This window comes from Rhodococcus sp. IEGM 1408, from assembly GCF_033142235.1.
Lineage (GTDB): Bacteria > Actinomycetota > Actinomycetes > Mycobacteriales > Mycobacteriaceae > Dietzia.
Genome location: NZ_JAWLRW010000001.1, coordinates 486,048 through 543,718 on the forward strand (window position 1 = coordinate 486,048; position 57,671 = coordinate 543,718).

The window sequence follows — 57,671 nt, forward strand, 5'->3', positions numbered from 1 at the left end:
CCGTGGTGCTCGCAGTGGTCGTCAGCACCCGGTCAGGAGCCGACACCGATCGACCCGGCGGCCACTGAACCGCCACCAACCGAACCGCCACCGACTGAGCCTCCGCCCACGGAGCCCGCTCCCACGGATCCGCCACCGACCGAGCCGACGCCGACCGAGCCTGCACCCACGGAGCCGGCCGCCGCGGATCCCGCAGCGGCGGACCCGACACCCACCGCACCGGCGTCGATCGCTCCCACCTCGAGCGAGCCCTGCGGCAGCACCGGGACCACGGGCAGGGCCGAGTCGAGGTGGCCGTCGCCATCGACGTCGGCGACCGACATCAGGCCGCTGCCGGTGTCCACGGTGAGTGAGCCGTCGGCCTCGAGCACCGGGGGAGCCGGCTCCGGGACCGTTCCACCCTGCACGGGGCTCGGTGCCACCGGTTCAGGCGCCGGCTCGAGCACCGGCTGCTCCGCCGGGGACGGGGCGTCGCCGACGGTTTCAGCGGCGGGAGGAGCGGGTTCGGGTTCGATCACCGGGGGAGCAGACCACCTGGCCGACTCCGACTCGAGCGAACCGTGGTCGAGCGCGCCGACCGCATCCGCGAGCAGCGTCCCCCAGTCCGGCATCGAACCCAGCGCCTCGGAACCCGCCGCCACCGCGCCGTCCACGAGCGCTCCCGCCCCCGCGGCGCCCGCCAACGCCGAACCCGCAGCCAGGGAACCCCCACTGACCGAACCCACGCCGACAGAACCCCCTGCGGTCGAGCCGACCCCCACGGAACCGGCACCGGCCGAGCCGACCCCGACAGACCCGGCGCCCACAGAACCTCCGCCCACAGATCCCGACCCGGTCGAGCCCGCCACCAGCGCACCGGCGCCACCCGCATAGGCGTTCCACACCCCGCGACCGTCGTCGGAATAGACCTCCTGCGCACCGGCCCCCACGTCGGTGACCACACGATCGGCGACACCGTCGAGATTCGAGTCCCACAGGGCGTCGTCGGCCAACCCGTCGCCGTCGAAGTCCAGCCACAGCGCGTCCGCGGCACCGGTTCCCAGCGTGAGATCGGGCGCACCCTGCCACTGAGTTGGCTCGCCGGCGCCGTCTCCAAAGAAGTAGTCCATGCCCCGAATGGTGGCGCGTGAGCGACGCCCGCGACAGACCCGATCGACGATCTGTGGAGAACCGATCCGTTATCCACAGATCGCGTCTCCGCCCTTGACAGCCCCGGCCCGTTCCGGCCCGGGCCCATCAGTGCCCGCCAGTGCCCGCCAGTGCCGGTCAGTGCCCGTCGACGCGCGTCAGCGCATGCCGGTGCCCCTCAGCGAGCGGTCGCACGCTGGAAGAGCGCGGTCCTCTCCGGGTCCCCGCCCAGGTCAGGACTTCCGAGCCGGGCCGCGCGAACGCCGATGACGACGAGGAAGACCAGCGCCCAGATGAGGTACGCGTTCCCCACCAGATGCTCGATCGGCCCCCAGCCGAGTTCGCGGTCCTCGCTGTGGGGGACCCACCACTGCGGAGTGCCCAGGAAGACCACGATGCCGCTGCCGGCCAGGACCAGCCAGCCGCGCTCGTCGTCGTCGCCCCTCTCGCCGGCACGCGCCGCCCACACCAGCGCCAGGACGACCGCCGGAACCGCCCACACCCAGTGGTGTCCCCACGACACGGGCGAACAGAACAGCGCCACGTGCCCCACGGCGACCACGGCCGCGACCTCGTGGCCTGCGCGGAGCAGGCGCCAGGCCACCCACGCGATACCCAGCCCCACCAGGGCGGAGACCACGAACCACGCCACCGAGGCGGCCGAGCCCTCCAGTCCGAACCGGTGCACGACACCGTTGACCGACTGGTTGGAGGAGAACGCCAGACCGCCGATCCGGGCGGGGTCGCGGAGGGCGAACGTCCAGAAGCGGACGGAGTCGTCCGGGGTCAGCAGGTGCCCGATCCCGGTGAAGGCCAGCGCGGCCACGACCGCGGTACCCAGGCCCCGCCAGTCTCGACGCAACACGAAGTACAGCAGGAACACCGCCGGCGTGAGCTTGATGGCCATGGCCAGGCCGGTGAGCGTCCCGCCCCACCAGCGGCCGCGCCCGCGGATCAGATCGATCAGCACCAGGGCCATGAGGAACACGTTGACCTGCCCGAACCCGAGCGTTTCCCGCACCGGCCCGAACCACAGGGCCACGGCCAGCACCGCGACGGTCAGCCACCACAACTCCCGCTGCGGGCGGTCACACGTCCGGGTGAGGACCAGCTGCACCACGTAACCCAGCGTGGCGATGGTGGCCAGCGTGATGAGCGTCGACGCCACCGCCAGCGGGACCAGCGTGAACACCGAGAAGAGCTGGGCGGACAGCGGGGGATAGGTGAAGGGCAGGTGGGCGCCCTGCGCGAGCCGGGGCAGTTCGCCGTAGATCTCGCCGCCGTCGCGGAACACCTGCCCGCCGACCCGGTAGACGTCCAGGTCGATGCGGTACGGGGGGATCTGCTGCAATCCGGGTACGCCGACCGTGTGGAGGACCGTGCCGAGCAACGCCAGGACGGCGACGACGACCCGGCCGGCGGTCGAGGCCAGGTAGCGGTCCATCGCGCGGCTGATCACGCCTGGTCACCGTTCTGCCGGGTCGGTTTCTGGCCTGCCCACCAGCGGAGGAGTTCGGCCTCGGCCTCGTCGCGGTCCAGCGGTCCGCGGTCCAGCCGCAGTTCCTTGAGGAACGCCCACGCGCGCCCGACGTCAGGCCCGGGCGCCAGATCCAGGAGCTTCATGATCTCGTTCCCGTCGAGATCCGGACGGACCCGCGCGAGATCCTCCTTCTCCTCGATCTCGCCGATCCGGTTCTCCAACGAGTCGTAGGTGGCCTGGAGCTTGGCCGCGCGGCGCTTGTTGCGGGTCGTGCAGTCCGCCCGGACCAGCCGGTGGAGCCGCGGGAGGAGGTCGCCGGCGTCCGAGGCGTAGCGGCGCACCGCCGAATCGGACCACTGCCCCTCGCCGTAGCCGTGGAAGCGCAGGTGGAGGAAGACCAGCCCGGAGACGTCCTCGATCATCTGTTTGGAGTACTTGAGCGCGCGCATCCGCTTGCGGACCATCTTGGCGCCCACCACCTCGTGGTGATGGAACGTGACCCCGCCGCCCGGTTTGGCCGCGCGCGTGGCGGGCTTTCCCACGTCGTGCAGCAGGGCAGCCCACCGCAGCACCAGGTCCGGTCCCCCCGGCTCGAGGTCGATGGCCTGCTTGAGGACCGTGAGCGAGTGCCAGTACACATCCTTGTGCTGCATGTGCTCGTCGCGCTCGAGCTTCATCCCGGGGACCTCGGGCAGGACGCGGTCGGCGAGCCCGGACTCGCACAGCATGTTGATGCCGTCGATCGGGTAGTCGCCCAGGATGGTCTTATCCAGTTCCGCGCGGACGCGCTCGACCGTGATCCGGTCGATCTCGGAGGTCATCTCCGTCATGGCCCGGAACACCCGCGGCGCCAGGCTGAACCCCAGCTGGGAGACGAACCGGCAGGCCCGCAGCATGCGCAGCGGGTCGTCGGCGAACGATTGCTCAGGCACCGCCGGCGTGTCCAGGACTCCGGCAAGCAGCGCGTCCATCCCGCCGAGCGGGTCGCGGAACTCGTGCCGGCCATCCGGGTGCAGGCGCACCGCCATGGCGTTGACCGTGAAGTCGCGGCGGACCAGGTCGCCCTCGAGGGTGTCGCCGAACACGACTTCGGGGTTGCGGGTCACCCCGTCGTAGGAGTCCGCCCGGTAGGTGGTGATCTCGATCTGCTGCTCGATCCCCGAGGAGTCGTGCTTGACCGCCGAGAGCGTGCCGAACTCGATCCCCGTCTCCCACACCGTGTCCGCGTACGTCTCGAGGATCCCCCGGACCACGTCCGGGCGGGCGTCGGTGGTGAAGTCCAGATCCGTACCGAGTCGGCCGAGCGCGGCGTCGCGCACGCTGCCGCCCACCAGGTAGAGCTCGTGCCCGGCCTCGCCGAACGCGGTCGCCAGCGGGGACAGGACGTCGGCGAGCTGGTTGAGCGTGGTCTGGGCCCCCGCCAGGAGCCGGAGCCGGCGCGCCTCGAGTTCGTCCCGGCCGGGCGGGGTCCCCGGTCCGTCCTGCAGCCCCGAGAACACCGCGGCGTCGTGTCGGTCCGACGAGTCGCGTGGGTCAGGGTGCTGGCTGGGGGCTGTCACAGCGGAGACTTTACCGAGTCGACCCGGTTGTCCCCGCAGCGTGCGCTCGGGCAGCGCCACCCGCGCCGGTTACGCTGCCTCTCCGGCTCGCGCTGGCGGTTCGTACAGAAGCATGGGTGTGGCGCGGCCCGTATGGACCATTCAGGCATCGCAGGTCGAAGGCGCAGCGTAGCCCGCGCCACATACGCTGCCGGCCTGTACTCGGCGACGCGATCGGCCCATCGGATTGCCCGTAGGTGAGCCGACCGCCTGACGGGAGCGGTGTGCCGCCCCAGTCCGGCTCACCCCCTCAGTCGTCCGGCCCGACCGCCTTGGACCACAGCGGTTCCACGGCCTCCACCTCCGGGGGACCGGTCAGCAGATCCCCCGACTCCTCCAGATACGCCAGGTACGCGGGATTGCCGAGGAAATCCTGGGCCGCGGCCGCGTCCCGGTACTGCTGGAACACCAGCAGGACGTCGGGGTCGGCGTGGGACGCGCAGTACACGTACGCCTGGTGACCGTCGTTCGCCTGGACCGCCTCCGGCATGTGCCTGCGCCACACCGCGACCAACTCCTCCCTCCGCCCCGGCTTGGCCCGGTGGCGGAGGACCAGGGCGTGACCTGCGGAATCGGAGCTCATGCTCCGGACTCTAGCCCCGGTGACAGGCTGCTCGAGCGCGAGTTGCGGGACCAGTAGCCGGTCGTCGGGCCGGCGCTCGGTGCCTGAGTTCCCACCGGCCCGCGGGCGGCACGCCGACGATTCCGGAACACGCAGCCCCGGCCGGTAGCATCGATGGGTGTCTGAAGCCGAACGCCCCGTCGAACCCCGCGCCAACGCGTCGCGGCGCCGACGTGCACATCGGCCCGCCGGACCCGGGGCCGAAAACCGGACCGCCGCAGGTCAGGGTGCTGACCGTGGATCCGGGCAGCGCGCCGCCAGGCAGCGCACCGGTGGACAGCGCTCGGACCGGCCGCGCATTGACGGGCAGCGGGCTGCCGGACAGCGCACCGACGGACAACGGGCCCCGCAGGGCGAGAAGAGCCCGAACAAGCCGGGCGGCCAGAACCAGGCCGGTCAATCCGGTCAGGCAGGCACGCCCGGAGAGGGGCCGGCCCGTCAGGGCCGCCGTCGACGCCGCGGAGGCCGGGGCCGGCGGGGTGGACCCGGGCAGGACGGGTCGCCCGACACCCAGCGGCAGAACGCCGGTGCGGACGCGGGGGAGTCGACCCCGTCCACGCACACGGTCAGGACCGGGGACGGGACCGCCGGCGCCACCTCGGCGCGGCAGGCCCCACGGCAGGCCCGCAATTCGAACCGATCCAGGTCCGGGTCCTCCGCGGGCCAGTCCGCGTCCGCCAACACCACCCGCACCTCGGCACCCGGCAAGGCCGGCGCCAAGAGCGGTGGGAAATCCGGGCCCAAGCAGGGCCCCAAGGCCGGCGCGAAGGTCTCCGGCGGCAAGAACCCCCGCGGCGGTCGGGCGGGAGGCCGGAACCCGCGGGGCGGTCAGCGCATGCGCACGGTGCTCGAGACCTCGGCCGGTGGTCTGGTGATCCGCGGGCTGGCGCAGGCGGCCGCAGCGGGTGCGGATCCCGATCTCTCCCGCCTGGAGGTGGCGCTGATCGGCCGTCTCGACCGTCGGGGTCGCATGCTGTGGTCCATGCCCAAGGGCCACATCGAGCCGGGGGAGACCATCGCGGAGACCGCCCGGCGTGAGGTGCTCGAGGAGACGGGTGTCGACGGCACGGTCCTGGCCCCGCTCGGGATCATCGACTACTGGTTCGTCGCCGAAGGGCGTCGGATCCACAAGACGGTCCACCACCACCTGATCCGATACGACCACGGTGAGCTGTGCGACGAGGACCCGGAGATCACCGAGGTCGCATGGGTGGCCTTCGCCGACCTGCCCAAACGCCTGGCCTACCCGGACGAGAGGCGGCTCGTGGAGTCGGCTCGATCCCTCCTCCCGGACCTCGCGCGCGGGGAACTCGCCGGTCAGGCCCCCGAGGCGCTGCCCTCTCAGGTCGTCGACCCGTCCCGGCGCGCGGGCGGCCCCGAGCCGATCCGGCGATCGGGTGGGGGAGCGCGCCCCAACCCTCCCCGCAACAACCAACCCCGCAGCTCCACACAACGCAGCACCCCGCAGCGCGCTGACCCACAGCGCAACACCCCGCCCCGCGACACCCGTCCACGCGGGAACGCTCCGGAGGAGTCAGGGTCGTGAACCGGCGGCCGGGTGGGCGGCTCGTCCGGGCGGTCGTCCCGGTGACGGTGTGCGCGGCACTGGCCTCCGCCCCCCTGTGGGGGGTCGGGCCGGGCCACGCCGCCACCCCGGAGCAGGCCACAGCCGCGGGTTACATCCCGAACCCGGCGCCCGCGCTGGCGCGGATCACGATCGACGACATCACCCCCCGGGTCCTCGACGGCACCGCGGCCGGAGGGCCGGAGCCCGTCAGCACGGAGGCCGGCGTCCCCACGGTCACGGTGTCGGGCTCCATCCGCAACGTCGGTGACGTGCCTCTCGAGTCGGTGGATGTCCGCCTCCAACGGGGGCCACGGGCCGACGACGCGGAGTCGGTGCGGGAGCCGCTGGTGTGGTCGGAGCCCTCGTTCGGAGTCCGGGGCGAGTTCCTGCGCGTGGCCGAGACCCTCGCCCCCGGGGAGTCGGTGCCCTACCGCGTCTCGATGCCCGCGCGCGAGGTGCCCGGGAGCCTCGGCGTGGACCTGCAACTCACCGAGCCCGGCGTCTACCCGCTCCTGGTCAACGTCAACGGCACGCCGCAGGGCGGGTCGCCCGCGCGCCTCGACGACGCCCGCACCCTGCTCCCCGTCCCGGAGGCGCCCGCACCCACACCGCTTCCCGGTGCCGACCTTCCCGGTGCCGACCTCCCCGGTATCGACGCCCCCCCTGTCGACGACGACGAGGCGGGCCTCCCCGGGCCGGCGGACGGGCCGAGCCCGTCTCCCGTGCCGCTGACCATGCTGTGGCCGCTGGCGGCGTCCCCCACGCGGATCGCCCTCGTACCCGGCGAGAACGGCCCGGACCCGGTGGTGGCCCTGATCGACGACTCGCTGCTGCGCGAGCTCTCCGAGGAGGGCCGACTCACCGGCCTGGTCCGGGCCGCGGCCGGCGCGTTCGACGGCCCCGGCGGCCCGGACCTGCGCCGCGCAATGTGCCTGGCGGTGGATCCGGACCTGCTGGGGACGGTCTCCGAGCTCGCCGACGGCCGGCCCGTGGTGATCGATGCTCGCGACGAGGACGAGACCGACCCTGTCGATTCCGAGGCGGTGGCCGCCAACGCCTCCCGGTGGTTGGAGGAGCTCCGGGCCCTGGCCGACGGCGGCTGTGTGGTGACCCTCCCGGCCGCACAGGCGGACCTCGACGTCGTCGGCGCGGTCGGCGACAGCACCCTGACCTCCGCCGCCCTCGACCGCTCCGACTCGGTCGAGCGGATCCTCGACGTGGCCCCGGTGTCGGACCTCCTCCTCCCCGCCTCGGGCACGCTGGCCCCCGGGACCGCCCGGGCCCTGACGGGTTCGGGGGCCACGGCGATCGTCGCCGCGTCGTCGACGCGCACGGACACCGGGCTGGTTCCACCGACCGGTCTCGTCGGCCTGGCGGGGACGGACGGCGGGCGGGCGCTGACCTTCTCGCCCACCGTCGGCGCCGCGCTCGCGGCGACCGGGGAGAACCCGGAGAACCCCCGCTACTCCGACCCGGACACGCGGTACTGGTTGACCGCGGATTCCCCGGCGGCCCGGCTGCAGGACGCGCGGTCCGCGCTGCTCGCACCGGTCATCGATGCCGCCGCCGAAGCGGCAGCCGGTGCCGCCGCCGGCGTCGCGACCGCCCCCGACCAGGGCGTCCTGGCCGTCCCACCGCAGGTCTGGACCATTGACAGGCAGGCTGCGGGATCGTTGCTCGAGTCTCTCGGCACCCAACTGTCGGCCGGACGGATGCGCGCGGTGTCCCTGCCCGAGCGGTTGAACGGGCCCGTGACGATCCCCGGGGCAAGCCTGGCCGAGGACCCCACCGGAGCTGTGGATCCCGGGGCCGTCGACCTGTCCGGGGACGATCCCGCGGGCCCGCTCGATCGCCGGTTGGCGGCGGCGGTCGAGGGGATCAACACCCTCCGGTCACTCGTCGACACCTCCGACCCCGTCTCCGCCGGCGCGGACGAGCACATCGACCCGATGGTGGGTGACGCGCTCCGGGTGATCTCGGAGACCGGCCGCCGAGCGGGCGGCGACGGCCTCACCCCCGACTCCGGGACGGGGGCCGCCGCCCGGGCGCGCTCCACGGGTCGCCTCCAGCGACTCCAGGAGACGGTGGCCGCCTCACTGGCCCGCGTCGACCTGCTGCCGCCGGGGAGCATCTTCACCATGGCCAGCCCCAACAGTCCGCTCCTGTTGGTCACCCGCAACACCCTGCCGTTCCCCGTCCGCGTGAACGTGGAGGTCACCGCGCCGCCGGACCTCCATGTGGACCCGGTGGGCATCGTCCAGATCCCCGCTGCGGGTTCGCGGACCCTCCAGGTGCCCACCCAGTCCGACGCCGAGGGCGGTGTCCGCCACACCGTGACCTTCGCCCTCTTCGGACCCGACGGACGAGCGCTGTCCGAGCCGGTCCGACTCTCGGTGCAGACCGGCGGGTACCCGGTCGCCCAGGCCTTCGCGCTCGCCGCTGCCGCCCTCGCCCTCGTCCTGGGGGGCCGTCGTTACCTGCGCTACCGTCGGGGGATCCTCGACCCGGAAGATGAAGGGCACCGACCGTGAACGACGAGCAGGGTCCGGCCGAACCCGGGCAGCGCAGACCCGATCCCGGGTTGCGGGACCGACGCCGGGAGTCGGGGAGTTCCGTGCTGCCCCGCCCCGTGGCGCCGCCCCCGGTGGCCGATTCGTTCGCGCCGGACTCACTCCCCGTCGACCCGCTCCCCATCGGACCTTCTCCCGTGCCACCCGCGGAGTCGTCCTCCACGGACCTGACGAGCCGGGGCGGGGGGACGGGCGTCACCGCCCGGGACACCTCCGACGCCTCGGTGATGCGGTCCACGGGATCCATGGCCGTGGCCAACCTGGCCAGCCGGATCACCGGGTTCATGCGGATGATCCTCATCCTCACCGTGCTCGGCCCCGCCGTGGCCTCGGCGTTCAACACCGCCAACACGCTGCCCAACATGATCACCGAGCTCGTCCTGGGTTCGGTGCTCACCGCGATGTTCATGCCCCTGCTCGCCCGGGCCGCGCAGGAGGACCGGGACGGCGGCGCGTCCTTCATCCGGCGCCTGCTCACGGTCACCGCTGTCCTGGCCCTGGTCGCGACGGTGGTGGCGGTGGCGTGCGCGCCCCTGCTGACCCAACTCAACCTGGGCGACGGTGAGGTCAACACCGACCTGGCCACGGCGTTCGCGTTCCTGCTGCTGCCGCAGATCTTCTTCTACGGCGTGTTCTCCGTGATGCTCGCGGTGCTCAACTACAACGGGATCTTCCGCCCGGGGGCATGGGCGCCGGTGTGGAACAACCTGGTCTCCATCGCGACCCTCGCCCTGTTCGCGCTGGTCGGCAGCGGGATCGATCCGGCGGCGCCGGTCAACCTGCTCAGCGGGCCGATCCTGCTGCTGGGCCTGGGCACCACCCTGGGGGTGATCGTCCAGGCGGCGGTGCTGCTCCCCGCGCTGCGCCGTGCCGGGGTGAGCCTGCGCCCCCAGTGGGGCCTGGACCCCCGGATCAAGCAGTTCGGCGGCAACGCCCTCGCCGGCGTGACCTACGTGGCCATCTCGCAGGTCGGTCTGGTCATGACCAACCGCATCGGGTCGGCCGCGGACGAGGCCGCGATCGCCATCTACGGCACGTACTGGCTCCTCCTCCAGGTGCCGTACGGGATCATCGGCGTCACGCTCCTCACCGCCATCAACCCGCGGTTGGCCGACAACGGCGTGGCCGGTCGCACCGACGCGGTCGTCCGGGACATCTCGCTCGGGACCCGGCTGTCCCTGTTCGGCCTGCTGCCGATCATCGCCTTCATGACCGCGTTCGGCCCGTCGATCGCCACCGGCCTGTTCCGCTACGGCAACTTCGACGCCCAGAACGCCGACATCCTCGGACTCACCCTGTCCTTCGGCGCGTTCACGCTGATCCCTTACGCGATCGTCCTGCTCCAGCAGCGGGTGTTCTACGCCCGCGAGGACTACTGGACCCCGACCCTCGTGATCCTCGCGATCACCGTTGTCCGGGTGGTCCTCTCGCTCATCGTCCCGATGGTGGCCGACGAGCGATCGCACGTGGTGATCGGCCTGGCGCTGGCCAACGGCATCGGGTGGGTCGTGGGCGCGGTGGCCGGTTACGTGCTGCTCCGCAAGAAGCTCGGCTCGCTGCGCGGCCGTGAGACCGCGAAGTCGGCCGTGTGGACGCTCGGGGCCTCGGCCGTCGGCGCACTGGTGGCCCTCGCCGTCGACACCGTCCTACCCCTGCACCTGCTGACCGACGCCCTCGGGAGCATCGGATTCGTCGTGCGGGTCGGACTGGCCGCGATCATCGCCCTCGTGGTCACCGGGGCGATCCTGTCCCGGTCGCGCCTGCCGGAACTGGAGGCGGTGACCCCCGTCGTGCGGGGTCTGGTGGGACGACTGAGGCGTTAGTCGGATCCCCGGGCGGGGGTCCGTACACTCAGGGGGGTTACGAGCGGTCCGGCCGGGTGGGCGTCCGCGTGATCTGGAGGAGGTCGACGGGTGGGTGATGGCCGCGTAGCTCCGGTGCAGGGCGCCACCCCGTCCCCACCGCGCCTCACTGCCGGAGGCCTGGTCTCGGGCGGTCGGTACGAGCTCCTCGAACCCCATGGTGGCGTCGCCGGACAGGCCTTCTGGCGGGCCCGCGACAAGCGCCTCGGCCGCGACGTCGCACTGACCTTCGTCGACCCGCTCCCCGGCGAGGCACCCCCCGGGTCCGCCACCGGGGTCCTCGACCGGACAGTGGCCCTGACGGGCGTGTACTCGGACGGGCTCGCCCGCGTGCTCGACGTGATCCGCGGCCGTGCCGGCGGGATAGTGGTGAGCGAGTGGGTCCCGGGACGCAGCCTCACCGCGGCCGTCGCAGAACCCGAACCCGGCTCCGCCGTGGGCGCGGTCCGGGGCCTGGCCGACGCCGCCACCCGCGCCGAGGAGAAGGGACTGGCCCTGGGCCTGGACTCCCCGGACCGCATCCGCCTCACCGAGGACGGCCGCGCCCTCCTGGCGTTCCCCGGCGTGCGTTCCTCCGCCGACACCCGCGGGGACGTCCGAGGGCTCGGGGCGGTGCTCTACGCGCTGCTCACCGGCAGCTGGCCCGGGCCCCTGCCCGATGGATCGGACGCCCACGAGCCGCGCGACGGCCGGCCCGGTGCCGCCCCGGTCGACGACGACGACGAGTTGGTCGACCCCACCGTCCTCGGTTCCGGGGTTCCGCCCGAGTCCGCCGTTCTGGCCATGCGGTCGCTCGACGGGTCGTCGGTGAGCTCGGCGGCCACCGTGAGGTCCATGATCGCCGACCGCGTGGGCGGGCCGGCCCACGCCGCCGCGCCGGGTGCTCCCCCCGTCGCCGGGTACTCCGCGGTCCAGCCGGCCGCGCAGGGTTACACAGCGCAGAATCACTCAGCGCACGAACACACAGCGCAGGAACGCGCAGCCCAGGAGCACACAGCGCAGGGGTTCGCCACACCCGGCGGCGCCGCGGCCACACCGGGGTACTCCGGACCCCTGTCCACCGCAGCCGCGTCCACTGCCCCCGCCGCAGCCGGCGACTCCCCGGGCAATACCTCCACGCCTCCCGGGGACCCCGACCCGCAACTCCACTCGCACAACCCGCCCGACGCCCAGACCCAGAAGCGTCGGTGGCACATCATGGCCGGGACCAGTGCCGGTGCGGTGGTGGTGATCGCCCTGCTGGCCGCGTGGATGCTGGGAGCGCTCACCGGGGGCGGGGACGAGACTCCGCTGTCCCAACAGCTCGACGCGATCGAACGCGCCGCCCAGGCCAGCCGTTCCGCCGAGGCGGTCGATCCCGACCCGGAGGAGACCGGGGAGGGTGAGCCGGTACCCGCCGCCGCCTCTCCGACCACGCCCGTCGAGGTCGCGGATGCGTCCTCCTGGCAGCCGTCCTCGTCCCCCGGCACCGCCGAGAACTCCGGGAGCGCACCCAACGTGATCGACGGCGACACCGCGACGGTCTGGTCCACCGACACCTATCTCAACCAGCTCGGCGACAGCGGAGCCGCATTCAAACCCGGAGTGGGACTGCTTCTCTCGCTGGATGAGGCGAACGAGGTCCAGAAGGTCGTGGTCCGCTCGGACGACGACGGCGTGGAGTTCGAGATCCGCGCCGCTGACAGCGCCACGCCCACCTCACTCGACGACACGACGCTGCTCGGCAAGGGGACCGTGCGCGACGGGTCCGGGACCGTGACCATCGACGACGCGGTGGAGTCGGAATACGTCCTGGTGTGGATCACCCGGCTCGGCACCTCCGGGCCCCAGGCCTACGACGCGTCGATCTCCGAGGTCGAACTCACCCGCTGAGCGCGAGGCCACCGGCTCCCCGGCGACCCGCAGAGTCCCCAGCCTCTGAACGCCTCAGCCCCTGGACGCCTCAGCCCCTGGACACCTCAGCCGCTTAACCATTGTGGTGACTGCCCCACTGTGACAACCCCACAGTGCTCCGGGCCGGGCTAACGTGACGCCCGTGAACACCCGTGCTGTGAACACCAGTGGCGTCGACGCCCACGCCACGGTCACCGCGCGCGTCCCGCTCACCGCACGCGTCCCCCTCACCGCCGAGTCCTCGGCGACAGACGTTCAACTGCTCGACGCGCACGTGGCGGGTGACCCGGACGCGTTCTCGGCCCTGGTCCGCCGCCACTACGACTACCTGTGGCGGCTCGCCATCCGGACGTCCTTCAACCGCGATGACGCCGCCGAGGCCCTCCAGGAGGCGCTCATCTCGGCCTACCGGAAGGCCGACACCTTCCGGCACGCGTGTCCCGTCCAGGGCTGGCTCTACCGCATCGTGGTCAACGCCTGCCTCGACAAGATGCGCGCCCAGCGGCTGCGCACGCACTCGGAGCTCACCCCGACGCTGCACGAACAGATCTCGCTCCGCGACCACTTCTATCAGGACCCCGCCTACGCGATCATCGTCGCCGAGGCCCTGGCGGAACTGCCCACGCAACAGCGGGACGCGGTCGTCGTCGTCGACATGCTGCGGTGCACTGTCGCCGAGGCGAGCCACCTACTCAACGTCCCCCCGGGCACCGTCAAGAGCCGGTGCTCGCGTGGTCGGGCCAGACTAGGGGTCCTGCTCGAGGGTGTGACCCTGTCGGCCTGAGGGAACAACGCCGTCCCCCCGAGTGTTGTGGCCTAAGTAGGCGCAGTAGAGCTGGAACAGAGCTGTGCTGTGCCCCAGTTCATCCCACCCGCACTCCCTCCCGCTAAGGAGCTCTAGAAACCCATGAGCGACACCCTCCACGACGTCATCATCGTCGGATCCGGCCCGGCCGGGTACACCGCCGCCATCTACTCCGCTCGCGCTGAGCTCAAGCCGGTTGTGTTCGAGGGTTCCCAGTTCGGCGGCGCGCTCATGACCACGACGGAGGTCGAGAACTTCCCCGGCTTCGCCGAGGGCATGATGGGCCCGGACCTCATGATGCAGATGCGGGAGCAGGCCGAGCGCTTCGGTGCGGACCTCCGCATGGAGGACGTCACCTCGATCGACCTGGCCGGCGACGTCAAAATCGTCCGCGTGGGGGACGAGGAGCACCGCGCCCGCGCCGTGATCCTCGCGATGGGAGCGGCCGCGCGCTACCTCGGTGTTCCCGGAGAGCAGGAGCTCCTCGGCCGCGGAGTGAGCTCCTGCGCCACGTGCGACGGCTTCTTCTTCCGTGACAAGCCGATCGTGGTGGTGGGCGGCGGTGACTCCGCGATGGAGGAGGCCACCTTCCTCACCAAGTTCGGCTCCTCGGTGACCATCGTCCACCGCCGCGAGGAGTTCCGGGCCTCCAAGATCATGCTCGAGCGCGCCCGGGAGAACGAGAAGATCTCGTTCTGCCTCAACACCACTGTCGACGAGGTCCTCGCCGGCCCGACCGGCTCCGTGGAGAAGCTCCGCCTCCGCGACACGGTGACCGGCGAGACCCGCGAGCTCGAGGCGTCGGCGATGTTCGTGGCCATCGGCCACGATCCCAGGTCCGGGCTCGTGCGGGACCAGGTGGAGATCGACGACGACGGCTACGTCCTCACCGGCCAGACCACCGCGACCTCGCTGCCCGGCGTCTTCGCCTGCGGCGACCTCGTGGACCACCGCTACCGTCAGGCCATCACCGCCGCCGGGTCGGGCTGCGCCGCGTCGATCGACGCCGAGCGCTGGCTGGCCGAGCAGGCCTGACCCCGTCAGATCCGGCTCCGGGCAGACTCTGCACCGACCAGGCCCGACATCGGCGATCGCCACACCGAACCACACCCACTCCACGTACCGCTCCCGAGAGGATCGATCAGCATGGCTGCCAACACCCCGAACATCATCGACGTGACCGAGGCCGACTTCGCCGACGCCGTCCTCGCGGCCAGCGGGTCCAAGCCCGTCCTGGTGGACTTCTGGGCCACCTGGTGCCGCCCGTGCACCATGATGGCCCCCGTCCTCGACGAGCTCGCCGGGGCGGAGTCCGACAAGCTCACCGTGGCGAAGGTCGATGTGGAGGCCAACCAGGAGTTGGCGGCCGAGTACCAGATCACCGCCATCCCGGCTCTGCTGCTGTTCTCGGAGGGCAAGCCCGTCAAGCGCATCACCGGCGCCAAGTCCAAGGCGGCGCTGCGCACCGAGCTCGGCGACATCCTCTAGTCCCCGGCAATCGACAACCCCGCCCCGCACGGGTGCGCTCCGGGCATCACCGGGCGGGAAGCGGTAAGTTCATCCGGGTATCAGCGGACAATCGTGAGGAGACCCATGGCGTGGCGACGTGGTGACCGTGGGCCCGAGGTGGCGTCCATCCGGGCCACCCTCGCAGGCATGGGGTTACTCCACAACATCGATTCCGTCGGTGTCACCGAACCCGAGACCGGGTCGATCCTGGCCCGCACCGACGCGGTGTTCGACGCGGATCTGGAGACGGCGGTGCTGGCCTTCCAGCAGGCCCGTGCGCTCATCTCGGACGGGATCGTGGGGCCCGCGACCGAGGCCGCCCTGCAGGACGCCAGCCACGTCCTGGGCACCCGCGATCTCAGCTACATCGTCTCCAAGCCGCTGGCGGGTGACGACGTCGCGCAGCTCCAGCGGCGGCTGGGGGAGCTCGGCTTCTACTCCGGTCTCGTCGACGGGACCTTCGGTGTTCTCACCCACTCGGCCGTGACGGACTTCCAGCGCGACTGCGGGTTGCCGGGCGACGGCGTGGTGGGCTCGGAGACCCTGGACACCCTCGGTCGGTTCTCGACCCTCTTCAAGGGTGGGGACGTGGCGTCGCTGGTCGAGCGGGAGCGGGCCCGGACCTCCGGCCCGATGCTCGCCGGCAAGCGCATCGTCCTGGATCCCGGGCCGAGCGGTTCGGAGAACCCGATTCGGATGGACACCCCGCTCGGGACCATCACGGACGCCGAGCTGCTGTGGGACATCACCCGTCGCCTGTCCGAGCGGATGAACCAGGCCGGGGTCGAGGTGTTCCTGTCCCGTCCCGAGGCCATGATCCCCACGGACCCCGAGCGGGCCGAGATCGCCAACGCGTTCAACGCCGATCTGATGATCTCGCTCCGCCTGGATCGCCACCCCAACCCGGTGGGCAACGGCGTCGCCACGTTCTACTTCGGCAACTCGCTCGGGGCCGAGTCCATGCTCGGGGAGGCCCTGTCCGGCTTCATCCAGCGGGAGATCGTCAGCCGGACCGAACTACGCGACTGCCGCACGCACGGCCGGAGTTGGCCTCTTCTGCGGATGACGCGGATGCCGTCCATTCAGATCGTCCTGGGTTATGCCCACAACCCTGCCGACCTCCAGATCCTCGGTAGTCGCACCGCGCAGGACACGATCATCGATTCCATCCTCGTGGGCGTCAAGCGCCTCTACCTCCTGGACGAGGACGATCACGCCACCGGCTCGATGTCCGTCAACGACCTGATCGACTACGAGCAGCGCCACCGGAACTGAGTTCCGCTGTTCCGACCCGGCCCCCGTCGCCTGCTGGGGGTCTCTCAGCCCCGCGCCCGCGCTGATGCGCCGGACAGCACCCCGAGTCTCCTGGTGGCGAAACCCCGCTCCGCGAACAGCTGATCGAGCGCGCGTTCCACATCAGCTTTCCACAGATGTTCGCTGTCGATGTCCAGGCGCAGGCGCGGATGCGTCTCGTGCTCTGCCACCACGGTGAAACCGTGCTCGATCAGAAAGCTCCGCGACGCGACGCACGAGTCCGCACCACAGCTGTCACGTGACATTACCGACCCGGGGTCCTCGGACGTCACTCCAAAAGCCTCTATCGCCTTGATTCCCCGGCTCCGCAGGTCCACCACCACCGCATCGAGCACAGAGGTGAGCGATCCGGCCGGCGCTCCATGTTCCACGCTCATTCCCGCGAGGAGGGTCGCGTCCGCCCCGACAGGGGAGGTGGGAAAGCATGCGGCCCGCGGAACCATCCCCGGCGGCGCATAGAAAGCGGCCGCGGTCGATCGGTCCCCGTACCTGGCAACCTGCCCGCAGACACCCCACTCCAGGGACACGTGCGAGATCCAGGCTTCCTTCTCGAACTCCGGATCAGCCGGTGCGTCGTGCCCGGCCTGTCCGTCAGTCTGCCAGTAGACGCATTTGCGGGCGCGCGGACCGAGCTGGTCCACCGCGGAGAGGTCCAATGGCTGGATCGAGATCATCGTGACGTTCCGGTCGACCCGCCCTCGAGCAGATCCAGGACCCGCTGCAGGTCTTCGGAATCGCCCACGTCGATGGTGATCCGACCCTTCCGGCGCCCCATCGTGACGGAGACCGAGGTCTCGAACCGATCGGACAACCGCCCGGCCACGACTTCCAGCTCAGGATTGCGTTGGCGGCCCTTGGGGGCCGGGGGAGGCTTGGGCGTCGAATCTCCGGCGTCCCGGTTGGCGAGGGTCACGATCTCTTCTGTGGCCCTCACCGACAACCCCTCGGCAACGATGCGTGCGGCGAGGTCGTCCTGCGCCGGGGCCCCGGCGTCCAACCCCAGCAGGGCACGCGCGTGCCCGGCGGAGAGGACCCCCGCTGCCACCCGTCGCTGCACCGCCGTCGGGAGCTGGAGTAGACGGATACTGTTGGTGATCGCCGGACGGGAACGGCCGATCCGTGCCGCGAGCTCGGCCTGGGTGACGTCGAACTCTTCCAGGAGCTGTTGGTAGGCGGCGGCCTCTTCGAGCGGGTTGAGCTGGACACGGTGGATGTTCTCCAGCAGCGCATCACGGAGCAGGTCTTGATCGTCCGTCTGGCGGACGATCGCGGGAACCGCGTCGAGTCCCGCCCGCTGGCTCGCACGCCAACGACGCTCGCCCATGATCAGCTGGTATCGACCGTCCGGCATCTCACGGACAACGATCGGCTGCAGGAGCCCGAACTCCTTGACCGAGTGCGCGAGCTCAGCGAGCGCTTCCTCGTCAAAGGAGGTGCGCGGCTGCTTGGGGTTCGGATCAATGTCCGAGGGCGGGATCTCCCGGTAGATCGCTCCCGGGTCGACCAGCTCGTCGGTTTCACGTGAAACATCCGCGCTCTGCCCAGCGCTACCCGGTGCTTGTTTCCCGTCCGCACTCTCGGCGCCGCTGGCACCCGCAGCGCCCAGCTCCCCGGACACGGAATCGCGGGCCGCCGAGCCTGGCGATCTCGCAGACCTGGACCGCGGGGGAGTGGTCCGGGGAGCACCGCCCCGCGGACCGAGAATCACGTCCGCAGCATCGTCACCGAGCCGCGGTCCCTCATCCGGGCCGGTGGGGATCAGCGCGGCCAGGCCCCGTCCGAGACCGCCTCTACGCTGTTGACTCATCGTGTCTCCTCCACGCTACGAGTTGCCGCTGCGGCACCCTCACCCGTCTCGATCCGATCAGCGCGGCTGTTCAATTCCTTGGCCGCGTCAAGATAGGCCAGGGCGCCCCTCGACCCGGCGTCGTACTGAAGGATCGTCATGCCGTAGCCGGGCGCCTCGGAGATCTTCACACTGCGCGGTATCACCGTCCGGAGCACGGTGTCCCCGAAGTGCTGGCGGACCTCACCGGCCACCTGTTCGGAGAGCTTGGTCCGCCCGTCGTACATGGTCAACATGATGGTGGAGATCTCCAGGGACCGATTGAGGTGCTGTTGGATGAGTTCCACGTTGCGCAGCAACTGACCCACCCCCTCGAGGGCGTAGTACTCACACTGGATGGGGATCAACACCTCGCGGGCCGCGACCATCGCGTTGACCGTCAGCAGACCTAACGAGGGCGGGCAGTCGATCAAGACGTAGTCGATCCCCAGCGACCTCAGGTCATCCTGGTTCAACACCTCCGCGAGGCGACGCTCGCGCTGAGCCAGGCCGACGAGTTCGATCTCCGAGCCGGCCAGGTCGATGGTCGCGGGGATGCAGAAGAGACGCTCCGCGTGCGGGCTCTTCTGCATCAGGTCTTCGAGAGTGTCCTCCCACATCAGCAACTCGTAGCTGGACGGGGTGCCCTCACGGTGGTCGACCCCGAGCGCGGTGCTCGCGTTACCCTGCGGGTCCATATCGAGCACCAGGACTCCCAGGCCACCCAGCGCCAGAGCCGCCGCGATATTCACCGTGGACGTGGTCTTACCCACCCCACCCTTCTGATTGGCGATCGTGATGATCCGCGGGTGCGCCGGCCTCTGCAGGGCGGGAGCTCCGCCGTGCAGTACCTCGTTCGCCTGCCGTGCGGCGGCGAAGATCGGGGTCTCGTCGTCGGACATCCGTCACCTTTCAACTTTCTATGGGAACAACTCGTAGACCTGCTCTGCTGTCCCAGGCGTCAATGTTTCACGTGAAACGGCGATCCGCAGGAAACCCCGCGGGCTCACTCAGCGTCGACGGCGTTTACCAGCGCTGGACCGTGACCCACGACTACCCATCCTAGTCCCGAGTGTGGCGATCACCAGCCTCGTCTCTTCCGCGTCCGGAGCGGAGACTATCTCCACCCTGACATCCTCGAAGCCGAGCTTCCGGAGAGCCTTTGCGTCCCGTTCGACTTCGTCGCCTGCCGAGAGACCCTTGAGGGCGATCATCCGACCCCCGGGACGAAGCAGGGGAGCGGACCATCCCGCGAGCTTGGCCAGCGGCGCGACGGCCCGCGAAATCACCACATCGGCATCCCCGGCCTGCTCGATGACGTCCGACTCTTCGGCCCGGCCCCGGAGGATGTGGACATTCAGCTCGAGCTCCTCCACCACCTCCTCCAGGAAGGTCACCCGCCGCAGCAGGGGCTCGACCAGAGTCACCCGCAGATCGGGACGTGCCAGCGCCAGCGGGATACCGGGCAGTCCAGCCCCACTCCCGATGTCCACTACCGACTCGCCGTCTCCCAGACTCCCCGAGGCGGCGGTGCTGTTGAGAACGTGGCGGTCCCACAGGCGCGGACGCTCCCGCGGTCCCATCAACCCGCGCTCGAGCCCCGCCGTGGAAAGGATCTCCACGTATCGGACCGCGAGTTCCAGCCGATCGCCGAACACCTCTGCCGCGCCGACCGGAGTCGGAGGCAGGGATTGGTCGTCCCACGGAGCAGTCTCCGGCGTCGTCCCGGATCCGGAAGGGGAGGAAAGCTCAACGGCGGGATCCGAACCGACGACGGATTCCGCCTCGGCCTCGGTATCGTCTCTGCGTGCGTCACGTGACGCTTCGGGCCTGGTGTCCTCGGACATGGGAATAACTCGCCTCTCAACTCGATCTGCAAACGTTTCACGTGAAACACTCCGCGGAATAACGTGGGTGTAATTCAATGGCTCCATACGACAGGGGTGCGGGCTCTGCGCCCGCACCCCTGTCGGTGTCTATCGCCTACCCTCCATGGCCGACCGGCTACTCCGGGAGGATGATCACCCGGCGGTGGGGCTCGGCCCCGGTCGAATCGGAGGCGACCCCCTCGATCTCCGCTATGGCGTCGTGGATGATCTTGCGCTCGAAGGGGTTCATCGGCTCGAGCTCCGCCGACTCCCCGGACTCCAGGACACGCTGCGCTGCCACCCGTCCTGTCTCCGACAGCGCCTGACGCTTGGCAGCCCGCCATCCGGAGATGTCCAACATGAGTCGACTGCGTTCCCCGAGCTCCTGCTGAACCGCGAGGCGGGTCAGCTCCTGCACCGCGTCCAGCACCGACCCGTCCGGGCCCACCAGGGCGTCCAGATCGTCCCCGCCGTCGATGCTCACGATCGCCCGGTCACCCTCCACATCCAGATCAATGTCCCCGTCGAAGTCCAGGATGTCGAGAAGCTGCTCGAGGTAATCCCCGGCCACCTCGCCCTCCTCGACCAGACGCTCCTCGGACACCTCGATGTTCTTCTTCGACATGGACCTGCCTCCGTCATGACCGCCGATCGTCACACCCACGCGGGCTGACGAATACTCCCCCCAAGTATGGGACAAGGTCCCCGATGCCGGGGCATCGGGGACCTTGTCTATCTGGACTTCTCGCGGGGGTCAGCGTTTCCGCTTCTTCTTCTTGCCCTGCCCGCCACCGCCGCCCTTCGGGGCGGGACGTGTGCGTTGCCCACCGGACGATTGCGGCCGCTGGCCCGGTCGCGGTGCCGCCCCCGGAGAGGACGCGGGCCCGCTCGTCTTGACGAGGTCCACCTTGTCGTCGTCGACCCCATCGGCGTCACCACCAACGACCCGCGTGGCGGCCGCGGAGGAACCCTCCCCACCACCCTTGGTCTTCTTGGGCTTGGTCGGCTTGACGCCCACCCTGGGGGCCAGCGACTTCTGCTCCTCGCGTCGCAGGAGCGCAGCCGCGTCGTCCTCCTTGGCCATCTTCTCGAACAGGTAGTACTGCTGACCGAGCGTCCACAGGTTGTTGGTGACCATGTAGACGAGGATCGCCATCGGCCAGAACGCACCGGTCACCAGGATGCCGATGGGGAACGCCCACAGCATCAGCTGGTTCATGATCTTGGCCTGAGGGTTGGCCGCGGCCTCGGGGGACTGGCGGGACAGCGAGATCCGGGCGTTGAGGTGGGTGGTGACCGCCGAGACGATCATCAGCGGGATCGCGACCAGGATGATGTTCCAGCGCTCGAAGTCCAGCACCGAGCCCGGGTCGACGAACGCCTGGAACTGCTCGACCGGTTGTGAGATGAACGAGGAGAGCGGGGCGCCGAACAGACGCGCGTCCAGGAAGCTCTGGACCTCGTCGGCGTTGAACACGTAGTTGCCGGTGTTGCGTGTCTCCTCGGCGGTCATGCCGAGGGCGCCGAACTGCTCACCCATCCGGTTGAACGAGCGGAGCACGTGGAACAGACCCAGGAACACCGGGATCTGGATGAACATCGGCAGACAGCCCAGGACCGGGTTGAAACCCTCGGCCTTCTGGAGCTTCCGGGTCTCGGTGGCCAGCTTCTCGCGATCGTTCTTGTACCGCTTCTGCAGTTCCTTCATCCGCGGCTGCATCTCCTGCATCTTGCGGGAGAAGCGGATCTGCTTGGCAGCCGGCCAGAACAGCATGATGCGGAGCGTCACCACCAGGAAGATCACCGAGAGCGCCCAGATGACGCCGTTGGAGTCCGGTGCGTCGACCCACGGCAGGAGACCGCCGACAAACGTGAGGATCTTGTGCCAGAACCAGAGGATCCCGGAGATCGGGTAATAGACCAGGGGATTGGTGATGAACGACATCGGTGGTGGGTCCTAGCTTCGTTCGGAGTTGTCGGGATGCTCGTGCGGATGATGGGTCGGTGGATCGGGGGCGCGCGGCTCCGGCACCGGATCCCAACCGCCCGGGGTCCACGGGCCACATCTCAGCACCCGCCACACCGCCAGCCAGGTTCCGTACCAGGCGCCGTGCACGCGGACCGCCTGCACCGCGTAGCTACTGCAGGAGGGTTCGAAGCGGCAACTCGGCGGCGTGAGAGGGGAGATGCCCTTCTGATAGAAGTCGAGCATCCACAACAGCACCCTGGCGACCGGGCCGGGCGGATTCGCGCTCGGGTTCGCGGTCACACCGACGACTCCCGAGCCCGGGCGGCGGCAGCGGTCAGGCCCTTCCGCAGGTCGCGTTCCAGTTCCTCGTGGGTGGCCGATACGGCTGCGGGACTGGCCCGGATCACCACGAGCAGGTCGTCGTCGAACTCGCCCAGGAGGCTGCTCGCGACATGGCGAAGCCGCCGGCTGACGCGGTGACGAGTCACCGAATCCCCGACGGCTTTGCTCACGACCAGCCCGAAACGCGGACCGCCCACGCGGATCTGGGAAGAGTCCACGTGGGCGTGCACGACCATGGTGCGGCGGCCCTTCCTGGCACCTCTGCGAACCACCGCCGCGAAGTCAGCGGAGCGGTGGAGTCGGTGGGTCCTGGGAAGCACTCGCCACCCCGGCCCGGATCAGGCCGTCAGCGAGGCGCGGCCCTTGCGGCGACGGTCGCCGACGATGCTGCGGCCGGCGCGCGTACGCATCCGGAGACGGAAGCCGTGCACCCTGGCACGACGACGATTGTTCGGCTGGAAAGTCCGCTTGCCCTTGGCCATGATGGCTCCTCACGTGAAGTCAGCGCCACTGGTGCGCCCGATCGAAATCCTGATGTCGTCGCCGGCACCACGTTGGGCGGCGACACGACGCGCCACACGCCCCACGGGCGCGCGACAGACTGTTCAAGATTACGCTCACGAGGCGGCGGCCACCAAACTGTGTGATCCCGCCCGGTCGACGGGCACCACTTGGCAGGACGACCGAGACACGCCGGGAGGGCAGGTGCTTGACTTGCAGCCCTCCAGTTGATCTTGAGGGTTGCTCAAGAGTTCGCGGTGTTGTTACGGTCGTCTATCAGCCAGCCCGACGAGGGCCACATGATGTGATTCCGAACCGACCAACCCGTCACTACTGCCACTCGAGACCAAACCCTTTACCACGGGAGAGGTCTCCCCTCCACAGCTGTGGACAACTGTGTGGATACCGCAGTTCCCCGGGTTGGGAGCCTGTGGATAGAGTGTGGCGAACGGTCCCACCGGAGGCCGTACCCGCTGGGACCCGCTTCACACACGGGACCCGCTTCACACAGACGAGAGGAGACCGCCCATCGTGTCTCCTGAACTCGAGCACGTGTGGAGCGCTGTCCTGGACAAGCTGACGGACCCGGCCCTGGCGAGCGACGACAACCCTCTCCTGACCCGCCAGCAACAGGCCTGGCTGCGGCTGGTCCAACCGATCGCCGTGGTCAATGGTTTCGCGATGCTCGCCGCACCTTCCGCGTTCGCCCGGGACAACATCGAGTCCGTTCTGCGCGGACCGATCACCCGGGCCCTGAGCTCACAACTCGGCGAACCGGTCGACCTGGCCGTCAAGGTCGACACCTCGCTCGCCAGTACCCACGCCCAGTCAGGCGAGTACGACGAGAGCCGACCGATCGACGTGGACGAGATCCACCGCCCGGAGGCGGAGCAGGAGAATCCTCCCGCCACCACTCGGCCGACCCGGATGACCGAGGAACAGATCGCCGCGGAGCGACTCCTCCACGGAAGCGATCGGGACGAGGCGCTGTCCGCCGCCACTGCGCCCGGACTCAACGAGCGCTACACGTTCAGCGCGTTTGTCCAGGGAAACTCCAACCGCTTCGCGCGTGCCGCCTCCCTGGCGGTCGCCGAGGCGCCGGCACGCGCGTACAACCCACTGTTCATCTGGGGCGAATCCGGACTCGGGAAGACACACCTGCTCCACGCGATCGGTCACTACTCCCTGCGGATGTACTCCGAACAGAAGGTCAAGTACATCTCGACCGAGGAGTTCACCAACGACTTCATCAACTCCGTTCGTGACGGCCGGCAGAACATGTTCAAGAAGCGCTACCGCGAGGTCGACATCCTCCTGGTGGACGACATCCAGTTCCTGATCGGTAAAGAGCAGGTCCAGGAGGAGTTCTTCCACACGTTCAACACGATCCACAACGCGCAGAAGCAGATCGTCATCTCCTCCGACAGGCCGCCCAAGCAGCTCCAGCCGCTGGAGGATCGCCTGCGCACCCGGTTCGAGTGGGGTCTGATCACCGATATCCAGCCGCCCGAGCTCGAGACCCGCATCGCGATCCTCGACAAGAAGGCCAAGTCCGAGAACTACGTGGTGCCGCGGGACGTCCTGGAGCTGATCGCCACCCGCGTCCAGCGGAACATCCGTGAGCTCGAGGGCGCGTTGATCCGCGTCGTGGCGTTCGCCTCGCTGAACGGTCACGAGGTCGACGTACCACTGGCCGAGGTCGTCCTCCGAGACGTCGTCTCCGACGACGACTCCCTGCAGATCTCGGCCGCGACGATCATGGCCGTCACGGCGGAGTTCTTCTCCACCAGCATCGACGAACTCTGCGGCACGTCCAAGACCCGGTCCCTCTCCCGTTCCCGGCAGATAGCCATGTACCTGTGCCGCGAGCTCACAGACCTCTCCCTGCCCAAGATCGGCGTCACCTTCGGCGGCAAGGACCACACCACGGTCTTGTACGCCCAGCGCAAGATCCTCAAGGAGATCAAGGACGACAGGCGCACGTACGACCAGATCCAGGAGCTCACCGCTCGGATCAAGGAACGCTCGCGTTCGCTCTGAGGCACCCCCTCTCCACCCGCTGCGGTCCTCTCTATCCCGTGCCGTCCTCTCCCCGCCCGGGTCCTCCGGCACCCGACCGAGCGAGCGCCGGAATCCCCGCGCTCGCTTCTCCGGCAGGTTTCCGGACCCTCCTCGCGCGCGTGTCGGACGGCCGGTTTGGCTGATTTCCAGCACTCGGACGCCCCCTACGACCTCGCCGCAACACAATTGTGATCTCTTTTGCACCCGTCGTCACACCCTTCACAGCTGTGGACAAAGCTGTGGAGTCCTGTGGACCAACGGTGGACAGAGGGTGGACCAACTTTTGTGATTACACCGACCCCCTCGGGCAAATCACAAGATGGCGTAGTTGCGTGCACAGGGTGAAATGGCACAAGACCTGCAAGAAGGACCTGTAACTCACAATTTCACAGGACCTACTACTACTACTTATCTCTCTAATGTCTTGTAGTTAGAAGTAGGCATGTGGAACGGCGAGCCTCCTTGACCGGGTTACAGGACTCCGTGTCCCCGGTGTCGGCGGGAGCGGTTACTCTCATGGAGATGCTCCGGTGGAAGACACCGGGCGCCGCAGCACCAACCCGAATAGACCAACCGACCAGATACCGATCACCGGTATCCACCCCGCCTGAAAGAGGTCATCGATGGAGATCACGGATCCGACGTTCCGCGTCACCCGCGAGGACTTCGCAGACTCCGTGGCCTGGGTGGCACGCACCCTGCCGTCGCGCCCGTCGGTGCCGATCCTCGGCGGCGTCCTGATCGAAGCCGATTCGGGTCTGACCATCTCGGGATTCGACTACGAGACCTCCGCCCAGGTCTCCGTGCCGGCCGAGGTGACCGAGCCGGGCAGCACGTTGGTGTCGGGGCGGTTGCTCGCCGACATCGCCCGCGCCCTCCCGGACCGGCCGGTCGAGGTCACGGTTACCGCGCAGAAGATGTACATCGTCTGCGGTTCGGCCAAGTTCACGCTACCCACGATGCCGGTCGAGGACTACCCGCGCCTGCCGGCCATGCCGGGGGTCACCGGTTCGGCTGCGGTCGACGCGTTCTCCGAGGCCGTGGGCCAGGTTGCCGTGGCGGCCGGCAAGGACGACACCCTGCCCATGCTCACCGGGATCCGGATGGAGATCGAGGGCACGCGGGTGAGTCTCATCGCCACCGATCGCTTCCGCCTGGCCATCCGGGACTTCGAATGGGAGCCCGCCCGGGACGACGTCGCGGTCGAGGTGCTCATCCCGGCCAAGACCCTCTCCGAGGTCACCCGGTCGGCGGGCCAGGGCGGTCGCGTCGACCTGAGCCTGGGCGCCGGATCCGAGGTCGGGGCGGAGGGCATCCTCGGCGTCCTGGTCTCCGGTCAGCGAACCACCACCCGGCTGCTCGACGCCGAGTTCCCCAAGGTGCGTCAGCTCCTGCCCGCGCAGCACACGTCAATGGCGATCGTCGAGGTCGAGTCGCTGGTCCACGCCATCAAGCGTGTGGCCCTGGTCGCGGATCGCGGAGTGCAGGTGCGCATGACGTTCTCCGCCGGGGAGCTCGCGCTCTCCGCCGGAGGCGACGATGCCGCGCAGGCGTCCGAGACGCTCCCGGTGGAGTTCATCGGCGAGCCGCTGACCATCGCCTTTAACCCGGGTTACCTGCTCGACGGCCTGGGCAGCGTGCACTCGTCGCGAGTGACGTTCGGATTCACCCAGGCCAGCCGCCCCGCAGTGCTCCGCCCCGCACCCGACGCCCTCCCGACGGCGGACGCCGACGGTGCGATAGCGCCGATCGACTCGGACTACACCTACCTGCTCATGCCCGTCCGCCTGCCCGGTTGAGTCTGCTCACCCGAAGCCCGACGGTATGCACCTGAAAAACCTGAAGCTCCTGGATTTCCGTTCCTGGCCGCTGCTGGAGCTGGAGCTCGAACCCGGGGTCACCACCCTGGTGGGTCGCAACGGGCACGGGAAGACCAACGTCCTCGAGGCCATCGGGGTGCTGGCCACCCTGAGATCGCACCGCGTGGCCAGCGACGCACCCATGATCCGGACGGGCGCCGAGACCGCGCTGGTCGGAGCACTCGCCCACAACGCCGGCCGCGAGCTCACCGTCGAACTCGCCCTCAACTCCGGCAGGGCCAATCGGGCCAGACTCAATACCTCGCCGTGTCGCCGTCAGAGCGACATCCTCGGCGTGGTCCAATCCGTGCTCTTCGCCCCGGAAGACCTCGCGTTGGTGCGCGGCGAGCCGGCCGAGCGCCGCAGACTGCTCGACGAGCTGATGGTCCAGCGTCGGCCCGCCCTCGGGGGGACCTTGAGTGAGTATTCCTCGGTGCTCAGACAGCGGTCCGCTCTGCTGAAATCGTTGTCCGGTGCCCTCCGGCGCGGACGCGGCGAGGACACCGCCGCCGCCCTCGATTCCCTCGATGTGTGGGATGGCCGACTCGCCCAGTTGGGGGCGCGGATCGTCGCCGGACGGATCGCACTGCTCGAGGAACTGCGCCCGTTCGTCGTCGACGCCTATCGTGGTCTGGCCCCTGAATCCCGTCCGGCAGGACTGACGTACCGGTTCCGGGTCGACGGGCCGCCCGGCGAATCCGAGCTGACCGACCCCGAGCTCGTCGAGGCGGTTCTGCTCGCGGAGTTCGGTCGGCGTCGTCAGGACGAGATCGATCGCGGGATGTCGCTCGTCGGCCCGCACCGGGACGACCTCGAGTTGCGACTCGGCGAGGAGCCGGCCAAGGGGTTCGCGAGTCACGGGGAGACGTGGTCTCTCGCGCTGTCGCTGCGCCTCGGTTCGCTCGAATTGTTCCGCGCGGACGGGATCGAGCCGGTGCTGCTCCTGGACGACGTGTTCGCCGAACTCGACCGCCACCGCCGAGCCGCGCTGGCCGACGTGGCGGCCGGGGTGGAGCAGGTGCTGGTCACCGCAGCGGTCGGGGAGGACGTGCCGGACGGCCTGCGGGGTGTCCGTCACGACGTCGTGATGACGGGGGAGGGCGCCGCCCGTCACTCCGGGATAACGGTGTCACCGGACAAGAGCAACCGGGACGACGACGACGAGGGCATCAGTGACAACAGGGAGGCAGGGCCGGGATGAGCGATCAGGGTAGGGATCCCAAAACACCGTCTGACAAGCCACAACGTGGTTATGACGTGGCCAGGCAGGCGCTCGAGGAGGCGCGAACCCGGGCCCGCGCGGAGGGCAAGCAGGTCGGGCGGGGACGAACCGGCCCGGTCGGGGCGGGCAAGCGACTGCGCAAGCGGGGATGGACGGGTTCGGGCGCCGACCCCTGGGATCCGCAACCCCTCGGCCGCCTGGTCGGGCAGGTGGCCAAGAAGCGCGGGTGGGACGACAAGGTCACCACCGGCCGGTTGTTTGCCGAGTGGGACCGCATCGTCGGCGAGGACGTCTCCGCGCACGCGACGCCCGAACGTCTGGAGGAGGGGATCCTGTACGTCCGCGCCTCGAGTACCGCCTGGGCCACCCAGCTGCGTCTGGTGGCGGCGGACATCCTCCGCAAGATCGCCGCGGCCATGGGACCGGGCCACGTCCGAAGGCTCAAGATCGAGGGGCCCGAGAAGCCGAGCTGGCGCATGGGCCCGTTGCACGTCTCGGGGCGTGGGCCGCGCGACACGTACGGATAGAGCGACGGTTTACCGACGCCGGAGGGCGGCTGACAGACCGGTGGTCGGGTGTCCCTGGTGTGCCCGTGGGCCCCGAGGGGGTTGTCGCAGGTAGACTGGGCGAGCCCCAGACCCCCGAGACGCGAGGAGTTCGCACGTGGCGGACGCCAAGAGCAAGGCCAGCAAGAAGGGTTCGAGCGATTACGGTGCATCGTCGATCACCGTTCTCGAAGGACTCGAGGCCGTCCGGCTGCGTCCGGGTATGTACATCGGTTCCACCGGACCGCGAGGTCTGCACCACCTGATCTGGGAGGTGGTGGACAACTCCGTCGACGAGGCCATGGCCGGCCACGCGACCGGGGTCAAGGTCACCCTGCTCGAGGACGGCGGCGTCGAGGTCATCGACGACGGCCGCGGTATCCCCGTGGAGATGCACGAGTCCGGCATGCCCACGGTGCAGGTCGTCATGACCCAGCTGCACGCCGGCGGCAAGTTCAACTCGGATTCCTATGCGGTGTCCGGTGGCCTGCACGGCGTGGGCATCTCGGTGGTCAACGCGCTCTCGACGCGGGTCGAGGTGGAGATCAAGCGGGAAGGGCGCCTGTGGAAGCAGGACTTCAACTACGCCGTCCCGGAGGAACTGGTCGACGCCGGCCCCGCCGAGGGGACCGGCACCCGCGTGCGGTTCTGGGCCGATGCGAGCATCTTCGAGTCGACGGAATACGACTTCGACGTCATCGCCCGCCGTCTCCAGGAGATGGCCTTCCTCAACAAGGGCCTGACCATCACGCTGACCGATCGGCGCGCTCGAGCGGAGAAAGCCGCCGAACTCGACGCCATCGCGGACAGCGAGGTGCGGGGTTCCGACGCCGCGCCCGGTTCCGACGAGGGTTCGGATATCGAGCACGCGGTGGATGCCGAGAAGGTCTTCGGCGAGAGTGCTGACGGCAGCACGGAGCCGGTCGAGGTCGTCGCCGCGAAGCCGGTCAAGGCCCGCGAGCGCAAGCGCACCTTCCACTACCCGGATGGGCTCAAGGACTACGTCACCGCGATCAACAAGTCCAAGACCGCGATCCACCAGACCATCCTGTACTTCGAGGGCAAGGGCACCGGCCACGAGGTCGAGGTCGCGATGCAGTGGAACTCCGGCTACTCGGAGTCGGTCCACACCTTCGCCAACACCATCAACACGCATGAGGGTGGCACTCACGAGGAGGGCTTCCGCGCAGCGTTGACCTCGCTGGTCAACAAGTACGCGCGCGAGAAGAAGCTCATCAAGGAGAAGGACAGCAACCTCACCGGCGACGACATCCGCGAGGGACTGGCGGCCGTCATCTCGGCAAAGGTCGCCGAGCCGCAGTTCGAGGGCCAGACCAAGACAAAGCTCGGCAACACCGAGGTCAAGGGCTTCATCCAGCGCCAGGTGTCCGAGAACGTGGGTCACTGGTTCGAGGCGAATCCCGCCGAGGCGAGGGTGATCGTCAACAAGGCCATCGCCTCCAGCCAGGCGCGGATGGCCGCACGTAAGGCCCGCGAGATGGTGCGCCGCAAGTCGGCCACGGACATCGGCGGTCTCCCCGGCAAGCTGGCGGATTGTCGCTCCAAGGATCCGGCCAAGTCCGAGCTGTACATCGTGGAGGGCGACTCCGCCGGCGGCTCGGCCAAGTCCGGCCGTGACTCCATGTTCCAGGCGATCCTGCCGCTCCGCGGCAAGATCATCAACGTCGAGAAGTCCCGTATCGACAAGGTCCTCAAGAACACCGAGGTCCAGGCCATCATCACCGCGCTCGGTACCGGCATCCACGAGGAGTTCGACCTCGAGAAGCTGCGCTACCACAAGATCGTGTTGATGGCGGACGCGGACGTCGATGGCCAGCACATCTCCACGTTGCTCCTGACCCTGCTGTTCCGGTTCATGAAACCGCTCGTGGAGAACGGCTACATCTATCTCGCGCAGCCGCCGCTGTACAAGCTCAAGTGGGGCAAGGGCGAGCCGGACTTCGCGTACTCGGATCGCGAGCGCGACGAGCTTCTCAAGCTCGGCCTGGAGAACAAGCGGAAGATCAACGTCGAGGACGGGATCCAGCGCTACAAGGGTCTGGGCGAGATGAACCCCAAGGAGCTGTGGGAGACCACCATGGATCCGACGGTGCGGACGCTCCGGCTGGTCACTCTCGACGACGCGGCGGCCGCCGACGAGCTGTTCTCGATCCTCATGGGTGAGGACGTCAGCGCGCGGCGGAGCTTTATCACACGCAACGCCCGCGACGTGCGTTTCCTCGACGTCTAGAGTTTCCCTAAGAAGGCGCTCCGGCCGGTGGAATACTCGTGACATGCAGCGATTCGCCTCCACCCTCGTCCTCCGGGCCGCCGTCGGCATGGTCTGCTCGGCGGCGGTGATCGCCACCGGGTGCGGGACGGAGGTCCGGGGGCAGAGTTCGATGGACAGGAACGAGCCGTACGTCGAACCCGCGCCGCAGGCGCCGGTGAGCAGCGGGGTCACTCCGCCGCCGGTGCACGCGGTGGTCGACTACCAGATCGGCGGGGCGTATCCACCGGCCCCGGGCACCGGGGTGGTGACCCGGGACCGGGCCGAGGATCCCGTGGAGGGCGTGTACTCGATCTGCTACATCAACGCCTTCCAGGCCCAGCCCGACGAGTCGGGCTTCTGGGAGGATCGTCACCCGGATCTGCTCCTGACCACGCGCGACGGTAGGCCCGTGCGCGACGAGGAATGGGATGAGCCCCTGCTGGACATCTCCACCGCGGACAAGCGTGAGCGGTTGGCCGCCATCGTGGACGGCTGGATGGCGGACTGCGCCGACCGGGGATTCAAGGCGGTCGAGCCGGACAACCTCGATTCCTGGACGCGTTCCGGTGGACGACTCACGCGGGACCACGCCGTCGAGTACTCCCGGCTCCTCGCGCAGAACGCTCATGCCCGGGGGATGGCGATCGCACAGAAGAACGCCGCCGAGCTCACCGACGCGCAGATCCGCTTGATCGGCTTCGACTTCGCGGTCGCGGAGGAGTGCCAGCAGTACTCGTGGGGAACAGGCACGGAGTGCGACCGCTATCGGTCGGTCTACGGCGTCCGGGTGATCGAGATCGAGTACAGCGATGGCGGGACCGCCGCGTTCACCGCCGCGTGCCGCGAGCGGGGTGATCAGATCTCGGTGCTGCTGCGGGACCGTGACGTGGTTCCTCGGGGCGCGGACGGTTACGTCAATCGCAGCTGCTGACCTGCGGCGCACTGTTGTTCAGGTACCCGACCGAGCCCCAGGGGTGCGGCAACCCGTCGGGGGTCACGCCGACCAGGCCGGCACCCAGCTCGACAGAGCGCGCCAGGACCTCCTCCAGCCGATCCGGCGGACAGTCGTAGACGAGGTGCCAGAGGCTCGACGCCGCCACCTCGGGAAGCGGAGCGATCGGGGTGGACAGGTGCGTCTCCATGTCGGTCTCCCTCACGCATGTCACGTCGAACAGTCGAAGGACCTGCGGGTGGGGGACCGTCCCGGGGTTGCCGGAGATGGACCGCATCCCGTCCCGCCGTAGGGCGCCGACCAGTCCGGTGAGCCTGGCCAGGGACCCGGTATCCACGCGACCGCCCGCGCCGGCGCCGGAGACCACCTGGTCGAGGAAGATCGAACGGACTCCGTACCAAGCCCGCCAGCGATGAGCATCTGCCCGGATGTCGTCCACGGGGCGTCGTCCGTAGTCGGTGTCGACGTAGCCATGGACGTTGTCCGGAGCGCAGCGCAGGGCCTCGGTGAAGACCGGATCGAGTTCGGCCCCCGGGCCGGAGTCGACGTTGACGACGACGAGGTCTACCGCCCCGGGGGTGAGCACCTGCTCCCAGAGCCCGGAGTCCTCACCGGGGTAGTGGTACAGCGGGACGGCTGCTCGCAGAGCGCTCACCAGCTGTGGGGGTGCAGCGCAGCGGCGACGGCGTGATACACGGCCAACAGACAGGCGAAGCACAACACCGTGACCCCCAGGGCCACGGGGAAGCCGATGCGGAATACCGCGAAACCGAGGCAGGCGAGCGCGGAGATCCAGACCGCCTCTCCGACCCGGCCGGCGCGCAGAACGATCGCCGATCCGAAGGCGAACACCGCGAAGACCGGTGCGACCACGCCCAGGACTACGGCGTCGGGAACGATCCCGGATGCAGGATCCTCCTCGATCCCCAGGATCAGGTCGACGACCCAGGCGGCGGAGATCGTAGCCACTGCGATCCCGGCGAGATAGATGAGTGTGCGGGAGATGACCCCGGAGAGCACCGCCCTCCAGAGACGGGAGCGGTAGGACAGCGAACGCAGCCGGAGTCCGAGGTCCTCGATCGCGGGGTCGCACAGGGCCGCGGCGAGGATGACGGCGATCGACAGCGGGATCCGGTCGTCGGAGTCGGCGAGATTCAGTGCGAGCAACAACGCACACGACATGAGCGCGGCCTGGGCCGCGCCGTTGAACGCGGCTCGGACATCGTCCCGCGAAGGACGGGCGGGCGGCAGGTGGGTGGTCGCGCGGTAGGTCCGCGCCGCCAGAACCGCACCGCCGAGGGACAGGACCCCCAGAGCGACCAGCGGGATGATCGTCGCATCCGCGACGGTCGCCCCGACTGCGACGACCGCGCAACTCGCTGCCAGCAGCGCCAGGAGACGCAGCCCCCCGAGAACCGAGACCAGGGTCAGGGAGACGGCGTACACGGCCCACGCCGAACTGAGCGCGAGCGTCGCGAAAAGCGGGGCCCCGCCGAGGAGGACCGTGGCCGCGGTGACCCCTCCGAGAATGGGGACGGCGACGATCGCCGCCGTGGCGACGGACCTGCGCGCGGCGCCGGCGAGATCTCCGAGCCCGGCTCGCCGCCACGTGACAAAACCGACCAGTTGTCCCAGGACCCAGCCGGTCAGGCCTGTGGCGATGAAGGTGAGCGACAGATTCGACCCCGCTCCCGCTCCGGCTCCCGCCGCCGCGGGCGCACACAGCGCCATCACCACCGCGCCGGCCAGGAGTAGCAGGGCGCGGACCCACCCCTCTCGTGGGCTCCGTGTCCGTACCGAGAGCGTCTCGGGGGTGTCCGGCGGGAGGGCGGGGAGTGCTCGGGCGTAGTCGTAGACGTCGGCCGCACCATGGCGGCGGGCGAACGCGTCGCCGAACCCGGCTGCCTCGAGGTGCGCTGCCACGTCGAAGTGGTCCACCGCGCGGTCGAGCAGGCCCGGATGGGCGTCCAATCTCACACGCCCGACCGCCAGGGGTGGAGCAGCCGGCCCGGTCGGTCCGGCAACGAGGAACGTCACGCTCATCAGGAGGCCATTTCCGTCATGAACTCAGCGGAGTTCTGAACCACGAGGTGGTGTGGCGTGTCGATGGCCACGTCGTACCAGCCACGGAACCGGTCCACACAGGTGGTGAGGTTGAAGTAGTTCAGGGCGTGTTCCCGGGCACGCCGGATGGTCGCGATCCGCAGCTCGTCGTCGAGGAGGAGTCGCAGACACTCGCGACCGAACGCCTCCGGGTCCCGCGGCGGGACCAGCCCGCCCAGAGTGCCGTCACGACCGACCGCCTCGGACACACCTCCGACGTCGGTGTTGACGGTGGCCCGGCCACACATCATCGACTCGATGGTGGTGAAGGGCAGGCCCTCGGAGATCGACGACAGGGCGACGACGGTACCGGCCTCGAACGCCGGTCGCGGGCCCGCGGTGGGCCCCTCCCAGCTGACTCCGTCGGCGACGCCCAGTTCGTCGATCGTTTCTTGGATGAGCCGCTTGTATCCCTCGTTGCCGGGGGGACAGGGGCCGAAGATCCGCAGGCGTGTCTCGGGGAGTTCGCGCCGGACCACGGCGTAGGCGCGGACCAGGTTGTCCAGGTCCTTGAGCGGGTCGATCCGCCCGACGAAGCTGATGGTCGGCACGGTGGGTTCGGGGCCGACGGGCTGCATCGTGGTGGTGTCGACCCCGTTGTGCACCGTGTGGATCCGAAACGGGTCGGCGCCCAGCCGGACCGCCCACCGCGCGTTGAAATCGCTCACCGGTAGGAGCAGATCCGCCTCGGCATACGTGAGGACGCACAGTGCCCGGAGGGCGGTACAGACCGCGTAACGGGCTGCCCATCCCAGTTGGGTCCCGGCAATGGCGAGATAACGTTCACGCAGGTAGACGCCGTGTTCGGTGAGGATGACGGGAGTGCCGTCACGCCACTTGCGCGCGAGCGCGACCAGCGAGGCCGCGCCGTTCGACGACGCGTGGACCACGTCTACGGGACCGAACCGTACGTCGGTCGCGGCCAGGGTCCGGTCGACGAGCGCTGTCGCCTGGACGGCCGCCCCCACGCTGAGCCGGGCGGTCCGGCCGATCGCCGGAGAGTGCGCCTCCCAGGCGTCGAGCAGGGCTGAGGCCGAGCCCTCGCCCACGAGGTGACGGGAGAGATCGCCCCCGCCCGCCTCGATGAGGGCCTGCAGCGACGCCTTCAGCGCGGCCGGGTCGTGCCGGACCGGGCCCTCCGCCCCGGCGGGCGACCCCGCCGGGGGGAGGACGGCGGCCCAGAACCCGCGCATCGCGTCCCGGACCTGCGCCCGCCGCCGGCGGCCCAGCAGCTGACTCTCGGTGATCCCGTGTCGTACCGGAGCCCACATCGGGTGCTGCACGGTGGACCGGACCTGCGGGGGAAGGGTCCACGTGACCGGCGTGCCGGGCGAGGCAGTGATGGTGACGACGTCCCACTGGTGGTCTGGCATCCCCGTCACGAGCTGGTCGCACCAGGTGCTCACCCCGCCGGTGTTGACCGGGTACGTACCCTCGTTGATCAATGCGATTCGCATGACGTCAGCCGACCGTGTGGTAGCCGGCGCGGACGGCCCCGACAACGGTGGCCTCGTTCACGGGCGGGAGCTCGACGGTCCCCCTCTCGGAAGCGGGGGATCCCGTGGAACGCGTGGAACGCGGCAGGCTGCGCGCTGCGGCGGCCGGGGGTTCGGTGGACTCGCCCGGGGTCCGGAAGCCGGCGTCCGCCGGGAGTGTGACGGTGACCGACTCGCCGGCGCCGACGGTGATCCACCCGCTGCGGGCGCCGGCGTAACCGGCCTGTTCGTCGGAGACGTCGAGGTCGGATCCCGTCGGGGTGGTGACGGGGACCTCGACGTCGGCGGAGCCGGAGTTGGTGATGACCAACCGGGTCCCCTTGACGGAGGCGGTCACGGTGGACGCCGCCGCCGCCCACGCCGTGCGTCGCCGGAGTTCCTCCCCGGCCTCGGCGTGCGAGGGGTTGACCAGGGGCGCCGAGTCGGAGAACAGACCCCGGTAGTCGTCCACCATCTCCCGGAGCACCGGGTAGAGGATCCGGTCGTTGGTGAGGTTGGACTGGTGCGCATAGTGCGGGCGCGGATCCATGTCCAGGGCGTGGCCCAGAGCGAACCTCGCCTCCTGCGGCACGATGTAGTCGTCGAACCCGGTCACCGGGTCGAGCGGCTCGATGCAGGTGGAGGTGCTGGTCCCACAGGTCCCCGACCCGCCGTCCGCGACAGACGTGTAGATCCAGTTGTACTCGTCGATCGCGTTGGGCACGGTCGAGGTGTTGTAGTAGATGTTCATCGGGTGCCGCGGCACGGTGAGTGCCTGCCCGACGCCGCGCTGGGCCTGCTCACGGGAGTTGTCGGTGGCGATCCACTCCACGCCAGTCGCGTCGAGGGCCGGAGCGAGCGCCGGGTTGTCCGCCAGGCTCGGGCCGGACCTGAGCCCCGAGTGCTCGCCGGTGACCAACTCGGTGGGGTCCAGCCGGACGCCGCTCTCCCGCGCCCAGTCGATGTTCCGGGTGATCTGCGACTCGATGTCGGCTTGGCTGAGCGAGTCCAGGTTGGTGTGGTCCCACGTGTGGTTGATCCACCGCAGGCGGTCCTTGGACGCCAGGAGTGCGACGGTGAGCGGATCGGACGGTGCCGCGCCTTTCGCGTTGAAGGTCACATCGAGCTCGATACCGTTGGCGTCCTCCCACGCCGTCTGGAAGGAGACGTCCTCTTCCGTCATCCGCGAGGACGCTCCGGGCGCGTCCTCGGGGTAGGTCTCCGGGTCGCAGTCGCTCGCGACAGTGCAGTTCCCGTCCGCGTTCCACTCGTCGTCCGCCAGGAAGACGTCGTCGATGTGCACGCTGAACATGTTGCGGTAGAGGGACGTGGACACGCCACGGGTGAGCCAGGAGACGATCCCGTGCGAGAGCGCCTTGAAGTGCTCCTGATACCGGTTCATCCCGATGGTCAGGATCAGTCGTTCGCGATCCTGACCCGTATGGACGCCCATGAGGACCCCGGACGCGCCGGTGGGTGCGATGGTCGTGAGAAGCGGCTGGAACGAGGCATCCGCGAGCGGGGTGGCGACGTATCCCCACGATTCCTCGACACCCGGGCTGAGGTCGTCGAGGGTGAGCGGACCGTCGAGGTAGGACCAGTCTCCCGACGTCGCCCCCTGGCTGAGGGTCGCCGGGGATCCGTCGACCACCCCGCTGTAGACGGGTCCGCTGAGTCCGACATCCGCTCCCGGCCAGCTGTACGCGGCGACCTCGCGCACACCGTAGTCGGCGGCGTACTGGGTCAGCGTCGCGTCGTCGACGTCGGAGAGTCCGGTGCGGGCAGCCTGCGGGGAGACGATCCCCATGTACCGCGCGGTCCTGGTGGTGTCATCGGCGAGCATCTCCCGGGTGATCCCGGCGCCGGCGATGGGGCGACGGTCGACCTCGACACCCTCGGCCACGAGACGGTCGGCGATCGCTCCGACCATCGGACTGCCGTCGTCCAACACCAGCACACGCAGTTCCACGGTGGCCTCCGCGGATGGCGGGGGCGTTGTCGTGGTGGTGGTCGGCGCGGTCGTCGTGGTGGACGGCGTGGTCGTGACCCCGGGCCCGGAGGATCCGGAGGACCCGAGGGACCCGGTCTGCGCTGCGGCGATGCCGACCAACGGCGCGGCGAGAGCCCCGGTGGCGGTCAGTGCGATGGCAGTGCGGAGACCGTAGGTCCGCAGGGGCGAACGCCCCGGAGATGACTCACTGCGATCGATGGAAATGGGCATGGTCGTCCCCTGCAAGTTAATGGCCGCCACCCCCGACCCCCCGGGAGTGGCGGCGCCCCCTAAAAGACAGGGACCCGCGGGCCCTGTCCTCCCGTGCGGCGCTCCGCACGAAAGTAAGTGTGCTCTCATACTGAGCCTCCCGCAAGAGAATCTTAGGAGATCTTTGCACTGTAAAGTTAGTAGAACTAAGGAGACCTTTACGTTCACTGACCCGCCACGAGGGGGTTGCGGCGGCGTCGCGCCGGCGGATCCTGGCGAAGGCTCTGAGCACTCCTGAACGGCCTGAACTGGGACGATGCGCGATTGCCGAGGTTGGCTACGTGACTGACCGAGCAGCCGGAAAGCTGACGCTTCAAGCAATGACTGTCCGGTCGGACTTCATACGAACAGACGACGCCGGCCGGTGCGGGGGAGACCGGTGGTTCGTCGGCGTCGGGCCAAGACGGCCCGGGATCGGCGCGATTCGGACGAAGGTCGCACGGCTCCCGGCTACCCGGCCCCCGCACAGGAGTCGACCGAGGCCGGACAATGGCGGGGACACCTCGCCCCGAGTGTCTACTCGCGCGATCCCGGGCCCCAGCCGCACGCCCGTCGATCCTGTTTACCCTGGACCTATAGACTGGGCGGGTCGAAGCGGTGCCCTCTGGCGCCATCTCGAGCGCGAGACGAAGAGGAGCACATGACGGACACGACGTTGCCGCCTGACGCCGAGGGTTTCGACCGCATCGAGCCGGTCGATATCCAAGCGGAGATGCAGAGAAGCTACATCGACTATTCGATGAGCGTCATCGTCGGGCGGGCTCTCCCAGACGTGCGTGACGGGCTCAAACCCGTCCACCGCCGAATTCTCTATGCGATGTGGGACAACGGCTACCGGCCCGACCGCAGCTATGTGAAGTCGGCCAAGCCCGTCGCCGACACCATGGGCAACTATCACCCACACGGTGACTCGGCGATCTACGACACCCTGGTGCGACTGGCCCAGCCCTGGGCGATGCGCTACCCGATGGTCGACGGCCAGGGCAACTTCGGCTCACGCGGTAACGACGGCGCGGCCGCCATGCGGTACACCGAGTGCAAGATGACCCCGCTCGCCATGGAGATGGTGCGGGACATCGACAAGAACACGGTGGACTTCCAGCCCAACTACGACGGCAAGACCTCCGAGCCGGTGGTCCTCCCGTCCCGGGTGCCCAACCTCCTGATCAACGGCTCCAGCGGCATCGCGGTGGGTATGGCCACCAAGATGCCGCCGCACAACCTCCGGGAGGTCGCCGACGCCGTCTACTGGTGCCTGGAGAACCCGGACGCCGACGACGACGAGGCCCTGGCCGCGGTCATGGGCTTCATCAAGGGCCCGGATTTCCCGACCCACGGGTTCATCGTGGGCGACCAGGGGATCAAGGACGCCTACTCCACCGGTCGCGGTTCGATCCGCATGCGGGGCAAGACCTCCATCGAGGAGGACGGCAACCGCACCGTCATCGTCATCACGGAGCTGCCCTACGAGGTCAACCCGGACAACATGATCCTGTCGATCGCCGAGCAGCTGCGCGACGGCAAGATCGCCGGGATCTCCAAGATCGACGACGAGTCGTCCGACCGCGTGGGCCTGCGCATCGTGATCACGCTCAAGCGTGACGCCATCGCCAAGGTGGTGCTCAACAACCTCTACAAGCATTCCCAGCTGCAGACGTCGTTCGGCGCCAACATGCTCTCGATCGTCGACGGTGTGCCCCGCACACTGCCGATCCACCAGCTGGTGCGCCTGTACGTGACGCACCAGATCGAGGTCATCGTCCGGCGCACCCAGTACCTGCTGGACGAGGCCGAGCGGCGGGCCCACATCCTGCGCGGACTGGTCAAGGCGCTCGACGCCCTCGACGAGGTCATCGCCCTCATCCGCCGGTCGCAGACCGTCGAGGTCGCGCGCGAGGGCCTCAAGGACCTCCTCGACATCGACGACGACCAGGCGCAGGCCATCCTCGACATGCAGCTCCGCCGCCTCGCGGCCCTGGAGCGGCAGAAGATCGTCGACCAGCTCGCCGCCATCGAGCTCGAGATCGCCGACTACAAGGACATCCTCGCCAGGCCGGAGCGGCAGCGGGCGATCGTGCACGACGAGCTCCGCGAGATCGTGGAGAAGTACGGCGACGACCGGCGGACGGTGATCATCCCGGCCGACGGCGACGTCACCGACGAGGACCTGATCGCCCGCGAGGACGTCGTCGTCACCATCACGGAGACCGGGTACGCCAAGCGGACCCGCACCGATCTCTACCGGGCGCAGAAGCGCGGCGGCAAGGGCGTGCGTGGAGCGGAGCTCAAGCAGGACGACATCGTCCGGCACTTCTTCGTCTCCTCCACGCACGACTGGCTGCTGTTCTTCACCACCAAGGGCCGGGTCTACCGCGCCAAGGCCTACGAGCTGCCCGAGGCCAGCCGGACCGCACGGGGTCAGCACGTGGCCAACCTCCTGGCCTTCCAGCCGGAGGAGCGGATCGCCGGGGTCATCCGGATCAAGGGCTACCAGGACGCGCCGTACCTGGTCCTGGCCACGCGCAACGGGCTGGTCAAGAAGTCCAAGCTCGAGGACTACGACTCCCCGCGGTCCGGCGGCCTCATCGCCGTGAACCTCCGCGACGGTGACGAGCTCGTGGGCGCGTCGCTGGCCGGTCCCGACGACGACCTCCTGCTGGTATCGGAGAAGGGCCAGTCGATCCGCTTCCACGCCAACGACGACACGCTCCGCCCGATGGGCCGCGCGACGTCCGGTGTCATGGGCATGCGGTTCAACGACGGCGACGCGCTGCTGAGCATGTCCGTGGTGCGGGCGGAGTCGTCGGATCAGGAGAAGTACTTCCTGCTGGTGGCCACCGAGCGCGGGTACTCCAAGCGCACCGCGCTGAGCGAGTACACGGCCCAGGGCCGCGGCGGCAAGGGCGTGCTCACGCTCATGTTCGATCCCAAGCGCGGCAAGCTGGTCGGTGCGACGATCGTGGAGCTGCAGGACGAGCTCTACGCCATCACCTCCAACGGCGGTGTCATCCGCACGTACGCCAAGCAGGTCCGCAAGGCGGGCCGGCAGACCAAGGGCGTCCGACTGATGAACCTCGGCGAGGGTGCCTCGTTGCTGGCCATCGCCCGCAACGCCGATGAGCCCGACGACGACGAGGACCGGCCCGACGCCGGGTCCGGCGAGGAGTAGAAGGCGATGACCGAGCCGACCGACCCAGCCGGGACCGATCCAGCCGGGGCAGGCCCGGCGCCCAAGGGGTCCGCCCCCGCGCCGGGCTTCGGCGCGGCGTCCAGCTCCTCGACCGGGCCCGGCGGCTCGGCTACAGGGCCGGGCCCGGCCCCGGAGGCCACGGCCGCGTTCCCCGCGGTCGCCCAGCACCGGGCCGAGGGGGCGCGCGGAGGCGTGGCCTCCGCACACTCGGGCGGTGCGGCTGGCCGGGCGGCGCCGATCGTCTCGCCGACCGAGCGGCGCGGACCGCTGGAGTCGGTGCTCGTCCTGCGACGCATCGACCCGTGGTCCGCGTTCACCACGGTCCTCGGGCTGATGTTCGCGCTGTACCTGGTGTGGATGGTCGCCATCGGCGTGACCTACCTGCTGCTGTCCGGGATGGGCGTGTGGGACCGGCTCGGGGGCCTGCTGTCCGGGGTCGCGGGGGACGCGTCGGCCAGCGCGATCGGGCCGTCGACGATCTTCCTCTACAGCGGTGGTGTGGGACTGCTCAACGTCCTGCTGCTGTCGATCCTGTCCACGCTCGCGGTGTTCATCTACAACCTCGCCGCCGGTCTGACCGGTGGCGGGGTGCAGGTCACCCTGAGCGATCGCCGCTACTAGAGGGTTGTCGGGCAGCCCGCCGGGTGGCCCGAAATCGGCCCGATTTGGGAAGCAGCGAGAGCGTCGGGTAGATTAACGCTTCGGTACGAGGGCCTATAGCTCAGGTGGTTAGAGCGCCAAACTGATAATTTGGAGGTCGGAGGTTCAAGTCCTCCTAGGCCCACCCCCGCCAGGCAGACGCCGGATCCGCAAGCCGCGGTCCGGCGTTTATGCTTAGGCGCGAGGGGCCTTAGCTCAGTTGGTAGAGCGCTGCCTTTGCAAGGCAGATGTCAGGGGTTCGAATCCCCTAGGCTCCACTCTTCTCCTGTTCCGTCCCTCTGCTTTTCCCCCCTCCTTCCCGGTGCGACTCGGGAGTGAGCGGGACCGACCTCAGGAAATTCATCCGTGCACACCACCGCCCGCTCGTGGCCGCCCTTCGTCCTGATGGCCCTGGTGGTGCTGGTGGCGCTGATGTCGAGCGCGACGCCGTCGCCCCTGTACGTCGACTATCAGGAGACGTGGGGAACGAGCGGGACGATGATCACGACCGTCTACGCGGTGTACGCGTTGGCGGTCCTGGTCCCACTGCTGTTCCTCGGACGGCTCTCGGATGCGATCGGTCGGCGGCCGGTGATCATCTCCGGACTGGTCCTGCTCACGGTGAGCATGGTCCTGCTCGCGGCGGCGCCCTCGGTGGCCTGGTTGATCGCCGGCCGGGTGGTGCAGGGCCTGGGCGTCGGTCTGGTCACCGGCTCGGCGGCCGCGGCGATCATCGAGCTCCATCCGACCAGGAACGCCCGTGCAGGCGCCCTGATCAACAGCTCCACCACGAACTTCGGTATCGCGGCCGGGGTGCTCCTGGCCGGGGTCGTGGCCACCTCGTCGTCGTCCCCCCTCGTCCACCCGTACGTGGTGATCGGCGTGGCTACGGCCGCGCTGTTGACCGGGGTGGTCGTCCTGGTGCCGGAGACGTCCGGGGCCGGCCAGGAGACGTTCCGGGACGCCGTGCGGCTCCAGCGGATCGCGGTGCCCGCGGCGGCCAGGCCGGCGTTCGCGCTGGCCGCGGTGTGCGTGATCGTCTCCTGGTCCGTCGGCGGCGTCTTCCTGGGCCTGGGCGGGGCGATCGCCAAGGATCTGGTCGGTCGCTCGGACTACCTCGTGACCGGGCTGGTGGTGGCGTGCCTACAGGCGGCCGCCGGACTCGCCCAGCTGGCGTGGAACCTGCGGGCGGGGCCGTCACAGTGGCGACGGGGCATGGCTGCGGGGATAGTGACGCTGATCGTCGGGGTCGCGGCGGCGTCGGCGACCCTGGAGGCGGGCACGGTCCCCGGTTTCGTGGTGGCCGCGGCGGTCACGGGCCTCGGTATGGGACTGCTGTTCCTCATGGGCACGACCCTGGTGGCGCAACACGCGCCCGCCGGCGCCCGGGGGGAGACCTTCTCGGCCCTGTTCGTGGTGGCCTACATCTCGCTCGGAGTGCCCGCTGTGGTCGCGGCGCTCCTCGCCGAGGTGGTGGGCCTGACGACGGCGTTCCACCTGCTGGCGCTGGTGGTATCGGTGGTCGCCGGCGGCGGTTTGGTCGCGGTGGCCAGGTTCGGCTCGCGGCCGGACGCGGACGCGTGACGCGCCCCGGGCTTCAGCTGCTGAGCGCCTGCGCGGCGGCCGCCACGCCCAGGGCCGCCAGTCCCGTCCGGATCCGGTCGGAGGCCAGCAGCGCCTGGACGCGGGACCGGGTGATCTGCTCGCGGGCGATCCCCACGTGGAGGGGCACCACGCCGACGGTGATGGCCGGGACCGCGACGGTGGTGACGCACGCGATCACCGTGGCGGCCAGGCCGCTGCGCTCACCGGAGCGGATCGAGCCGTAGGTGGTCCACGCGGCGGCACCGATCGAGGTGGCGTACAGGGCGAGGGCCACCGGGGCGATCCGGCGGGCGTGGTCGGCCTGACGTTCGGCTATGCCGTGGGCCGGACCCTCGAACAGCGTGGGGTAGACCACCGAGGTGACCATGGACTGGAACCCCAGGTGCGCTGCCGACGTGGTGAGCAGCGCGAGCCGTCCCGCGCGGAGGGTCGGGTCGGGGACCACGGAGGGTCGGCGGATCATGTGCGTCACGCTACCCGTCGCTGGACCGTCCGAGCAGGGCTCGGCCCTCGCCGTCGTCGGTCACCGCGCGGGCGGTCCGCAGGACCACGCGCCAACCACGGTCGGGCGCCTCCACCGGACCGCGACGCTCGAGTTCCCACCGGTTGGCCGTCACCCGCAGGACGGAATAGCGGCCAGGGCGCGACGAGCGGACGACGAGCTGGGTGTAACCCGTGGCCACGGCGCGGTCCCCGTCCAACAGGACCACCGGCAGGCCGGGTACGTGCCCGCACCCGTGCGCGATGAGCCCCTGGTGGGCGTCGCCGCGCACCATGTCCGCGAGACCCTGATGGCCCTCCAACACCCCGGTGTCGACGTCGTAGACCCCGTCCTCGGTCCACAACCCGGCCACGCCCTCGGCGTCTCCGGAGTCGACGCGGGGGGAGTAGGCGGCCACGATCCGCAGGACGGCGAGTTCGTCCGCTGCGCGACCCTGCGCGGCCTCGGCGGTCGCCAGACGCTGCTGCGTCGCGGTGAGCCCCTCCTCGAGCGCCGCGAGCCGGGCCTCGAGCGTTTCGGTTCGGGCGGGGTCGGTTCGGTCGGTGTCGGGGTGGGCGTCCATATCCGGTGACACTAGTGCGCCGCCGTGAGCCCGGACACAGTAGTCTCCTGTCTATGACGGACATGAGTACAGACAGCCGTCCAGGCAGCTTCACGGCGGATGTCGTCGTGGTGGGCATGGGCATAGCGGGGGCGTGCGCGGCGATCGAGGCGGCGGAGGCCGGGGCGTCGGTCATCGTGTTGGAGGGGGCCTCCGGACCAGGTGGTTCATCCGCCCAGTCGGGCGGTGAGGTCTACCTGGGTGGCGGCACCGCCACGCAGCAGGCGCTCGGCATCGAGGACACCGAGGAGGACATGCGTGCCTTCCTCACCGCCGCGCTGGGGCCGAACGCGGACGAGGCGAAGATCGCCGACTACTGCGCCGGGTCGCGCGAGCACCACGACTGGCTGGTCGCCCACGGAGCGGTGTTCAACCACAAGCTGTGGGACACGCCCACCTGGATGGCGAGCGACGACTCGGGTCTGATGTGGATGGGTGAGCGCGCCCAGCCGTTCGCCTCCCTCGCCCGCCCGGCCGCCCGGGGTCACCGCCCGCCCGCCCCCAACTTCGCGGGCAACGTGCTCATGGACGCCCTCGTCGCCACCGCGGAGAAAGCCGGCGTCACCCTGCACTGCGACATCAAGGCGCGCTCGCTGATCGTGTCCGGCGACCGCGTCATCGGCGTCCGGGCCACCGAGTTCGGCGAGGAGCGCGAATACCGCGCCACCGGCGGGGTGGTCCTGGCCACGGGCGGGTTCGTGGACAACGACCGCATGCTCGAGCAGTGGGCCCCCCAGCAGGTGGGTAAGGACAAGGTCTCGGACGGCCGCGATGACGGCTCCGGGATCGAGATGGGCATGGATGTCGGTGCCGCGGTCCGCCGCATGCACCAGACCGAGACCGCGATGCTGATCATCCCGCGCCTGGTGGTGGGTGCGATGCTCGTCGACGGCGACGGACAGCGCTTCATCAACGAGGAGGTCTACCCGGGCCTGTACTGCCACGCGGCCGTGCACCACCGCCGCCCGCCGGTGTGGATCATCATCGACGAGAAGGGCATCGAGGACGTCCCCGAGGACGAGCTGTGGGGCATGCAGCCCATGCACGCCGCGGAGACCATCGAGGAGCTGGCCGCCGACTGTGGTCTGCCCGTCGACGCGCTCGCCGACCAGCTCCGCCGATACAACGCGGGGGCCCGGACCGGCGAGGACCCGCAGTACGGCAAGAACTCGGGCTGGCTCCGTCCGTTGGAGCCGCCGTTCGGCGCGTACCCCACGGGGGCGGGCGGGCCCGACTCCTACAACGGGTTGCCCCTCAAGGCTCAGGGCTTCACCCTGGGCGGGCTGCACGCGGACCTGCAGTCGCGGGTGCTGGACCGGTCGGGTGCCCCGATCCCGGGCTTGTTCGCCGCGGGCCGCTGCACCCACGGCCTCCACGGGGACGGGTACATCTCCGGCACGTCCCTGGGCGACAGCTCGTTCTTCGGACGTCGCGCCGGTCGCGGGGCCGCGGGGCCATGTGAGTAGTGACGAGACGGCGGGGGGCGCGGCGACGATCCGCTCCGCGTCCGGACCCATCCGGCGCGCCCGCCCCGGGGTGGACCTCGGCCCCCTCGACCCGGGCCGGGGTGGTGGCGGGCCGGTGGACCGGATCGACGACGACGAGGCCGGCGTCTTCGCCCTGGTCGAGCAGGTGCGTCGGATCCGCTCGCTGACCACCGGCGGGGTCTTCGACACCGAGCTCGGCCCGCTGGTCGACCGCCTGCGCGACGTGGCCGACGATCTGGAGGCCGCGTCGGCGAGCGTGGACGAGCGCCAGGCGCACATGTGGTCGTCCGCGGATTACGTGGCGAACTGCCCGGTCATGGGCCGGTCCAACGTGCTCGCGCCGCCGGTCGAGTTCGAGATGCTCCCCGACGGGACGATCCGGGGCGAGATCACGCTGGGTCTGGAGTATCAGGGCCCGCCCGCGTGCGTCCACGGCGGGATCGTGGCCCTGCTCTTCGACGTGGTGCTGGGGCGTGCGAACTTCCACACCGGCCACTCCGGCATGACGGTCTACCTCGACGTGGACTACCGCTCGCCCACGCCGATCCTCGAACCGCTGGTCATCACCGGTCGCCAGGTCCGGGTGGACGGCCGGAAGATCTGGGCACAGGGCGCGATCCACGCCGGGGAGCGGCTCTGCGCGACGGCCGAGGGCCTGTTCGTGTCCCCGGGCAGTCTGCTGCTGGACAACCGGGCCCGTCTGACGGGTGCCTGAACCGTGCCGGGCCGACAGGGCGCGCGGAGCGCAGGGGTAGCGTCAGAAATCGTGACTGATCCCGACACCCGTGGAGCCGACAGCGCCCCCGACAGTGCTGCCCCCGTCAGTGCTGCCTCCGACAGCGCCCCCTCACTCGCCGGCACGTACTTCCTGCCGCAGGATGACGACCTCTCCGGCGCAACCGAACTAGCCCGCCAGCTCCGGCGTGTCCGGGGCCTGGTCTCCGGCGCGCGCTTCGAGGACCTGTCTGCCGAGGTGGAGCTGGCGCGGGAGCTGGCAGATCGTATCGAGTCCGCCGCCACGCCGTACCCGCCGTCCGAGTACGGCTCCTGGGGAGTGCCCGAGCACATCGCCTCCAATCCGGCGATCGGGACGCGGAACCCGGCCGCCCCGCCGCTGGAGCCCGTGGTGTTCCCGGACGGGACCGTCCGCGCGGAGGTCACCTTGGGTGTGGAGTTCCAGGGTCCGCCGGCGTGCGTGCACGGCGGGATCGTGGCCCTGCTGTTCGACGAGATGCTGGGGTTGGCCAACGCCGCGGCCGAGTCCATAGGGATGACCGTGGATCTGCAGGTCACCTACAAGGCACCCACACCGCTGGACACTCCCCTGCTGTTCGAAGCCCGTCAACGCCGGGTGGACGGCCGCAAGATCTGGTGCTCTGCGTCGCTGCACGCGGGGGACACGCTGTGCGCCACGGCCGAGGGTATGTTCGTCACACCCCGCTGGATGCTCGACGGCGACCAGAGCCGCCCCATCGAGGGCTGACGCCCCGGGGGAGGTCAGTCTTCGCCGCGCAAGGCCTTCATCCGCTTGTGCGCCCCGGCCACGACGCGGCCCCGGTTGACGCCCGACGAGAACTCGACGCCCTTCTGGTTGCCCTCTCCGCCGCAGACGTGGACCGGACCGTTGCCGATCGAGGCCAGGACCTCCTCGGCGACCTCTCCGGGCTCGCTCACGGTCATGCCGGGTAGGTCCATATCGAGCCCGGCGCGGATCATGGCCGGGGTGCGGGTGACGCCGAGGATAACCTCGACCACGTCCACGCCGTGCTCGCGCATCTCCAACCAGAGTCCCTCGACGAAGACACGGCTGAAGGCCTTGGCCGCCGAGTAGATGCTCATGTCGGCGTGACCGAGGTAACCGGCCATCGAGCCCATCACCACGATCCCGCCGCGGCCACGTGCCTTGAGTGCGGGCCCGAACCGGCGGATGAGCTGCAGGGGGGAGGTGATGTTGAGGTCGATGACGCTCTGGACCCGCGCCATGTCGGACTCCACGAACTCGGCGCCGTAGGTGTTGGCGCCGGCGTTGAGGATCACCAGTCCCAGGTCCAGGCCCTCGCAGGCGGCCCAGATCTCCTCGGTGGCGCCCTCCGAGGTCAGGTCCACGGAGACGACCCGGCACTCGACGCCCCTGGCGCGAACCGCCTCCGCGGTCTCGGCGAGGGGCTCGGGACGCCGAGCGACCAGCACGCTGGAGACGCCGGCGTCGGCGAGGCGGAAGGCGATCTCGGCGCCCACGCCCTCGCTCCCGCCCACGACGACGGCCCACGGACCGTAGGCAGAGGGATCGAAAGTCTTGGTTTTGACGGGTGTCGACATATTCTGAGTGTATGACCAAGGACACAGAAGATCCCAATGTTCACCGAGGCCCGCTGCCCGGCATGGACGGGGTGGACGACTTCACGCTGCTCAGCATCCGTGAGCGGCTCGGTGAGAGTTTTGATCCGGTGCCCGCGCCGGTCCTGGACCCGGCCGATCCGGACCTGGACCGCTCGGTCGCGGAGCTGCGCAGGATCCGCGACGCGATCTCCGGGCTCGCACACTCCGGGGTCGGGTTGGGGGACATCGCGGATCGCCTCGGCGAGGTGGCCGACCTGCTCGAGCCGCGCGTCCCGGAGCCGGCCGTGCGGCTGGCGAACATGTGGACCGGCGCCGGCTCGCGGCGCGCGAACCCCGTAGGGGGCCAGGAGAACCCGATCGCTCCGCCGGTGGAATTCCACGGTTGCGACGACGGCTCGGTCATGGCCGAGGTGACCCTGGGCCCCGCCTATCAGGGACCCCCGGGCTGCGTCCACGGGGGGATCAGCGCCCTGATCATCGACCACATGATGGGTTTCGCCAACCACTGGGGCGGCCGCTACGGGATGACCGCCCACTACGAGATCGACTACCGCTCGCCCACGCCGCTGCTCCAGCCGCTGACGTTCCGCTCGTGGGTGCAGGAGGTCGACGGCCGGAAGACCTGGAACCACGCGACGATCCATGCGGGTGAGCGGTTGTGCGTGGAGGCCCGGGGGCTCTTCCTCGAGGCGAGCGTCGCCGTCCCGGGTAGGCCGGATCAGCGGTCGACGGTGGGGGACGGCATCTAGTCCCGGCCGTGCACCTGCCCGGGCCCGGTCCCCGGCGGTCGCCGCCCCGATCCCTGCCGGTCCTCAGCCCTGGAGCTCGACCCGGACGACCGTCTGGAGGTAGGGCGCGATGACCTCGGTCAGGCCGGACGCCAGATGGTCCGGGTCGTTGGGTGGGAGAGAGATGAAGCTGATGCCGATCCGGGCGATGATGGACGCCGCGAGTCGCGCCTGGGACACCTCGATCCGCATCCAGCTCTCCGACAGGGCCGGCGTGAGGACCTCGGTCGCGCGCTCGATGAGCGGCCCGGCCTCGGTGGTGATCAGGCGCAGGAGATCCGGCTGGATATCGCCGGTGAGCAGAGCGCGGATCAGAGGGTCGCGGCTGCTCGAATGGAGGAACCCGTTGATCCCCTCGCGCAGGGCGATCTCGATCTCGCCGGGGTGTCGGGTGATGGAATCCCTGATCTCCCCGGCGAACGTCTCGGACAGCTGCAGGGCGTAGGCCTGGGCCAGACCCTGACGGTTGCCGAAGGTGCTGTACAACGTCTGCCGACTGAGGCCGGCGGCCTTGGCCACGTCCGACATGGTCACGGCCGACCAGTCCCGCGACCCCAGTAGCTCGTGCATGGCGTCGAACACGGTGAGACGCAGAGACCGACGCTCACCCCGGGAGTCCCCGGGGGAGCGTCGGTCGCTGTCCGATCGGTTGCGCTGCATGACCCCATTGTTCCTGATCGTGGTGGCCATGCGGAGAAGCCCTAGGTCACCGGGAGGTAATCGACCTTGTCGCGGACGCCGCAGTCCGAGCACCGCCAGGTGGCGGGGATGGCGGACCAGGGGGTTCCGGGCGGGAACCCCTCGCGGGGCTCGCCGGCCTTCTCCGAATAGTGGTGCCCACAGTTGGGGCAGGCGTACTCGCCGATCGGGGAGGTCTGGTCCGGCGCGATGTCCGTGTCCACGACCACGTGCTCGGCCACCGCGGTGGAGCCGACCCCGTAGCGAGTGAGGTACTTCTCGCGCTTGGACGGCTGGATGTTGGCGCGGGTGACGTCGCCGTCGTAGTGGGCCAGGACCCTCTTGTCCATGACCTTGCGCCACACCGGTGGCATATAGGCCAGGACCATCATGGCGGCGTAGCCGGAGGGCAGCTGCGGGGCCTGCTCGAAACTCCGCAGGACCTGGTAGCGGCGCATGGGATTGGCGTGGTGGTCCGAGTGCCGCTGGAGGTGGTACAGGAAGATGTTGGTCACCAGGTGGTCGGAGTTCCAGGAGTGCTCTGGGCGGCAGCGCTGGTAGCGACCGGCCGTGGTCTTCTGCCGCAGCAGTCCGTAGTGCTCGAGGTAGTTGACGACCTCCAGGAGTGAGAAGCCGAAGACCGCCTGCACGAGGAGCCACGGCGCGACCTGCCAGCCGAAGGCCGCGATCAGGCCGCCGAACAGCACGACGGTCATGAGCCAGGCGTTGAGGTTGTCGTTGCGGAGGGTCCAGGGGCCCTTGCCCAGGCGGCCGAGACGCTCCTTCTCGAGGTGCCAGGCCGAGCGCGCCGAACCCACGACGCTCCGCGGCAGGAACGCCCAGAAGGACTCGCCGAGCCGCGAGCTGGCCGGGTCCTCGGGAGTGGCGACACGGGCGTGGTGACCGCGGTTGTGCTCGATGAAGAAGTGGCCGTAGCCGGTGGTGGCCAGGGCGACCTTGGACAGCCACTTCTCGCTGCCGGCGACCTTGTGACCGAGTTCGTGCGCGGTGTTGATGCCGATGCCGCCGGTGATCGCGACCGTCCAGGCCACGCCGATCGACGCGGCGATCCCCAGGCCACCGTCATAGCCCAGCCAGGACAGGTCCTGGGCGCTCCACAGGTAGCAGGCGGCGATGAGGGACGCGTACTGCAGTGGGATGTACAGGTAGGTGCACCAGCGGTAGAACGGGTCGGCCTCGAGCCTCTCCATCACCTCTTCCGGCGGGTTCTGCCCGTCCGCGCCGATGGCCAGGTCGCCGAGCGGGATGGCTACGTAGACCAGGACCGGGAGAAGGAACCACGCGGCACTCGCGGCGATTCCCCAGCCCAGCGCGTTGAACCCGGCCGCCACCGGCATGGACACGAACAGGCCCGCCGCGGGGATCACCCCGAGCAGCCACAGGTAGCGCTTGGCGTCGGACCACGGGTACGGCTCGGACTCGGCGCCGTGCCCGTGGTGGTGCGCGTCGTGCGCGGCGAGATGCCCCTCGGGCTCCTGCGCTTCGTCTCGACTGCGGATGTACTCGGTGCTGGACATCGGTCCTGACCTCCCCGATCAACATGGGTGTGGCGCATGCCACTCATTGGAGTCCAGATTAGACAAAAACTTGGCCTGTGTCTAGACACGCACCGGTATTTTGTCCAAGGAGGACGACGACGACGAGGGCAGCACCTGCCCGACGGCGGCACGGGATCCCGCCCGACGGCGGCACGGAATAAGGGTGCCGGGGGCGGGGTTGTACCTTCCGGCCGTCGGAACCCCTCTCCGACCCGGGAGGAGCCGCCGACGTGACGATGCAGCAAGCCGCCATGCGCACGCTGATGCGGGCCGAGAGCAACAACATCTCGCTGGACCGCAGCGTGTTCACCCGCGAGAACTTCCGACGGATCGGCCAGTTCGCCCGCCCGCACACCAGACTGATCGTGCTGTTCCTGATCCTGTCGGTCTTCGGCGCCACGCTCGCCGTGGTCACCCCGCTGCTCGCGGGTCGGGTGGTCACCGCGATCGTCGACCGGGCCGATGTCCGGGTCATCTTCATGCTGGCCGCGGCCATCGCCGTGATCGGTCTCGTCGAGGCCGTCAACAACGTCGTCAGCAGGTTGTGGTCGGCCCGCATCGGGGAAGGCCTGATCCTGGACCTGCGGCGGTCGGTCTTCGACCACGTGCAGACCATGCCGGTCGCGTTCTTCATGCGCACCCGGACCGGTGCGTTGGTGAGCCGGCTCAACAACGACGTCATGGGCGCCCAGCGCGCGTTCTCCGACACCCTCTCCGGTGTCGTGTCGAACCTCGTCCAGCTGGTGTTGACGCTCATCGTGATGGCCGGTCTCAACTGGCAGCTCACGTTGATGTCGGTGCTGCTGTTGCCGATCTTCCTCTTCCCCGCCCGCTACGTGGGCAGGCGGCTGGCCCGTCTCCGCCGCGAGGCCTCCGACCTGAACGCGTCGATGAACGACCAGATGACCGAGCGCTTCAACGCCGGCGGTGCCACGCTGGTCAAGCTCTTCGGCCGCCCCGCCGCGGAGTCGGCCGAGTTCTCCTCGCGCGCCGGACGGGTGCGGGGGATCGGCGTCCGCACGGCGCTGCTCATGAGCGTGTTCATGAACTCGCTGACCCTGGTCTCCACGCTCGCCCTCGCGCTGGTCTACGGGGTCGGCGGCTGGTTTGCCCTCAACGGCGGCATGGACGCCGGTTCCGTCGTGGCGTTGGCTCTCCTGCTGACGCGGCTGTACGGGCCGCTGACCTCGCTGGCCAACGCGCCCATGGACGTGGTGACCGCCATCGTCAGCTTCGAGCGCGTCTTCGAGGTCCTGGACCTGGAGCCGCTGCTCAAGGACGCACCCGACGCCGTCGACATCCCGGAGGGCCCGGCCTCCGTCGAGTTCGACGACGTCCGCTTCTCCTACCCCTCCGCGGACAAGGTCTCCCTGGCCTCGCTGGAGGAGGTCGCCGTGCTCGACACCCGGGGCGGGCAGGAGGTCCTCCACGGGATCAGCTTCCGCGCGGAGCCGGGGCAGATGATCGCGCTCGTCGGGTCCTCCGGAGCGGGCAAGTCGACCATCGCCGCCCTCCTGCCGAGGCTGTACGACGTGGACTCCGGGGCGGTCCGGGTGGCCGGGCTCGACGTGCGACAGGTCACCTCGTCGTCGTTGCGTCGTACGGTCGGCATGGTCACCCAGGACGGCCACCTCTTCCACGACTCGATCCGGGCCAACCTGACCTTCGCGCGGCCCGAGGTCACCGACGAGGTGGTCTGGGACGCCCTGCGTCGGTCCCGACTGGACGACCTGATCCGGTCGCTTCCCGACGGTCTGGACACCGTGATCGGCGACCGCGGCTACCGGCTCTCCGGCGGCGAGCGTCAGCGCCTGACCATCGCCCGGCTGCTGGTCGCGGAGCCGTCCGTGGTGGTGCTGGACGAGGCCACCAGCGCCCTGGACTCCACCAACGAGTCAGCGGTGCAGGAGGCCCTGGCCGAGGCGATGTCCGACCGCACCTCGCTCGTGATCGCGCACCGGCTCTCGACCGTCCGCGCCGCCGACCGCATCCTCGTGCTGGAGGGCGGCACCGTGGTGGAGTCCGGTACCCACGGCGAGCTGTTGGCCGCCGGGGGCCGGTACACCGAGCTCTACGAGACGCAGTTCGCAGAGCAGGAATAAGAGTTCAGAACGCCCCGGGCCCGTCGGACCGGCTCCCGGCGATCTCGGCGATCCGTCAGACCGCCCCTCCGGCGATGGCGGTGTAGACCCTGTCGGTGTCCTGATCGGTCCACCCGGTGGGGTCCAGGATCGCGGCCCACATCCGCGCCGCGTCCGGGCCGAAGGAGTGCCCGTGTCCCTCCGGGACGTCCGCGGAGAAGACCATGTCCATGGTGACCTGCCAGAACGTCACGAACGGCAGCCACCGCACGCCCGGGTCGAGGTCCGGGCCGAGGGGTTCGCGCAGCCAGTCGGGCCGCTTGACCAGCAGGTCGATCGACCACCAGGTGATCGGATCGGACGCGTGCTGCCAGTAGACCACCCGGGGAGAACCCCACGGCGCCGGGTCCCGTGCGCTGTCGATCGCGGGGTCGCGGTCGGTTGCGTGGTGGAGAGCCAGGTCCTGACCGTCCGCCGCGAAGCGTACGCGCTCGCCCCCGTCGATGACCGGCAAGCGTTCCGGCGACCCGGCGTCGCGGTGGTCGGTGATGTAGGTCCACTGCGGGGAGAAGTTCGGGGTCCCCACCCAGAGCGCACCGTCGGTTCGTGCCACCATGTCCTGCGCTCCGCTGAACGCACTCTGGCCGCCGAACGACCCCAGGCTCTCGCCGAACGTCACGAGCATCGGCCGCTCACGCTCGGGCCTGCTCCCCACGACCCGCTCGACAGCCTCGAACAGGGCGCGGCCGGCGACCTGGGGCGACTCGCGGTCGGCGAGGAAGGCCAGCGGGCTGGGCAGGAACGAGTACTGCATGGAGGCGATCGCCGAGTCGCCCCCGGCGGTGTACTCGAGCCCGGCGGCGACCCGGGCGTTGACCCACCCGCGCCCGGTGGTGGTCGCCACCGCCAGCACCGAGCGGTCGAACGCGCCGGTGCGGTGGAGCTCGTCCACCACCAGTTCGGCGGCCTCCTCGATCGATCCGGCCGCGTGGTGCCCGGCGTAGACGCGGATCGGGGTGGCGGCGGGACGCCCGGTCACCTCGGTGATCTGCTGGGCGGAGGGCCCGCCCGCGACAAACGTCCGCCCCTCCTTGCCCAGACTCTCCCACGCCTGGGTGGACGCCGGTGACCCCGAGCGCTCGGGCGCGACGGGTTGCTCGACGCCGTCGGCGGTGCCGTGGTCGGCCGCGGACGCCAGTTGATCGGCGGCTCCGATCAGACCGCGGTAGACCACTCCGTTGATCGACAGCACGGCGATCAGGACCACCAGCGCCACCGCCACCACCCGGGCCGCCGGAACCGGGAGATACCGGGTGGCGACCCGCGTCAGTCCGGCCGTGCCCCGCCGGATGCCGCGGGCCGCCGCGAGGAGCAGCACCGCGACCGCCAGCGCCAGGACGAGGATCAGTAGGAAGTTGGCACGGTCGATGCGCTCGACCCCCACCAGGTCCCGGGTGATCTGCTGCCACCACGATCCCAGGATCAGGAACGTCGGCACCGCGACCGCCGCCACGGCGGCGAGCGTCCACCAGCCGATCCGTCGGAGCCGCCCGGAGTAGTCCGGGGAGACACCGCAACGGCGGACGATCCACGCGAGCAGACAACCCAGGCCGTACCCGGTGGCGATGCTGATGCCCGTCGCCACCGCCTGCAGGGACCAGACCCGCGGCAGCAGCGACGGCGTCATGGACCACGTGAAGAACAGCAGCGCCACCGCCAGTCCGACCGGGTGGAGTGAGCGTGCGAGACCTCGGATCCGATCCGACGACGGTGACGTGGCCACGGCTTGTCCCGGTGAGAGTGGCCGTGGCGACTGCCCGGCGCGTGCGCGGATCATAACCCCGCACGTGCGCCGAGCGCTCAGCTCTCGAGGTGCAGGCCCAGCTCACGTGCAGCGAGGGCGGCGTACTTGGACGTCTGCTCGAAGGCGGACTCCAGCGGGTTCGCGTCGTTGATGTCGGCGATCTCGTTCCACCGCTCGGCCACGACCTCCGGGGTGCGGGCGTCGGCGGGCAGGAACACCCCGCGGCTCTCGACCATCTGGGAGACGGCGAAGACGCCGGCACCGGCGCCGAGGATGGTCTTGGTGGGGGCGTCGTCACTGACCATGAAGAGGGCACCGGGCGCGATGGTCTCCGGTCCCATGATGTCGAGCACGCGCTGGGGCAGCAGGTCCTCGGTCATACGGGTCGCGGCGGTGGGGGCGATGGCGTTGACCTTGATGTTCTTCTTGGCGCCCTCGATGGCCAGCACGTTCATCAGCCCCACCAGGCCGGACTTGGCGGCGGCGTAGTTGGACTGGCCGAAGTTGCCGTAGATGCCGGACGTCGAGGTGGTCATGAGGATGCGGCCGTAACCGGCCTCGGCCATGTGCGGCCAGACCGCCTTGGTGCAGTTCACCGAGCCCATGAGGTGCACCTCGAGAACCTTGCGGAAGTCGTCGGTGCCCATCTTGGCAAAGGATTTGTCGCGCAGGATCCCGGCGTTGTTGATCAGGACGTCGATGCGTCCCCACTTGGCGATCACAGAGGCGACCAGGGCGTCGACGGCGGCCTCGTCGGTGATGTCGTTGCCGTCGACCATCGCCTCGCCGCCGGCGGCGAGGATCTCGTCGACGACGAGCTGGGCCGGCGAGGTGGCCCCGCCCTGGCCGTGGACGTCGCCACCGAGGTCGTTGACGACGACCTTGGCGCCGCGCTCGGCCAGGGCGAGGGCGTAGGCGCGGCCGAGGCCGCCGCCGGCGCCGGTGATGATCGCGACGCGGTCGGTGAAGTCGATGGGGTTGGCCATGGTGAGCTCCTTGAGGTCGGGGGTTCGGGGGTGGGGTTGAGCTGGTGGGCAGGTCTGCCGGCGGAGCCGCGTCAGACCGGATCTCCCTGGGTCGTACTGGTCAGTCCAGGTCGCCGCGCACGTAGGACTCGTACGCCGGCAGGTCCAGGAAGCCGTGGCCGGACAGGCCGATCACGATGGACGGACCCGTGCCGGCCTCGCCCGTGTGCTTCCGCGCCTCGTCGAAGGCGCCCGCGAGCGCGTGGTTGGACTCGGGCGCGGGCACGATGCCCTCGGCCTTGGAGAACTCGACGCCGGCGGCAAAGGCCACGTTCTGCTCGACGGCGATCGAGTCGATGAGCCCGAGGTGCTTGACGTGGCTGACCAGCGGCGCCATGCCGTGGTAGCGCAGTCCGCCCGAGTGGATGGGGTCCGGCACGAAGTCCTGGCCCAGCGTGTACATCTTCATGAGCGGGGTCAGCCCGGCCACGTCGCCGTGGTCGTAGCGGAACTCGCCCTCGGTCATGGACGGGCAGGCGGTCGGTTCCACAGCGACGATCTTCGTCTTCGCCCCGGCCAGGTTCTCGCGGACGAACGGGAACGCCAGGCCGGCGAGGTTCGAACCGCCTCCGGCGCAGCCGAAGACGAAGTCGGGGGCGGACTCGCCGAACATCTCGAGCTGCTTGAGCGCTTCCTCGCCGATGACCGTCTGGTGCAGGCACACGTGGTTGAGGACGGAGCCCAGCGAGTAGCGGGTCTCCGGGTCGCCGGCCGCGACCTCGACGGCCTCGGACACGGCCATGCCCAGCGAGCCGGGCGTCTGGGGGTCCTTGGCCAGGAAGGAGCGGCCGGCCTCGGTGAGGTCGGACGGGCTCGGGTGCACGGTGGCCCCGAAGGTCTCCATGAGCATCCGGCGGTACGGCTTGGACTCGAACGACGCCTTGACCTGCCACACCTCGACCTCGATGCCGAAGGCCTGCCCGGCGAACGCCAGCGAGGCGCCCCACTGGCCGGCGCCGGTCTCGGTGGTGAGCTTGGTGACGCCCTCGGCCGCGTTGTAGTACGCCTGCGCGACGGCGGTGTTGGGCTTGTGTGAGCCGACCGGGCTGGTGCCCTCGTACTTGTAGTAGATCCGCGCGGAGGTGCCGAGGGCCTTCTCGAGCCGCCGGGCACGGATGAGGGGCGAGGGCCGCCACAGCCGGTAGATCTCCTGGACCGCCTCCGGGATCTCCACGTATCGCTCGGGGGTGACCTCCTGCTCGATGAGCGCCATCGGGAACAGCGGCGCCAGATCCTCCGGTCCGAGAGGTTCCTTGGTTCCCGGGTGCAGGTGCGGCGCCATCGGCTCGGGCAGGTCGGCCTGGATGTTGTACCAGTGGGTGGGCATCTCGCTCTCGGGGAGCAGTGCCTTGACCAGCGTGCCGGTGCGAGCGTCAGACGTCATGTGGGTTCCTCGAAAGCTGTGGGGAGGGGTGAGCCGGGTCTCATCCTAGGAGGTCGCGACGCATGGGGAGATGCGGGATCCGCCCATCGAGGTAGTCCTCGCCGCACCGGACGAATCCGAACTGCTCGTACCACCGCTCCAGATGGGCCTGGGCGCCGATCTCGACCGGCCGGTCGCCGCACCTGGAGAGCGCGAGCCGGATCAACTGCGCGGCGATGCCCTGCCCACGCCACTCGGGGGCCGTACACACCCGTCCCAGGTGCATGACCCCGCCATGGACCCCCGAGCCGAACAGACGGAGCGTGGCCACGAGGTGTTCCGGGTCGCCCGCGCTCGCGCCCGCGCCCCAGGCCAGGAGATGGGTGGTCCCGGGATCGGCGTCGACC

General features: G+C 69.7%; 49 protein-coding genes and 2 tRNA genes (2 of these 51 cut by a window edge). 25 read left to right on the forward strand and 26 right to left on the reverse strand.

Translation table 11 applies throughout. From position 1 onward, the window contains the following. A protein-coding gene (locus R4P08_RS02340; protein ID WP_317812136.1) for an MFS transporter crosses the window boundary here: on the forward strand, window positions 1–68 show its end. 1,303 nt of this gene lie to the left of the window's left edge; the window shows 68 of its 1,371 coding nt (coding positions 1,304–1,371); its start codon lies off the left edge, out of view; it ends in the stop codon at window positions 66–68. Here R4P08_RS02340 and R4P08_RS02345 read toward each other — a convergent pair. The 4 genes from R4P08_RS02345 to R4P08_RS02360 form a co-directional block, all read right to left on the reverse strand. After that, entirely contained in the window at window positions 33–1,109 is a 1,077-nt protein-coding gene (locus R4P08_RS02345) for a hypothetical protein (RefSeq protein ID WP_317812137.1), read from the reverse strand. The two genes, R4P08_RS02340 and R4P08_RS02345, sit on opposite strands and share 36 nt — an antisense overlap. 197 nt (window positions 1,110–1,306) lie before the next feature. Continuing rightward, entirely contained in the window at window positions 1,307–2,587 is a 1,281-nt protein-coding gene (locus R4P08_RS02350) for a glycosyltransferase 87 family protein (RefSeq protein ID WP_317812138.1), read from the reverse strand. Beyond that, entirely contained in the window at window positions 2,584–4,107 is a 1,524-nt protein-coding gene (locus tag R4P08_RS02355) for a CCA tRNA nucleotidyltransferase (protein WP_317812250.1), read from the reverse strand. Before R4P08_RS02355 ends, R4P08_RS02350 begins: the two co-directional genes overlap by 4 nt. Before the next feature lie 349 nt (window positions 4,108–4,456). Beyond that, window positions 4,457–4,789: a putative quinol monooxygenase gene (locus tag R4P08_RS02360; protein WP_317812139.1), complete on the reverse strand. Its 333-nt coding sequence runs from the start codon at window positions 4,787–4,789 to the stop codon at window positions 4,457–4,459. A 157-nt stretch (window positions 4,790–4,946) separates the two neighbouring features. Between R4P08_RS02360 and R4P08_RS02365 the strand changes: the two genes are divergently transcribed. From R4P08_RS02365 to R4P08_RS02400, 8 genes are all read left to right on the forward strand, one after another. Next, window positions 4,947–6,374, forward strand: coding sequence for an NUDIX hydrolase (locus R4P08_RS02365; protein WP_317812140.1), 1,428 nt, complete (start codon window positions 4,947–4,949; stop codon window positions 6,372–6,374). Then, the gene (locus R4P08_RS02370) at window positions 6,371–8,926 is read left to right on the forward strand and encodes a hypothetical protein (RefSeq protein WP_317812141.1); all 2,556 of its coding nucleotides are present in this window, start codon (window positions 6,371–6,373) and stop codon (window positions 8,924–8,926) included. Before R4P08_RS02365 ends, R4P08_RS02370 begins: the two co-directional genes overlap by 4 nt. Next, a complete protein-coding gene (murJ, locus tag R4P08_RS02375; protein WP_317812142.1) occupies window positions 8,923–10,788 on the forward strand; it encodes a murein biosynthesis integral membrane protein MurJ in 1,866 nt (621 codons plus the stop codon). Before R4P08_RS02370 ends, murJ begins: the two co-directional genes overlap by 4 nt. 90 nt (window positions 10,789–10,878) lie before the next feature. Next, window positions 10,879–12,699: a protein kinase family protein gene (locus R4P08_RS02380; protein WP_317812143.1), complete on the forward strand. Its 1,821-nt coding sequence runs from the start codon at window positions 10,879–10,881 to the stop codon at window positions 12,697–12,699. A 163-nt stretch (window positions 12,700–12,862) separates the two neighbouring features. Continuing rightward, window positions 12,863–13,504: an RNA polymerase sigma factor SigM gene (sigM, locus tag R4P08_RS02385; RefSeq protein ID WP_317812144.1), complete on the forward strand. Its 642-nt coding sequence runs from the start codon at window positions 12,863–12,865 to the stop codon at window positions 13,502–13,504. 123 nt (window positions 13,505–13,627) lie between these two features. Then, window positions 13,628–14,560, forward strand: coding sequence for a thioredoxin-disulfide reductase (gene trxB, locus R4P08_RS02390; RefSeq protein ID WP_317812145.1), 933 nt, complete (start codon window positions 13,628–13,630; stop codon window positions 14,558–14,560). A 111-nt stretch (window positions 14,561–14,671) separates the two neighbouring features. Then, window positions 14,672–15,013 (forward strand): thioredoxin, encoded by a 342-nt coding sequence (gene trxA, locus R4P08_RS02395; protein WP_317812146.1) that lies wholly within the window; start codon window positions 14,672–14,674, stop codon window positions 15,011–15,013. Between the two features lie 105 nt (window positions 15,014–15,118). Continuing rightward, window positions 15,119–16,309: an N-acetylmuramoyl-L-alanine amidase gene (locus R4P08_RS02400; RefSeq protein WP_317812147.1), complete on the forward strand. Its 1,191-nt coding sequence runs from the start codon at window positions 15,119–15,121 to the stop codon at window positions 16,307–16,309. 44 nt (window positions 16,310–16,353) lie between these two features. Here R4P08_RS02400 and R4P08_RS02405 read toward each other — a convergent pair whose 3' ends face one another. The 9 genes from R4P08_RS02405 to rpmH all read right to left on the reverse strand — a co-directional run bounded on the left by R4P08_RS02405 (window position 16,354) and on the right by rpmH (window position 22,834). After that, entirely contained in the window at window positions 16,354–16,989 is a 636-nt protein-coding gene (locus R4P08_RS02405; protein WP_317812148.1) for a hypothetical protein, read from the reverse strand. A gap of 29 nt (window positions 16,990–17,018) precedes the next feature. Further along, complete coding sequence (locus tag R4P08_RS02410; RefSeq protein WP_317812149.1) at window positions 17,019–18,155, reverse strand: ParB/RepB/Spo0J family partition protein; 1,137 nt, start codon at window positions 18,153–18,155, stop codon at window positions 17,019–17,021. Then, entirely contained in the window at window positions 18,152–19,075 is a 924-nt protein-coding gene (locus tag R4P08_RS02415; RefSeq protein ID WP_317812150.1) for a ParA family protein, read from the reverse strand. Before R4P08_RS02415 ends, R4P08_RS02410 begins: the two co-directional genes overlap by 4 nt. A 108-nt stretch (window positions 19,076–19,183) precedes the next feature. Continuing rightward, window positions 19,184–20,020: a 16S rRNA (guanine(527)-N(7))-methyltransferase RsmG gene (gene rsmG, locus R4P08_RS02420; RefSeq protein WP_317812151.1), complete on the reverse strand. Its 837-nt coding sequence runs from the start codon at window positions 20,018–20,020 to the stop codon at window positions 19,184–19,186. A gap of 157 nt (window positions 20,021–20,177) precedes the next feature. Beyond that, window positions 20,178–20,666 (reverse strand): protein jag, encoded by a 489-nt coding sequence (locus R4P08_RS02425; protein ID WP_317812152.1) that lies wholly within the window; start codon window positions 20,664–20,666, stop codon window positions 20,178–20,180. Window positions 20,667–20,795: 129 nt separating this feature from the next. Further along, complete coding sequence (gene yidC / locus R4P08_RS02430; protein ID WP_317812153.1) at window positions 20,796–21,986, reverse strand: membrane protein insertase YidC; 1,191 nt, start codon at window positions 21,984–21,986, stop codon at window positions 20,796–20,798. 12 nt (window positions 21,987–21,998) lie between these two features. After that, window positions 21,999–22,310, reverse strand: coding sequence for a membrane protein insertion efficiency factor YidD (gene yidD, locus R4P08_RS02435; RefSeq protein ID WP_317812154.1), 312 nt, complete (start codon window positions 22,308–22,310; stop codon window positions 21,999–22,001). Beyond that, on the reverse strand, window positions 22,307–22,672 hold the full coding sequence (gene rnpA, locus R4P08_RS02440; protein WP_317812155.1) for a ribonuclease P protein component: 366 nt from the start codon (window positions 22,670–22,672) through the stop codon (window positions 22,307–22,309). Before rnpA ends, yidD begins: the two co-directional genes overlap by 4 nt. A gap of 18 nt (window positions 22,673–22,690) precedes the next feature. After that, window positions 22,691–22,834, reverse strand: coding sequence for a 50S ribosomal protein L34 (gene rpmH, locus R4P08_RS02445; RefSeq protein ID WP_317812156.1), 144 nt, complete (start codon window positions 22,832–22,834; stop codon window positions 22,691–22,693). 550 nt (window positions 22,835–23,384) lie between these two features. Between rpmH and dnaA the strand changes: the two genes are divergently transcribed. The 6 genes from dnaA to R4P08_RS02475 all read left to right on the forward strand — a co-directional run bounded on the left by dnaA (window position 23,385) and on the right by R4P08_RS02475 (window position 31,743). Further along, window positions 23,385–24,893, forward strand: coding sequence for a chromosomal replication initiator protein DnaA (gene dnaA / locus R4P08_RS02450; RefSeq protein ID WP_411741136.1), 1,509 nt, complete (start codon window positions 23,385–23,387; stop codon window positions 24,891–24,893). Window positions 24,894–25,537: 644 nt separating this feature from the next. Further along, entirely contained in the window at window positions 25,538–26,713 is a 1,176-nt protein-coding gene (gene dnaN, locus R4P08_RS02455; RefSeq protein WP_317812157.1) for a DNA polymerase III subunit beta, read from the forward strand. A gap of 25 nt (window positions 26,714–26,738) precedes the next feature. After that, window positions 26,739–27,974: a DNA replication/repair protein RecF gene (gene recF, locus R4P08_RS02460; protein ID WP_317812158.1), complete on the forward strand. Its 1,236-nt coding sequence runs from the start codon at window positions 26,739–26,741 to the stop codon at window positions 27,972–27,974. Then, window positions 27,971–28,522 carry a DciA family protein gene (locus R4P08_RS02465; RefSeq protein WP_317812159.1) on the forward strand — a complete coding sequence of 184 codons (552 nt, stop codon included), beginning with the start codon at window positions 27,971–27,973 and terminating at the stop codon, window positions 28,520–28,522. Before recF ends, R4P08_RS02465 begins: the two co-directional genes overlap by 4 nt. Window positions 28,523–28,658: 136 nt before the next feature. Further along, window positions 28,659–30,791: a DNA topoisomerase (ATP-hydrolyzing) subunit B gene (gene gyrB, locus R4P08_RS02470; RefSeq protein WP_317812160.1), complete on the forward strand. Its 2,133-nt coding sequence runs from the start codon at window positions 28,659–28,661 to the stop codon at window positions 30,789–30,791. A 43-nt stretch (window positions 30,792–30,834) separates the two neighbouring features. Continuing rightward, complete coding sequence (locus tag R4P08_RS02475) at window positions 30,835–31,743, forward strand: endo alpha-1,4 polygalactosaminidase (RefSeq protein WP_317812161.1); 909 nt, start codon at window positions 30,835–30,837, stop codon at window positions 31,741–31,743. Here the strand turns inward: R4P08_RS02475 and R4P08_RS02480 are convergent. The 4 genes from R4P08_RS02480 to R4P08_RS02495 all read right to left on the reverse strand — a co-directional run bounded on the left by R4P08_RS02480 (window position 31,727) and on the right by R4P08_RS02495 (window position 37,563). Further along, complete coding sequence (locus R4P08_RS02480) at window positions 31,727–32,419, reverse strand: spherulation-specific family 4 protein (protein ID WP_317812162.1); 693 nt, start codon at window positions 32,417–32,419, stop codon at window positions 31,727–31,729. The genes R4P08_RS02475 and R4P08_RS02480 overlap by 17 nt on opposite strands. Continuing rightward, window positions 32,416–33,741, reverse strand: a complete 1,326-nt coding sequence (locus R4P08_RS02485; RefSeq protein WP_317812163.1) for a hypothetical protein — start codon at window positions 33,739–33,741, stop codon at window positions 32,416–32,418. Before R4P08_RS02485 ends, R4P08_RS02480 begins: the two co-directional genes overlap by 4 nt. A gap of 65 nt (window positions 33,742–33,806) precedes the next feature. Next, entirely contained in the window at window positions 33,807–35,324 is a 1,518-nt protein-coding gene (pelF, locus tag R4P08_RS02490; RefSeq protein WP_317812164.1) for a GT4 family glycosyltransferase PelF, read from the reverse strand. Between the two features lie 4 nt (window positions 35,325–35,328). Then, window positions 35,329–37,563, reverse strand: coding sequence for a hypothetical protein (locus R4P08_RS02495; RefSeq protein WP_317812165.1), 2,235 nt, complete (start codon window positions 37,561–37,563; stop codon window positions 35,329–35,331). Window positions 37,564–38,242: 679 nt separating this feature from the next. On the opposite strand from R4P08_RS02495, the gene gyrA reads away from it, so the two are divergent. The 5 genes from gyrA (at window position 38,243) to R4P08_RS02520 (ending at window position 43,015) form a co-directional block, all read left to right on the forward strand. Continuing rightward, window positions 38,243–40,771 carry a DNA gyrase subunit A gene (gene gyrA, locus R4P08_RS02500; RefSeq protein WP_317812166.1) on the forward strand — a complete coding sequence of 843 codons (2,529 nt, stop codon included), beginning with the start codon at window positions 38,243–38,245 and terminating at the stop codon, window positions 40,769–40,771. A gap of 6 nt (window positions 40,772–40,777) precedes the next feature. Beyond that, window positions 40,778–41,413 carry a DUF3566 domain-containing protein gene (locus R4P08_RS02505; RefSeq protein ID WP_317812167.1) on the forward strand — a complete coding sequence of 212 codons (636 nt, stop codon included), beginning with the start codon at window positions 40,778–40,780 and terminating at the stop codon, window positions 41,411–41,413. 89 nt (window positions 41,414–41,502) lie between these two features. Continuing rightward, a tRNA-Ile gene (locus tag R4P08_RS02510) sits at window positions 41,503–41,576 on the forward strand. Between the two features lie 60 nt (window positions 41,577–41,636). Beyond that, a tRNA-Ala gene (locus R4P08_RS02515) sits at window positions 41,637–41,709 on the forward strand. Between the two features lie 88 nt (window positions 41,710–41,797). Beyond that, entirely contained in the window at window positions 41,798–43,015 is a 1,218-nt protein-coding gene (locus R4P08_RS02520) for an MFS transporter (protein ID WP_317812168.1), read from the forward strand. A 13-nt stretch (window positions 43,016–43,028) separates the two neighbouring features. Here R4P08_RS02520 and R4P08_RS02525 read toward each other — a convergent pair whose 3' ends face one another. Both R4P08_RS02525 and R4P08_RS02530 read right to left on the reverse strand, forming a co-directional pair. After that, a complete protein-coding gene (locus tag R4P08_RS02525) occupies window positions 43,029–43,499 on the reverse strand; it encodes a hypothetical protein (protein WP_317812169.1) in 471 nt (156 codons plus the stop codon). A gap of 10 nt (window positions 43,500–43,509) precedes the next feature. Beyond that, window positions 43,510–44,100, reverse strand: coding sequence for a nuclear transport factor 2 family protein (locus R4P08_RS02530; protein WP_317812170.1), 591 nt, complete (start codon window positions 44,098–44,100; stop codon window positions 43,510–43,512). 53 nt (window positions 44,101–44,153) lie between these two features. Between R4P08_RS02530 and R4P08_RS02535 the strand changes: the two genes are divergently transcribed. Genes R4P08_RS02535 through R4P08_RS02545 form a run of 3 tightly spaced genes read left to right on the forward strand, consistent with a single transcriptional unit; the run spans window position 44,154 to window position 47,109 of the window. Continuing rightward, window positions 44,154–45,605 carry an FAD-dependent oxidoreductase gene (locus R4P08_RS02535; RefSeq protein ID WP_317812171.1) on the forward strand — a complete coding sequence of 484 codons (1,452 nt, stop codon included), beginning with the start codon at window positions 44,154–44,156 and terminating at the stop codon, window positions 45,603–45,605. Beyond that, window positions 45,598–46,341 (forward strand): PaaI family thioesterase, encoded by a 744-nt coding sequence (locus R4P08_RS02540; RefSeq protein ID WP_317812172.1) that lies wholly within the window; start codon window positions 45,598–45,600, stop codon window positions 46,339–46,341. The genes R4P08_RS02535 and R4P08_RS02540 overlap by 8 nt, the downstream gene beginning before the upstream one ends. 51 nt (window positions 46,342–46,392) lie before the next feature. Beyond that, a complete protein-coding gene (locus R4P08_RS02545; protein ID WP_317812173.1) occupies window positions 46,393–47,109 on the forward strand; it encodes a PaaI family thioesterase in 717 nt (238 codons plus the stop codon). Window positions 47,110–47,123: 14 nt separating this feature from the next. Here the strand turns inward: R4P08_RS02545 and R4P08_RS02550 are convergent, their stop codons facing one another. Next, the gene (locus R4P08_RS02550) at window positions 47,124–47,945 is read right to left on the reverse strand and encodes an SDR family NAD(P)-dependent oxidoreductase (protein WP_317812174.1); all 822 of its coding nucleotides are present in this window, start codon (window positions 47,943–47,945) and stop codon (window positions 47,124–47,126) included. An 11-nt stretch (window positions 47,946–47,956) separates the two neighbouring features. Here R4P08_RS02550 and R4P08_RS02555 point away from each other — a divergent pair, with 11 nt between their 5' ends. Continuing rightward, the gene (locus tag R4P08_RS02555) at window positions 47,957–48,715 is read left to right on the forward strand and encodes a PaaI family thioesterase (RefSeq protein WP_317812175.1); all 759 of its coding nucleotides are present in this window, start codon (window positions 47,957–47,959) and stop codon (window positions 48,713–48,715) included. Between the two features lie 63 nt (window positions 48,716–48,778). On the opposite strand, the gene R4P08_RS02560 is transcribed toward R4P08_RS02555, so the two are convergent. Both R4P08_RS02560 and R4P08_RS02565 read right to left on the reverse strand, forming a co-directional pair. Continuing rightward, complete coding sequence (locus R4P08_RS02560; protein ID WP_317812176.1) at window positions 48,779–49,414, reverse strand: TetR/AcrR family transcriptional regulator; 636 nt, start codon at window positions 49,412–49,414, stop codon at window positions 48,779–48,781. Between the two features lie 41 nt (window positions 49,415–49,455). Next, window positions 49,456–50,970, reverse strand: coding sequence for a fatty acid desaturase (locus R4P08_RS02565; RefSeq protein WP_317812177.1), 1,515 nt, complete (start codon window positions 50,968–50,970; stop codon window positions 49,456–49,458). Window positions 50,971–51,227: 257 nt separating this feature from the next. Here R4P08_RS02565 and R4P08_RS02570 point away from each other — a divergent pair, with 257 nt between their 5' ends. After that, window positions 51,228–53,093: an ABC transporter ATP-binding protein gene (locus tag R4P08_RS02570; RefSeq protein WP_411741142.1), complete on the forward strand. Its 1,866-nt coding sequence runs from the start codon at window positions 51,228–51,230 to the stop codon at window positions 53,091–53,093. A 55-nt stretch (window positions 53,094–53,148) separates the two neighbouring features. On the opposite strand, the gene R4P08_RS02575 is transcribed toward R4P08_RS02570, so the two are convergent. The 4 genes from R4P08_RS02575 to R4P08_RS02590 form a co-directional block, all read right to left on the reverse strand. Continuing rightward, complete coding sequence (locus R4P08_RS02575) at window positions 53,149–54,909, reverse strand: alpha/beta hydrolase (protein WP_411741137.1); 1,761 nt, start codon at window positions 54,907–54,909, stop codon at window positions 53,149–53,151. A 23-nt stretch (window positions 54,910–54,932) separates the two neighbouring features. Continuing rightward, the gene (locus R4P08_RS02580) at window positions 54,933–55,862 is read right to left on the reverse strand and encodes an SDR family NAD(P)-dependent oxidoreductase (RefSeq protein ID WP_317812179.1); all 930 of its coding nucleotides are present in this window, start codon (window positions 55,860–55,862) and stop codon (window positions 54,933–54,935) included. Between the two features lie 100 nt (window positions 55,863–55,962). Beyond that, window positions 55,963–57,285 carry a TrpB-like pyridoxal phosphate-dependent enzyme gene (locus tag R4P08_RS02585; RefSeq protein WP_317812180.1) on the reverse strand — a complete coding sequence of 441 codons (1,323 nt, stop codon included), beginning with the start codon at window positions 57,283–57,285 and terminating at the stop codon, window positions 55,963–55,965. Window positions 57,286–57,325: 40 nt separating this feature from the next. Continuing rightward, a protein-coding gene (locus R4P08_RS02590) for a GNAT family N-acetyltransferase (protein ID WP_317812181.1) crosses the window boundary here: on the reverse strand, window positions 57,326–57,671 show its 3' portion. The gene runs 140 nt beyond the window's last position; 346 of the gene's 486 nt are visible here — the last part of the coding sequence; its start codon lies beyond the right edge, outside the window — the gene reads right to left on this strand; the stop codon is at window positions 57,326–57,328.

Excerpts from the sequence above, each read along its gene's own strand:
- R4P08_RS02345 (WP_317812137.1), bottom strand. The coding sequence starts at position 1,109 with ATGGACTACTTCTTTGGAGACGGCGCCGGCGAGCCAACTCAGTGGCAG.
- R4P08_RS02360 (WP_317812139.1), bottom strand. The coding sequence starts at position 4,789 with ATGAGCTCCGATTCCGCAGGTCACGCCCTGGTCCTCCGCCACCGGGCC.
- trxB (WP_317812145.1), top strand. The coding sequence starts at position 13,628 with ATGAGCGACACCCTCCACGACGTCATCATCGTCGGATCCGGCCCGGCC.
- trxA (WP_317812146.1), top strand. The coding sequence starts at position 14,672 with ATGGCTGCCAACACCCCGAACATCATCGACGTGACCGAGGCCGACTTC.
- R4P08_RS02400 (WP_317812147.1), top strand. The coding sequence starts at position 15,119 with ATGGCGTGGCGACGTGGTGACCGTGGGCCCGAGGTGGCGTCCATCCGG.
- R4P08_RS02410 (WP_317812149.1), bottom strand. The coding sequence starts at position 18,155 with ATGAGTCAACAGCGTAGAGGCGGTCTCGGACGGGGCCTGGCCGCGCTG.
- R4P08_RS02415 (WP_317812150.1), bottom strand. The coding sequence starts at position 19,075 with ATGTCCGACGACGAGACCCCGATCTTCGCCGCCGCACGGCAGGCGAAC.
- rsmG (WP_317812151.1), bottom strand. The coding sequence starts at position 20,020 with ATGTCCGAGGACACCAGGCCCGAAGCGTCACGTGACGCACGCAGAGAC.
- R4P08_RS02425 (WP_317812152.1), bottom strand. The coding sequence starts at position 20,666 with ATGTCGAAGAAGAACATCGAGGTGTCCGAGGAGCGTCTGGTCGAGGAG.
- yidC (WP_317812153.1), bottom strand. The coding sequence starts at position 21,986 with ATGTCGTTCATCACCAATCCCCTGGTCTATTACCCGATCTCCGGGATC.
- rpmH (WP_317812156.1), bottom strand. The coding sequence starts at position 22,834 with ATGGCCAAGGGCAAGCGGACTTTCCAGCCGAACAATCGTCGTCGTGCC.
- dnaN (WP_317812157.1), top strand. The coding sequence starts at position 25,538 with ATGGAGATCACGGATCCGACGTTCCGCGTCACCCGCGAGGACTTCGCA.
- recF (WP_317812158.1), top strand. The coding sequence starts at position 26,739 with ATGCACCTGAAAAACCTGAAGCTCCTGGATTTCCGTTCCTGGCCGCTG.
- R4P08_RS02465 (WP_317812159.1), top strand. The coding sequence starts at position 27,971 with ATGAGCGATCAGGGTAGGGATCCCAAAACACCGTCTGACAAGCCACAA.
- R4P08_RS02475 (WP_317812161.1), top strand. The coding sequence starts at position 30,835 with ATGCAGCGATTCGCCTCCACCCTCGTCCTCCGGGCCGCCGTCGGCATG.
- pelF (WP_317812164.1), bottom strand. The coding sequence starts at position 35,324 with ATGCGAATCGCATTGATCAACGAGGGTACGTACCCGGTCAACACCGGC.
- R4P08_RS02495 (WP_317812165.1), bottom strand. The coding sequence starts at position 37,563 with ATGCCCATTTCCATCGATCGCAGTGAGTCATCTCCGGGGCGTTCGCCC.
- gyrA (WP_317812166.1), top strand. The coding sequence starts at position 38,243 with ATGACGGACACGACGTTGCCGCCTGACGCCGAGGGTTTCGACCGCATC.
- R4P08_RS02505 (WP_317812167.1), top strand. The coding sequence starts at position 40,778 with ATGACCGAGCCGACCGACCCAGCCGGGACCGATCCAGCCGGGGCAGGC.
- R4P08_RS02525 (WP_317812169.1), bottom strand. The coding sequence starts at position 43,499 with ATGATCCGCCGACCCTCCGTGGTCCCCGACCCGACCCTCCGCGCGGGA.
- R4P08_RS02530 (WP_317812170.1), bottom strand. The coding sequence starts at position 44,100 with ATGGACGCCCACCCCGACACCGACCGAACCGACCCCGCCCGAACCGAA.
- R4P08_RS02535 (WP_317812171.1), top strand. The coding sequence starts at position 44,154 with ATGACGGACATGAGTACAGACAGCCGTCCAGGCAGCTTCACGGCGGAT.
- R4P08_RS02550 (WP_317812174.1), bottom strand. The coding sequence starts at position 47,945 with ATGTCGACACCCGTCAAAACCAAGACTTTCGATCCCTCTGCCTACGGT.
- R4P08_RS02555 (WP_317812175.1), top strand. The coding sequence starts at position 47,957 with ATGACCAAGGACACAGAAGATCCCAATGTTCACCGAGGCCCGCTGCCC.
- R4P08_RS02560 (WP_317812176.1), bottom strand. The coding sequence starts at position 49,414 with ATGCAGCGCAACCGATCGGACAGCGACCGACGCTCCCCCGGGGACTCC.
- R4P08_RS02565 (WP_317812177.1), bottom strand. The coding sequence starts at position 50,970 with ATGTCCAGCACCGAGTACATCCGCAGTCGAGACGAAGCGCAGGAGCCC.
- R4P08_RS02570 (WP_411741142.1), top strand. The coding sequence starts at position 51,228 with ATGCAGCAAGCCGCCATGCGCACGCTGATGCGGGCCGAGAGCAACAAC.
- R4P08_RS02575 (WP_411741137.1), bottom strand. The coding sequence starts at position 54,909 with ATGATCCGCGCACGCGCCGGGCAGTCGCCACGGCCACTCTCACCGGGA.
- R4P08_RS02580 (WP_317812179.1), bottom strand. The coding sequence starts at position 55,862 with ATGGCCAACCCCATCGACTTCACCGACCGCGTCGCGATCATCACCGGC.
- R4P08_RS02585 (WP_317812180.1), bottom strand. The coding sequence starts at position 57,285 with ATGACGTCTGACGCTCGCACCGGCACGCTGGTCAAGGCACTGCTCCCC.